The following is a 45,749-nucleotide window of genomic DNA, read 5'->3' as shown; positions in this document are numbered from 1 at the left end:
AAACTAAACAAAGTAAGTACGAATGTGTGGGTTTCCGTTAGTTTCCTTAGAAAGGAGGTGATCCAGCCGCACTTCCGATACGGCTACCTTGTTACGACTTCACCCCAATTATCTGTCCCACTTAGGCGGCTGGCTCCCAAAAGGGTTACCTCACCGACTTCGGGTGTTACAAACTCTCGTGGTGTGACGGGCGGTGTGTACAAGACCCGGGAACGTATTCACCGCGGCGTGCTGATCCGCGATTACTAGCGATTCCGGCTTCATGCAGGCGAGTTGCAGCCTGCAATCCGAACTGAGAATGGCTTTAAGAGATTAGCTTGGCCTCGCGACCTTGCGACTCGTTGTACCATCCATTGTAGCACGTGTGTAGCCCAGGTCATAAGGGGCATGATGATTTGACGTCATCCCCACCTTCCTCCGGTTTATCACCGGCAGTCTCACTAGAGTGCCCAACTGAATGCTGGCAACTAATAATAGGGGTTGCGCTCGTTGCGGGACTTAACCCAACATCTCACGACACGAGCTGACGACAACCATGCACCACCTGTCACTTTGTCCCCGAAGGGAAAGTCCTATCTCTAGGATTGTCAAAGGATGTCAAGACCTGGTAAGGTTCTTCGCGTTGCTTCGAATTAAACCACATGCTCCACCGCTTGTGCGGGTCCCCGTCAATTCCTTTGAGTTTCAACCTTGCGGTCGTACTCCCCAGGCGGAGTGCTTAATGCGTTAGCTGCAGCACTGAAGGGCGGAAACCCTCCAACACTTAGCACTCATCGTTTACGGCGTGGACTACCAGGGTATCTAATCCTGTTTGCTCCCCACGCTTTCGAGCCTCAGCGTCAGTTACAGACCAGAGAGTCGCCTTCGCCACTGGTGTTCCTCCACATATCTACGCATTTCACCGCTACACGTGGAATTCCACTCTCCTCTTCTGCACTCAAGTTCTCCAGTTTCCAATGACCCTCCCCGGTTGAGCCGGGGGCTTTCACATCAGACTTAAAGAACCGCCTGCGCTCGCTTTACGCCCAATAAATCCGGACAACGCTTGCCACCTACGTATTACCGCGGCTGCTGGCACGTAGTTAGCCGTGGCTTTCTGGTTAGATACCGTCAGGGGATGAGCAGTTACTCTCATCCTTGTTCTTCTCTAACAACAGAGTTTTACGATCCGAAAACCTTCTTCACTCACGCGGCATTGCTCCGTCAGACTTTCGTCCATTGCGGAAGATTCCCTACTGCTGCCTCCCGTAGGAGTCTGGGCCGTGTCTCAGTCCCAGTGTGGCCGATCACCCTCTCAGGTCGGCTACGTATCATCGCCTTGGTGAGCCATTACCTCACCAACTAGCTAATACGCCGCGGGTCCATCCATAAGCGGTAGCCGAAGCCACCTTTCTTCCATTCGTCAGGAGACGATTAGAAATATGCGGTATTAGCATCCGTTTCCGAATGTTATCCCCCTCTTATGGGCAGGTTACCCACGTGTTACTCACCCGTCCGCCACTCCTTAACTTCGATGGGTGCAAGCACCCGGTGAAATTAAAGCGTTCGACTTGCATGTATTAGGCATGCCGCCAGCGTTCGTCCTGAGCCAGGATCAAACTCTCATATAAAATGATGCTTGAAGCTCATTATTGAATTGCTAGCGAATAATTATTCACTATTTTGTTACTGTTGACTCAGCACTGCTGAGTCACCCTCACATTTGGTTCGTCTTACTTTGTTTAGTTTTCAAAGGTCTAAAGTTGATTGTTTCGTTTTGACAACTTACTAATAATATCACGTTCGATATCGTCTGTCAACAACTTTTTTAATTTTTGTTTCTCGCTTTAGCGGTTTGTTTCAACCTGTCTCAGCGACGTATATAAATATAACAAGGTTTTAGCGTTTCGTCAACAACTTTTGCATAAAAATTTAAAAGAAAATTTATATACGAACTTTTGTTATTTAGCATTCGTTGGAAACCGTTATTTTTCACTAAACAACGAATGAACCAATTGCATTTCTCATAAACGTTCAACATGAATGAATTTACATTTTTTTACATATTTATCCTTTTTAGTTTATTAATTCATTATTTCTTCTTTGAAGTTTATTAAATAACTAGAAGAACGCTCTAAACCAATTAGTTAATCAATGGTTTAGAGCGTTCTTCTAGTTCTATCTTAGAATCTTCTATTTAATTTATTTACTTTAAAGAATCTAATCTTATTTCTTTTCTTGATAATTTTCTGGAGTAAATACGGTATTTTCGTAATTTCCTGCTTCATCGCCATAGTATTTATTATAACGTTGCTTGAATTTTCGAAATACAAATGTTGCTATTACTCTTGAAATAGCATAAATCGGCACACCTAGCACTAAACCAACAAAGCCAAGCAAATCTCCTAAAACGAGTAAGACAATAATAATCGTTAGAGGATGCACATTTAAATTCTTACCCATAATATTAGGTTCGACTAAATTACCATCAATAAATTGGACAACTGCCCAAACAATTAATAATTTAAGCACCATTACCCATGAAGTAGTTAATGCTATTATTATCGCTGGTATCATCGCAAGAGCTGCTCCTACATATGGAATAATACTTGTAAAAGTCGCTACTATAGCTAATACTCCTGCATACTCTAACCCAATTATAGTAAATCCAATGAACATCATGATTCCTAAAGAAAGCGAGATCATCAATTGTCCTTTAATATAAGAACCTACTTGATCATTAATTGTTGCAAAAATATTTTTAATATCTTTTCTAAATTTTGGCGAAATGATTTTAATCACATAACTAAAAAACTTTTCATCGTCTTTCAATAAGAAAAAGGCAATAATTGGAAATGTTACTATCACTACTACAACATTTGAAACTGTAGAAAAAATATTTGTCAGTCCATTTACAGCTGTATCAAAATAGTCAACGACAACACTTGGGATATTACTTACCCATCCATTCAACCACTCTACAAGATCGCTTGCTGAATTTTCAAGCGGGGTTCCTTCTACCCAACCTAAGACAGTTGTTCCAATGGTATCTACATAAGAAGGAAAGTTATTGACCAGACTTGTCACTTGATCTTGAATAGGCGGAAAAGCTAATGCTACTAATCCTACTAGGATTCCAATAATGGCGACAAATAGGAAAGTAACTCCCCATATTCGTTTAATTTTATACCGTTCCAACCAATCCACAATAGGATTAAGAAGGTAATAAAGTATAAAAGCTAAAATCAGAGGAGCAATCAATGTAGAAAAAATAACTTGTAACGGTTCGAAAATAAAAGCAATCGCATTGTAAATATAAATAAGTATTCCTATCATTATAAGAAGAAGTAATGTAAAAATAATATTATTGCCACCTAAATAATTCATAAATCTTGTTTTCTCTTTCATTATGTACCTCCTTATTTTAAAGTTGCTTTAACCGCAACTATTTAGTAATTCTCTTAATTCCTTTATTTTAAACTACTTTATATTTAAAGTAAAAAAATCAACTCCTCGAAAGGAATTGATTTTGTTTTTTTATTGATTACGCATAGTCGGGAATAACAATACATCACGAATAGATTGTGCATCCGTTAAGAGCATAACTAGTCGGTCAATCCCAATTCCTAAACCACCTGTTGGAGGCATACCATACTCTAATGATTCAATGAAGTCTTCATCAATCATATGAGCTTCATCATTTCCGAGCGCGCGTTCTTGCATCTGCGCTTCGAAACGTTCTCTTTGATCAATTGGATCATTCAATTCACTAAAGGCATTTCCGTACTCATGTCCTACGATGAATGCTTCAAAACGATCCGTAAAGCGAGGATCTTCTACATTTTTCTTAGCTAATGGTGAAATTTCTAGTGGATGACCATAGATAAATGTCGGTTGGATCAATTTATCTTCTACAAATTTTTCAAAGAATTCATTCACAACATGGCCAAATTGGCTGTGCTCTGTTACAGGAACATCATGTTCTTTAGCTAATGCACGTGCTTCTTCATTGGTCATTTGTTGCCAAAAATCTACACCTGAATGTTCTTTTATAGCGTCAACCATATGTTGTCGTTTCCATGGAGATTCTAAATCAATGGCTTGTTCGTTGTAAGTGATCTTACCTGTACCTAAAACACGTTGTGCTACAGTACGGATTAAACCTTCAACTAAATCCATAACATCTTCAAAATCAGTATAAGCAGTATAAGCTTCTAACATAGTAAATTCTGGATTATGAGTCGTGTCTACTCCTTCATTACGGAAAACTCGTCCAATTTCATAGACTCTTTCCATTCCACCAACAATTAGTCGTTTCAAATGCAATTCAAGAGCTATACGTAAATACAGTTCCATGTCCAATGCATTGTGGTGTGTAATAAATGGACGCGCCGCAGCACCACCAGCTAAATTATGGAGAGTAGGTGTTTCTACCTCTAAGTAATCTTGTTCATTCAAATAATTACGAACTTCACGGATAATTTGACTGCGTTTCGTGAAACGGTCAAAACTTTCACGATTGCTGATTAAATCCAAGTAACGTTGACGGTATCTTTGTTCAACGTTTGTTAGTCCATGATATTTATCTGGCAATGGACGTAACGCTTTTGATAATTGTGTAACTGAAGTTGGTTTAATCGTTACTTCACCTGTATCAGTTTTCATAATTGTTCCTGTGACTCCAATAAAGTCTCCTAAATCAGCACTCTTGAAAGTAGCGTAGTCTTCTTCACCTACAGCATCTTTACGTACATAAATTTGAATTTGTCCTTTGCGATCTTGCAAATGAGCAAATCCAACTTTCCCTTTACCGCGCTTCGTCATAATACGACCAGCAACAGTTGCTGTTTCTTCTTTTTCAGCTATTTCTTCTTTAGTAAATTTATCATACGCTTCATGTAATTCATTTGATAGATGGCTTCTTTCAAAACGTCCACCAAATGGATCTACATTACGCTCACGTAAAACATCTAGCTTCTCACGGCGGACAATCAATTGATCATTTAGTTCTTCGTGGTTTAATTCTTCGTGGCTCATTATTTCCGCTCCATTTCTTTTATAAGTTCGTTCATACTCAAATTATCACTCTTAATAATGCCAACATAACGCAAAAAAAGCAAGGAAATTACGAATGTTCTCATACATTTCCTAACTTTTTTTCGAAATTTCTTATTTAACAGCTATCTCATTTGTTTATTCAGACTCTTTAAACGCAAGTCATTCAGTTCTGCAACACTTAAATTCTCTGTGAGAATCTCATTTTTTTGCATCTGTGCATTTTACAATCTAGATAGAGTAGTACGAGAAAGGTCGAAATACGTCTCGACCTTTTTCTAGCACTCTTTAATTAGTCTACATAAGGAAAGACATTCATTGATAAGTAGCGTTCTCCATTATCTGGCGCTACAGTGACAACTTTTTTTCCTTGACCTAATTTTATCGCAACATCAATAGCGCCTTTAATCGCAGCACCAGAGGAAATACCGACTAACAAACCTTCTTCTGCAGCTAAGCGGCGAGTCATTTCAAAAGCTTCATCACTAGATACTTGTAAAATTTCATCATAAAGAACTGTGTCTAATACTTTAGGTACAAATCCAGTTCCAATACCTTGAATTTTATGGGGTCCTTTAGGTTTACCACTTAAAACAGGTGATTCAGTTGGCTCTAACGCATAAATTTTAACTGCGGGATCAACTTTTTTCAACGCTTGTCCAACTCCGGTTAACGTTCCACCCGTACCGACTGCAGAAACAAATGCGTCCGGTGCTATACCACCAAAGGCTTCTAAAATTTCTGGCCCAGTAGTAGCTGCATGTACTGCAGGATTGGCAATGTTTTCAAATTGCATCGGCATGAAATAGCCCTTAGTTTCTACAAGTTCTCGCGCTTTATTAATTGAAGCAGTTATTCCATCTGCTCCAGGCGTTAAAATAAGTTCCGCACCATAAGCTTTCAATAATTTTCTACGCTCTACACTCATTGTATCAGGCATAACAAAAATAGCTTTGTAGCCTTTTGCAGCTGCGATCATCGCTAAACCAACACCAGTATTTCCACTTGTTGGTTCTATAATAGTATCGCCTGGTTTTAACTTGCCTTCTTGTTCTGCCACTTCAATCATATTTAAAGCAATACGGTCTTTTACACTTCCACCAACGTTAAAGGATTCAAGTTTTACATACACTTCTGCTGCATCTGCAGGAACCACTTTTGTTAAACGTATCATAGGTGTTTCTCCAATTAAATCCGTTACTGAATGAACTACTTTTACCATATTATGTTACCTCCTAAAATAAAGTTCTTTATCTTTTTAGTTTAAGGTTTATCGCTTACAATATCAAGCACAACGTTTTAGGTCGATTTTTTAACCATCATCAGATGCGTCAAATATTATTTTTCTTCCTTATCATTTTAAATTTTATTTTTTTCAAATTACATAAACTATAAAATAAAAGCTTTAAACAGCTGACTTTTGGTCAATTGTCTAAAGCTTTCTCTTTTGGTTCTTCGTCAAATAGTGTGGATGCGCCTAAAATTATTGTGGAATATTAAGCATGAACTAAATTCATCTATCCAAACTAAAAAGTATAGAGCACATTTTTAACTATTTGAACTTACTTTTAATGCTTCTAAATCTTCAACCGTATAGTGGTAATGGTTGCCACAAAAATGACAACTAGCCTCTGCACCTTGGTCTTCAGTGATCATATCATCAATCTCTTTTGATCCTAAAGCAATGATTGCTCTAGAGAAACGGTCTTTAGAACAGTCACAATTAAATGTAATCGGTGCTTTTTCTAAAATTTTAGCATTTCCTTCACCTACTAAGCGTTCAAGTATTTCTTCAGGTTTTTCTCCTGTCTCCATTAAGTGAGAAACCATAGGAATAGATGCAATGCTTTGTTCTAATTTAGTAATCGTTTCATCCGTTGCACCTGGCATTACTTGGATCATAAATCCTCCAGCTGTTTTGATAGAATCATCGGTGTCTACTAAAACACTTAGGCCAAACGCTGAAGGTGTTTGTTCAGAATTCGCCATATAATAAGTGAAGTCTTCGCCTAATTCTCCGCTGATTAGAGGAACTTGACCTGAAAAAGTATCTTTCATCCCAAGATCTTTTGTTACAGTCAAACTTCCTTCAGTCCCAACTGCTCCACGAACATCAATTTTCCCAGCAGCATTCGGTGGCAAACTCACTTTAGGGTTAGCAATATATCCTTTTACTTCGCCTTTTGAATTGCTGTCTACAATAATGTGCCCAGCCGGACCATTTCCTTCAACTTTAACAGTAATCTTTTCTTTCCCTTTTAAAGTAGCACCTAGCAATAAAGCGCCAATCATTGTACGTCCTAAAGCTGCTGAAGATGCACTCCAAGTATCATGTCTCTTTTGTGCTTCTCTCACTGTTTCGGTTGCATCAATGGTATACACTCGTACTTGTCCATCAAAACAAATACTTTTTAATAAATAATCTGACATTTTTCCGTCTCCTTTAAGGTCTATTAATTTTAAATTCAGTACAAAAGAGGGACGCAACAGTGTCGCATCCCTCTTTTAATTTTGTGTTTGTAAGATTACGAACGTTTTGAAGAATCATCCGATTTGTCTTCATCATTATGATTAAGATCTTCATCTGTACCTAATTCTTTTTTAACTTCTTCAACAATATCCTTCTCTTCATCTTGAACAGAATCTTTAACTTTTGCTTCTTCTTCTTGCTCTTTTTTTAGACGTGCTGCTTCTTTAGCCTCACGAGCTTTTTTCACTTCTTCAAAAGAAGATCCTTCTGCTTCATGTGGGAATTCTTCAGTCGCTTTATCAGGAGCTACGGGCATTTCGCCTGTTTCAAATAAACTCTTAATAGTACGTTCGTCTAATGTTTCAATTTCAAGAAGTTTTTCAGCAATTAATTTGTGTTCTGCTTTATATTGTTCTAAGATTTTACGCGCTTCAGTGTGAGCTTCCACAATAATACTACGAACTTCTTGATCAATTTCATAAGCAATTTGTTCAGAGTAAGCTTTTGTTTGACCATAATCGCGTCCTACAAATACTTGATGATTTCCTTCGTATTGAACAGGACCTAATTTATCACTCATACCATATTCAGTAACCATACTACGAGCTAATTGAGTCGCTTGTTGGAAGTCATTGCTTGCGCCAGATGATTGAGAGTTAAATACCATCTCTTCAGCTACACGTCCACCTAACAAACCAACAATTTGTTCAAACATTTCTTTTTTAGTCATTAAGAAACGATCTTCTTTAGGAAGCATGATTGCATATCCGCCAGCTTTTCCACGAGGAACAATCGTAACTTTATGAACGATGCGTGCATCGTTTAGAACCATTCCAACAATAGTATGACCAGATTCATGGTAAGCAACCATTGCACGTTCTGTTTTACTAATCACACGATCTTTTTTAGCTGGACCAGCAATAACGCGGTCTTGAGCTTCGTCAAGATCTAATGCATCGATTTCTTTTTTATTGCGACGAGCGGCTACTAAAGCTGCTTCATTTAATACGTTTTCTAAATCTGCTCCGGAGAATCCTGGAGTTTGTCTTGCTACAACTGCTAAATCAACATCAGCAGCTAATGGTTTATTTTTAGCATGCACTTTCAAGATAGCTTCACGGCCCTTAACATCAGGGTGTCCTACTAAAATTTGACGGTCAAAACGACCTGGACGTAATAAAGCTGGATCTAATACATCAGAACGGTTTGTAGCGGCAATGACGATAACTCCTTCATTTCCTGAAAAACCATCCATTTCTACTAACAATTGATTTAATGTTTGCTCACGTTCATCATGTCCGCCGCCCATTCCTGCGCCACGTTGACGACCAACAGCATCTATTTCATCAATAAAGATAATTGCTGGTGCTGCTTTTTTAGCATTTTCAAACAAGTCACGTACACGACTTGCCCCTACCCCAACAAACATTTCAACGAATTCTGAACCAGAAATCGAAAAGAATGGTACTCCTGCTTCACCGGCAACGGCTTTAGCTAGCAATGTTTTACCCGTTCCTGGAGGTCCTTCTAATAAGACACCTGCTGGAATACGTGCTCCTAAAGCTGCAAATCGTCTAGGATCTTTTAAGAACTCAACTACTTCAACAAGTTCTTCTTTCTCTTCATCAGCTCCTGCTACATCAGAGAATCGTACTTTACTAGCTTTACTATCGGCTTCCTTAGCTTTTGATTTACCAAAGTTCATCACGCCTCGTCCACCTTGACCACCACCGCCTTGACCACTTTGTCCCATCATCATGTAGATGAAGAAAACAAAGATAACTAATGGCAATACTGAAATCAATAACGTAACCCAAATACCCGTTGTTTCTTCTTGTTGAGGTGTATATTTAATATTATTTTTGTCTGCTAATGCTGTAATTTCTTGTACAGATGTATCATTTTGCAAAATCGCTGTTGTAAAGGTTGTATTCGTTGTGTCTGTTGTACCAAAAATATCAACACCTTGACTAGAACTTTCCTTTGCAGGTTGTTTTTCACGGTACTCACCCGTTACTTGATATACTCCAGCGTTAGGCTGAATCGTAAATGATTTTATTTTATTCTCTTCTAATTGCGTCACGAATTCACTAGCTGAAAGAGTTGTATTTTTTTGTCCTGAGGCTCCATCTGTTGCCCAAGTTACAATCCCTATGATGACTAAGAAAACGATTGCGTAGAAGAACCCATTTTTAAAGAGTCCTTTTTTCATTGTGCCCTCCTTCTACAAACAAACTTATTAAGTTCTATTCTGTATTTTAATTTAAATGATTCTTAATTTTGTTCATTGTACCACATTTGACCAACATTGACCATTTATTTCTCTTCGTAAATTTCAGGCTTTAAAACACCTATATATGGTAAATTACGATATCTTTCAGCATAGTCTAAACCGTACCCAACAACAAATTCATTTGGCACTAGAAAACCAACATAGTCAGCTTTAATGTCTACAACACGACCTTCTGGCTTATCTAATAAAGTAACAATCTTGACTGAACGAGCTTTACGGTATTTAAACATGTCGATCAAATAATTTAATGTCCGTCCACTATCAATAATATCTTCTACTAATAATAGGTCACGACCTTCAACATTCGTATTTAGGTCTTTAACGATTTTGACTTCACCTGAGGAAACCATTCCATTTCCGTAACTTGAAACGTCCATAAAGTCCATTTCCAAATAAATATCCATTTCTTTCACTAAATCAGATAAAAAAGGCATAGCTCCTTTTAAGATACCTACTACTAAGGGATTTTTATCTTGATAATCTCCTGTTAATTGCTTACCTAATGCTTTTGTTTTTTCAGCTAATTCCTCTTGTGAGAAAAGCACACGTTCAATATCATTTTTCATTATTCAAGTTCTCCTTTTCATCACATTTGCTCTACTTTTTCATAAATGAGTATGTAATGTATTTTATCAGTTTCTGGCACAATAGACAATCTAGATTCCTTATATTCTACTAACCAAATGATTTCTTCCTTACTATCAGTTACTAATAAGGCTTCATCACGTTTATTTAGCGGGATTTTTTGATCAATAAATAGATCTTTAATTTTCTTACTTCCATTTTGTAACCCTTTTAACGTCATACGATCGCCTGGTTTTCGATTTCTAACTTTTAATGGCAACTGGACACTCGTTGGGTCTAACCAAATAAATTGCTTCGTTTGATTTGAAACGGCTCTTTCTTTTGTTGCTTCAAACAAACCAATTCTTCCTCCACCGGGTAATGTTAGCCATTCTCCTAAGTTTAATAAAAGTGTGCTAGCTATTTTTTCATTTTTTTCTGCTAGTTGTTCTTGTTCCTTTAAGAAATAAAAAGTTTGATACACTTTTTTTCCAATCCAGTTTCCTGGTAAATCAAGTTGACTATTCGGCTTATCATTTTCTATTAGTTGTATGATTTGTCGTTGATGTTTTCTGCCAAACTCACTAGCTTCATTTTTAAATAGTTTATTAAATAGAGCTTGCATAACTTGACGTTTCATCGCCGGTTCAAAAGTTAAAAACAGGTGAATATCCAGTTCCCAACAAAACGGGTTCTTTTCAGTACAAAGGATTGCTGTATTTTTTTCAATTTCTTTTTTAGCAACAGTAATCACATCTTGTAAGTCAGATGAAAATTCAGAAAAATGAGTTAAGACTTGGGTATTTTCTTTTTTTAACAATGGGACAATTTGATGTCTATAACGATTTCTTGTATAATCCAAACTTTTATTTGTCTCATCTTCAAAAAAAACTAACGAGCGTTCTTGACTATAATGATAAAGCATTTTTTTACTGTAAGGCAACAACGGTCGAGTCAATTGACTTCCATAAAAAGAGCGCTGCTCTTTTATTCCCGCAATACTCTCTAACTGACCGCCGCGAACCAACCGCATTAAAATGGTTTCTATTTGATCATCTCCATGATGACCAGTAAGCAAATGCGTTGCTTGTTGATCTCTCAACACGTTACGAAAAAAAGCATACCTAAATTCTCTAGCCGCTGCTTCTACTCCATCAGTTGGTTGTTCCTTCACAGGCCACCGCTTAAAAAAAAACGAAATATTTGCACTTTTACAATAATCCACAAGAAATTTTTCTTCTTCAATAGAAGCTTCTCTTAATTGGTGGTTCACATGAACCATTCCAAACCAAGGTCTAACAACCTTAGGCAGTCGCTGAATTAAATCTAACAACACCATAGAATCAACCCCACCAGATACAGCTAGCAGCAAACGATCAGTGGGCTTCCAATAGAGATTTTCTTGACAATTCTCTAGAAATTCAGAATACATATCCATTTCAATTGCTCCTTTATACTGATTCTGGTTACTCAGTCAATCTTGATTTGATTCAATCGAGTGAAACATAAAAAAGGATAAGTCTCCTTATCCTTTAAGATTATTTTTTAATTACGACGTCCGCCGCGTCCGCCACGTTTGCCTTCTGTATTGCGTTTAAGAGAAGTTAAACGATCGTCACTGTCTTTTAAGAACGAACTCATCAATGAATCAAAATCTTCTTTCTTTGGTCCTAAGTTTCTTGATGGTCCTCGGTCTGTTTTTTGGTATCCGCTACTGCTGCGAGCTGGGCTGCTGCTGTCACGACGACCTTGATAACTGCTTGTTTTTTCACGTGGTGAAGGAGTTGTTTCAACTGGTTTATCTACAGCACGTCTAATAGAAAGACCAATTTTACCGTCATCTCCAATGGACATTACTTTAACAGTAACTTGTTCTCCTACTTTTAATACTTCTTTGATATCCTTAATAAAGCTATCTGAAACTTCACTAATATGAACTAAACCTGTTTTTCTATCACCTAAATCGATGAACGCACCAAAATTTGTAATCCCTGAAACTGTACCTGTAACTTTTTCTCCAACTTCGATTGACATATAGAATTGCTTCCTCCTTAAAACTTGTACGGTTATTATACCATGTTATCTTGTGACATAAAACGATTATTTATTTTATTGAATTCGAATCTAAACCAGTTTTTTATTTTTGCCTGTTGGTTACTTATTTCAAAATCATTCGCCTTTTTCAATTTCATTGGCTGCATTATCTTCCGGCAAGCTGAAAATAATTTCATTGTCTTCAGATAAATAATACTGACTGCGCGCCACTTTAGCAACATAATCTTCATTTTCTAATTTCTTTATTTGATTATTCAAGTCATCTTGTTTTTTTTCAACGAGCGCTAATTCGGTTTGGGCCGCTGTCTTTGCTTCTTCCATTTGAGAAATTGTTTGAGTATTCGTCCATATATTGATGGCAAACCCTGAAACAAAGAAACCACTAATAGCAAGAATCCCTACGATTCTTCTACGCATATGGCGTTTGTGTTTACGTTTTCGAAGAGCTTCAAGTGTTTTGTTATGTGTAAACTCATTATTCAATTTAGCAACATTGGTTGGGTTCTCTTTCTTCATAAAAACGATTCACCTTCTATTCTCACTTTATGAAATGATTATAGCAAGAAAGCAGTTACTTTGTCTATCTATCAGTTAAAATACAAAAAACTATTTTCAAAAAAATTGTATTCATACACAAGTGGTCTACTTTACATTCTGCTGTATTCCTTTTAATTTAACTAGTGGGTTCTTCTTTATGAGTCTCGCTCACAATACTAAACATTTCCTTTGATTCTTCTTTTTTAGTCGTTTCAACAATTTTATCTATTTTAACAACTAACGTTTTATTTCCGAATGCTATCGTCAACTCATCTCCAACTTTTACGTCTGAAGAAGATTTGGCTGATAATCCATTAATTTGAATACGGCCTTTGTCTGCTACTTCTTTTGCAATCGTACGGCGTTTAATAATCCGGGATACTTTCAAAAATTTATCTAATCTCATAAATTATTCCTCTTTTCTTCTGCTTTAATTTTTTGCCAAATTGCATCGACTTCTTCGACTGTTTCGGCTTTAACACCATCAAAAACATGAGGATGGCGGCGACGAAGCTTTTTATTTAGCGTTTCAATCACTTCTTCAAATGAAAAATACCCTGACTGTTCTCCGAAATTCGTGTGGTAAAGTACTTGCATCAATAGATCACCTAATTCTTCTACCATATTATCACTATCATCGTTTTCAACAGCAGTTTTAAATTCACGTACTTCTTCATCTAAATAAGCGAGCAGCGTTTGATGCGTTTGCTCTTTTATCCAAACATCTCCATTTTCTCCTGTGATAGCATCCATATAATATTGGACTGTTTGAAATGATTTTGTCCGTTCATCTACTGCCAATGGAGGAACATATAAAGAAGTTAAGTTATGAACACCTTCCATTCGATCCACTTCAAACAATGGCACCCATTCTATCTTTTCGTTTTTGCTTCCAGCCTCATGTACCAAAGCTACAACATGCTCATCCGGATATTTTTCCATTAACGTTAGTTTCACTTCGCTAGCAATGTATTCATTAAATACTTGCATGACAATGATGTGCTGGCTTACAACTAACTCATCTTGATTTAAATCTAAAGCATCAACCAATTGGAAACCTTCCACCGGATCAATTTTAACCGCTTGAAAAAGGTCATCTAAAAAGCTTTTTCCACCCTTGATTTCAATTGAGATACCTGCTTCATTTTCCAATAGTAATTGAACTGATTTTTCAGCTACCATTGGATGTCCTGGAACAGCATAAACAATGTCTTGTTGTTGAGCAGCATCTAACAATTCTTGTACAATTTTCTCATAAACGCCTTCAAACTGATCGGTTTCTTCATAAACCGTATCAAACGATTGAAAAACGAGCCCTTCACGTTCTAACTCTTCTACTGCTGGATGCAGTTTCGTCCGCAAATACAACGGCTTTTCTTTTTTCAATAATTGATATACTCCAAAAGGAAGCTGTTCAATGTCTCCTGGACCAAGTCCGACAACCTTAATTTTTCCCATTCCATTTCGCCTGCTTTCTTAATATCTTTTTACCAAATGGAAGAGATAACCATTCGCGAAGCGTTAATAACTGACATTTTATAATGAGCCATAAGAAAACTCCAATGCCTGTAACTCCACCTATTACGGTAGAGCCGAATGCTGCTAGTCGATTTTCTTCAATTATCGCACTTTGTCCGATTAATTGCATTTCAAGCCATACTAACATAGCCATTACACCACAACTAAATAGTAATTTCCATCCAAAACTTTTTTCTACAAAACTCTCTTTTACTTCTTTCGATGTATCCATATGCATCACCATTAAAATAGTAACTAAACTGATTACAGTAGCTCCACTTGAACCAAGTGTCCCATAATGTTCAACGAACCATTCGTTAAGCACTATTTTCACGCCTAATCCAATCAGCAATCCGATTAAAGCTACTTTATGCTTATTTTGACTTTGAAAAATAGCATTATAGGCTCCAATAAAAGATGCAAAAAGAATCGCTACACTATATAAGCTCAATACAAGATTTCCATCCGTATCACCAAATAATGTCAAATTCAAGTAGGGCATCAAGACAATCATGCCTGTAGTAGCTGCCATAGCGAAAGTTGCCGTTATGCGTACTAAAGATTTTGCTGCACGAGCAAAAGATTTTTTATTGCGCTGCGCAAATGATTGACTCAATAAAGGAATCCAGCTAGCCGAAAATGCAGTAGCAACAACCATACCCAATTGGACGAGCGGTTGACCACGATCATAGATTCCTTTTAAATTTTTCGCATCAAAAGAATTTAAGCCATTTTCTATTAACCCATTATACAGTGTAAAAGAATCAATCAGTTGCATGAGAATGAGCAATGCACTCAACAAACACATCGTGATACCTTCTGTAGCAAATCGTTTTGCAATTGATTTATACTTAAGTCTGTCAGCTACCGGACTGACTTTTAACTGTTCTTCTACTTTTAAAGGCTGTTGTTTGTATAATGCTACGCTCAAAATGATACATGCGACTAAACCAGCTATCCAAGAACTGCTCATCGCAATGGTTCCCATTTGGTATTCATCCCATTGATTGCGTGTGTATACATAGGCGGCAATCAAAATGACTGCTACGCGAACAAATTGTTCTCCTACTTGAGAAATAGCTGTAGGCAGCATTCGGAAAGTTCCTTGAAAATAACCACGACTAACAGCTAAAAACGGAATAAGTAAGAACAGCCATGAAACAGTTTTAATAATGGGCTCTAAATTGGCATCACCCATCAAATTTGCAATCAGCAAAGCTGAAAAATAGATTCCTAAAAAGAAAACTCCTGAAAGAATACTTAATAAAACAAACGATTTTTTCAAAAGACTTTTCCGCTCATCCATCGTTGGAGCTTCCGCAACTAACTTGGATAAGAAGATAGGAAAACCGTTCAATGCTACTGTCATAGCAATTCCGTATATCGGATAAATTTGTTGATACACATAAAACCCTGAATTTCCGACCATATTTTGAAAAGGGACTCGATAAACAGCACTTAGAATTTTAGCAATAAAAGCTGCTGCCGAAAGGATGATTGCTCCATTCATCATTTTTCTCATTTGTTGATTTTCCAATTTTTAGCCCTCGCTTATTTACCTGAATCAACAATTCACGTTTTATTTTTTGCTCTCATAAATTAATCGCTCTCTTTAGAACGATAGTTGACGACATTTTGTGCGAATTTTTGAATATAACCTAGCCATTGATAAGTTGGCTCATTTTTCAACTGCAACGTGACCATTAATCGCTCTTTTTTTATCGCCACATTCGCTCTTAACGGTACTTCGCTTAATGCTCTGAATACTTCTTCTGCTGGGAGCGTCTGAGTACCCGAAACAGAAAAAGTTACTTCAATTTCATCTTTTGATCGTTTGACAGTTTCAATCAATGCACGTTCGCCATACATTTTGATCAATCCAATCGTTAACAAGTCCGCTACTTCATCCGCGTACTCTCCAAAACGATCAATCAAGTCATCTTGCAATTCAACGTATTGTTCATGTGATCTTAATTCTCGAATTCGCTTGTAAATTTCAATTTTTTGACGTTCATCTTCTATATACGTCCCTGGCAAGTAAGCATTAATTCCTAAGTCAATTTCGACTTGTGTTTTTTCTTCTTTAGGATCCATGCCTCGTTTACGAGCTACTGCTTCGCTTAACATTTCAGAATACAAATCAAATCCAACTGAGTCAATAAAGCCATGTTGTTGGGATCCTAATAAGTTCCCTGCACCCCGAATGGATAAATCACGCATCGCAATTTTGAAACCTGAACCTAATTCCGTAAAGTCTTTAATGGCTTGCAATCTTTTTTCACTCACTTCATTCAATACCTTATTTGGTTGGTATAAGAAATAAGCATAAGCAACTCGATTACTTCTCCCAACGCGTCCACGTAATTGATACAATTGCGACAATCCCATATGATCTGCATTTTCTACAAATAATGTATTCACATTTGGCATATCGACTCCCGTTTCAATAATGGTCGTGGTTACTAATACATCATATTCCCCTTCAATAAATTGGAATAACGTATTTTCCAGTTGCCCTTCTGTCATTTGGCCATGTGCATAGCCGATTCTTGCATCTGGTATTAACTGTTGTAGCTCATCTACTTTTTTCTCAATCGTCGCTACCCGGTTATACAAATAAAAGACTTGTCCGCCACGAGCCATTTCGCGTTCAACCGCTTCACGTACAGCTCCTAGATTTTGTTCCATAACGTAAGTTTGAACAGGATACCGATTTGCCGGAGGAGTCTCAATAACAGATAAATCACGCACACCAAGCATCGACATATGCAATGTTCTAGGAATAGGCGTAGCCGTCAAAGTCAATACATCTACTTGAGCTTTTAATTGTTTTAGTTTTTCTTTGTGCTTTACACCAAATCGTTGTTCTTCATCGACTATAAGCAAACCTAAATCTTGGAACTCAATATCTTTTGATAAGATACGGTGTGTTCCAATAACAATATCGACTTGCCCTTTTTTCAGACCTGCAATGGTTTCGTTTTGTTGTTTCTTTGTTCTAAAACGGCTCAACAAACCGATTTCAATAGGAAAATCAGCAAACCGTTGCAACATTGTTTCGTAATGTTGTTGGGCTAAAATAGTCGTTGGCACTAAAAATGCAGCTTGTTTGCCTTCTTGAACGGCTTTAAATACTGCCCGCATAGCGACTTCTGTTTTACCATATCCAACATCACCAACTAACAAGCGGTCCATTGGTTTTTTTTGTTCCATATCGTGTTTAATTTCAGCGGTACTACGCAATTGATCATCTGTTTCCGTGTAAGGAAATGCATTTTCAAATTCTTCTTGATAAGCATCATCTGGCGAAAAGGCATAGCCTACTTCTTGTTCTCTTGAAGCATACAATTCAATCAATTCATCTGCTATATCTTCAATTTTAGTGGCTACTTTTTTCTTTGTTTTAGCCCATTCTGTTCCGCCTAATTTATTCACTTTAGGCGTTTTCGCTTCAGAAGAAACATATTTTTGCAATAAATTGAGTTGCGTTACAGGAATAAATAATTTTGCCTCGTCTTTGTAAATAATCGACATATAATCTTGATAGATACCATTAATTTCAAGAGTTTCCATTCCCGTATATTTTCCGATTCCGTGGTTAACATGAACAACGTAATCTCCAGGATTCAATTCACTATAACTTTTCAATCTTTCTGCATTAGATAATGTTTGACGTCTAGCCGTTTTCTTAGTGACTTTATTAAACAATTCACGTTCAGTAATAACTACTAATTTATCCGTTGGCATTTCAAAACCTGACTGAACGTAACCTTCTACTATTTGAACTTTTTCAAGTTCAAGTCTAGCCGGTTTAACAATTTTACTGGTTATTTCAAAATCCTTGAACGTCTGTTGCACTTTTTTTGCTCGATCCGCATTTGGAACCATGATGATAACCGTATTTTTTTGTTTAATCCAACGATCCATTTCTGTTTTAAGTAACGGCATTTGCCCAAAAAATTGTTGCATATTGCGGTATTGAAAGGCATGTATTTGATTGAAACGAGTATTTCCCATTCCTTTTTGAAAAACAGAAAAATATAAAATAGTGTTGCTTAAGTTCTTCAATTGATCGCGAAAATTATTGGAAAAAACTTGGTTTTGCAATATGCGTCTCTCACTCAATTTGCTCGTTACCCACTCAGCTTCTTCTTCATTCAAACGACGATCGGTATCCATGATTCTTGGATACTCATCCATCACCACGATCCCTTTTTTGCTCATGTAATCCAGCACACTGCTCTTTTCGGGATATATAAAATCGGTAAACATCATTAATTCATCGATAGGTTCACCTTTTTGAAAGGCATCTGAAATAGGTGTCACTTGTCTCGTAAACGTTTGTTTTTCAGAAGTATCTTGGATTAACCCAAGATTTCTTTCAACTGCTTTACTAAACTTAGGTGCTGCTGCGGTTAGTTGCTCTTTTGTATATACCGTATCTGATGCGGGGAGAATTATTATTTTTTCAATTGTCTGAATCGATCGCTGAGAAGCGGCATCAAAATAACGCAATGAATCGACTTCGGTATCAAACAAATCGATTCGCACCGGAAACTCTTCCGTTAACGAGTAAATATCAATAATTCCCCCGCGAATACTAAATTCTCCTGGGGTACTGACCAATTGTTGACGAGTGTACCCCATATCTACTAATCGTTGAGCCAAATTCGTTAAATCTAGTTCGCCACCTTGCTTAATGGTGAATTGGGCTGCTTTCCACAGCGCTTTTGGTGGCAATAATTTCCGTACTCCTGCAAGTGGTACAATAACAACGCCATATTTCTCAGATAACAAGAAATCTAAGGTCGCTACACGTTCAGCTCGAGCTTCAGGTGAAGCTACGGACATCTCTGCGTAGATCATTTCGTCAACTGGGAAAAGATGCAGACGATCCTCAGGTACCCAATCCGCAAAATCTTCCATTAATTGATTCGCATGAAATAAATTATGCGTCACAATAATGAATGGTTTTTTCTTTTCAGCTACTAATGTACTCAAGACTAATGTTCTTGCGGAACCAGACAATCCTGTGACTAGTTGCGATTGATGTTGCTCCAATTGGCTTAACAAAGCCCCAACGTCAGGTGCATTCGCTAAAATTTCCCTTATATCTCCCACCGTAAGAACTCCTTTTTTATCTATCTTTAGTTACAAACAGATTATTATAATGAACAAAAGAAGCTCAGAATTTTCTGGGCTTCAAAGCTTCTTTAATTTTTAGTTTCTATTTTAACGATTATCTTATGCATTCTTCTTTTTATTAAATTGATTCATAACATCTGAAAAGGAATGTCCTTCTATCCAATAGTCTAAAGCCGCTACACTGTCTTTTATTGCTAGTAACAATTCCTCATGTTGATTTTTAGGAAAACCACTCAAAACATGTTGTACAACCGTTTGTTTCCCTAAAGGACGATCAATTCCAATTCGAACACGATTAAAATCTGCTGTCGCTAAGTGTTGAATCAGGCTTTTAATTCCATTATGTCCACCTGCACTGCCTTTTTGACGCAAGCGTAGTTTCCCAACTGGTAAGTCTAAGTCATCATAAACTACTATCAAATCTTCTATTTCTACATTAAAATAATCCATTAGCGGTCGAACTGCCCTACCTGAATCATTCATAAATGTTTGTGGTTTTACTAAAAGAACTTTTTCACTTCCGATAAAGGCTTCTGCATATATTGCTTCAAATTTCGTTTTGTTGAACACCATTTTATGTTGGAACGCAAATTCATCTAATGTAATAAAACCAATATTGTGTTTTGTATCTTTATATTTTGAACCGGGATTTCCTAAACCAACGATCATTTTCATTATTCGGTACACTCCAATTAATTGTTTTGCCTCTATTTTTAATTAACTTCCACATTTTTCACGCAAAAAAGTGCCGCACGAAATTTTTTTTCGTCCAGTTACAATTTCATACAGTATAACACAATCCAGTTGTTTTTTCTCTAAACTTGCATCATTTCAAGTCTTATTACCTCTTGTCTAATAGGATTCATATAACCTAGTTTAAGTATTTGATTTCTTACTATCTTAGCGGAAATTTTCTTATATTTTTTAATTTTCAAACCGCTCTTCACATAGGTATTCTTTCTTGTTGCTCTAAACTACTTATAAATTTAATCTTTTTATTTCTAAATTATCATAATTTTATTACTTTTTGTTTTGAAATGATTCCGTTTAGCTGTATGATATAAGTGTTAGAGTACGTATAATATTCCTTCTTTTTATTGTTGAGTTCGGCCGAACGCGTCCTCTTATTTACAAATAAAAAGTTCTAAAAGATTTAAAAGAAGTTAGAAATTTAATTCACATATCTAAATCACCTTGAAAAACCTGTTTTAATAGTTTTTAAAACCTTTTAACTTTTTCAATATTTTGATTTACAAAAAGTTTGTTAAGTGTTACACTATCTTTGTTAAGAATCTTATCCATAAAGGAGTTTGTTGTATTATGACTGAACATGAAGTAAAAGATCACCAAAAAGTAATTTTAATTGGAGATGGAGCTGTCGGGTCTAGTTACGCTTTTGCACTAGTGACACAAAATATTGCTCAAGAATTAGGGATCATTGACATCAATACAGATAAAACTGAAGGGGATGCTATTGATCTATCTGATGCTTTAGCCTTTACTTCACCTAAAAAAATCTATTCAGCAACTTATGCCGACTGCCATGATGCAGACATCGTTGTTATTACAGCTGGAGCTGCTCAAAAACCTGGCGAAACTCGATTAGACTTAGTTCAAAAAAATCTAAGAATTTTTAAAAGCCTTGTAGGCCAAGTTATGGACAGTGGATTTGATGGTATTTTCTTAGTAGCAACAAATCCTGTAGATATCCTAACTTATGCAACTTGGAAATTCTCTGGACTTCCTAAAAACCGAGTTATCGGGTCTGGTACTTCTTTAGATACTGCTCGATTCCGCCAAGCAATCGCTGAGCTAACTGGTGTTGATACACGTAATGTCCACAGTTATATTTTGGGCGAACACGGTGATACAGAATTCCCAGTGTGGTCTCATGCAAACATTGCGGGACTAACCATTAACGAATGGATTAAAGATAATCCTGACACAGATGAAAAAGCACTTGTAGATGTCTTCTTTAGTGTTCGTGACTCTGCTTACAACATTATCCAAAAAAAGGGAGCAACTTTCTACGGTATCGCCGTATCGTTAGCTCGTATTACAAAAGCCATTTTTAATGATGAAAATGCTGTATTGCCTCTATCTGTTTACTTGAATGGCGAATATGGACAAAATGATGTATTTATTGGAGCTCCGGCAATCATCAATCGCCAAGGAATTCAAAAAGTCATCGAAATCCCTTTAAATGATTCTGAAATGGATAAAATGAACTTATCTGCATCAACCTTGAAAAAAGTTATTGCTGATGCTTTTGAAGCTCTAAGTAAAGAAATTTAATTACCTGAAACACAAAAAAGAGGACTGGATATAAAGAATCCAGTCCTCTTTTTTGTGTTTTCGAATAGTGCTGACACTCTTTATTGCTCTTCACAACACAATTGAGCAATTGTTTCTGCATAAATGTCCATTGCTAAATACAGTTCCTCTAACTTCAACCCTTCGTTCTCTTGATGAGCAAAGCTTTTTGAATATGGAAAATGAGCGCCAAATGCCACCATATTAGTCATTTTACGAGCATATGTTGCGCCTCCGCTAGTAGACGGTTCCGTTAAGTCGCCTGTTTTATTTCGGTAAATAGCGAGTAATGTTTGAACGAGTTGGCTATCTTTTGGAACATATAATGATGGAACTGCATCATATTCTTGATAAATCAATCCATATTCACTTGCTGCTCGTTCCAACGTCAAAGCAATCTCTTCTATCGTATACTCAACAGGAATTCTCATATCAAGTACAATTTCAGAAACGGCTGCATTTATTAAAATGCTGCCTACATTAAACGTTAGTTCTCCCGTTAATTCATCTTTAATTTCTCCAAATATGCTAAATCCATTTGTTTCTTTAGCAACTTTTTCGGCTAAAAACTTTAACAGTGGGTGTTCATAATGAACTGCCAGTCCTTCAGCTAATTGATTGATTGCGTTAATTCCTAGTTCCGCTGTACTTGCATGAACCGCTTTTCCATTTACTGTAACCTTATGACCGGATAGTCTAACCTCTGCTTCCATTTCTTTAAGTGTCTTAGCAATTTCTTTTGCATCTTGACCACTATAACTCGCTTTTCCGGGAACAACATTAGACGCTTCACCACAATCCAAAGCAATTTCGCTGCTTCCAGGACCTATTAACTTAGCTTGCAGCAACCTTTCTCGGCATACGTTAATGGAAATACGCCATCTGGCACAAAACCCATTGTTGGCGCCTCTTCGTTTAAATTATAATGATCCATACACCGCCAAAGTGTTTCTTCGTCTGTACCAAATATAAACCTAATCCGTTTATTAAATGTAAATCCTGCATCAACAACAGCTTTTAAAGCATACAGAGCAGCAATCGTCGGTCCTTTATCATCTTGACTTCCACGACCATAAATCACACCATCTTTTACTACACCTTCAAAAGGATTCGTTTCCCATAAAGAAATATCTCCTTCAGGAACGACATCTAAGTGACAAAGAATACCAACTAGCTCCTCACCTTGCCCATAATCAGCATAACCATAGAAGCCTTCCGGATCACTATATGTAACCATTCCTAAACTTTTACTAATAGCTAATACTTCTGCTAAGCTATTTGCAATTTCTTGTCCAAAAGGCGGATTTGTCGTACCATCCGATGTATTCACAGAAGATATCGCAATTAATTTTTGCAAGTCTAAAAGACTTTCTTTTTTATGTAGCTCTGTAATCATAGAATTCATATATATGCCTCTTCTCACTTTAATTGTTAGTATCATGGTTAAATCTTTTACTATGCTTGCTAGTATACTTCTACAAGCATAAAAACGCAACATTATGCATTAAAACAACATAAAAAGATTTTTTATACATTATTAATGCATAAAGTTAGCAAAAAAAAATCTGCACTTTTTAGTGTGGATAGAGGAAGCTAGTTCATGCTTAACATTCTGAAGGAATAGGATTGCTTGTAGCCCTGTAGAAAAATGAAAGGGTAGCACTGTGGGCACTCATGCCCAAGTCTATCATGTTTGTAAGCAACTGAAGCAGCCACACTATTTGACGAAGAGCCATAATATTAATAAAAAACAGTTCGACTGAATGAATAAATTCAGTCGAACTGTTTCTAATTTTATAACGGAAGAATAACTTCATCCTCATTTTCATTTGTAGAATCTATCGCTTTGACTTCAACAATTAATTTATGCGGTAAACAGATAGCTGTTTCACCTGGTTGGCTAATCCAACCCGTTTTTACAGCTATTTGATCTGGACTGTTATCTTCTTTATTACGAATTTTTGTCCCATCTACTTCAATAATATTGTATTGACCTTCTGAAGGATAGAAAGTAAACGTTTCATGAGGTGTATTTTCTGATAACTCTATTTCTTTAACCGGTTCTCCATCAATTGAAACTACAGCATAGATTGAACTATTTTCATCTATATTTTTAGTTGAATAGCCGAAAATAATAAGCGGTATGAATGACCCCACTAATAATAATATAACAATAATACCATCAAAAGGGCGTACTAACTCTAGTTGATTTTTAAATTTTCTCATTATCTTTTGACTCCATTTCTCCCATATATACTAGGAAGCTAATGCATTAAGTATAACAAGCTTCTCTTTAGACAGCAAGATGAATACGTGTTATAACCTTTTTCAAACAAAAACAATGAGATAAGAAAATTTTACTTTCCTATCTCATTGTTTCATTCAAATTGATTATTCGATTACGTCAGTATATTGTCTTTCAAATAAAGGACTAACGGATCTATTTTCATGAATGCGCGTAATTGCATTTGCTAGCAAAGTACTAACACTCACTTCAATAATTTTATCGATTTTTTTCTCTTCAGGAAGGAAAATTGAATCAGTAACAATCAATTGTTTGATTACTGAATTTTGAATTCTTTCAATAGCTGGGCCTGATAAAACAGGGTGTGTGCAACAAGCATAAACTTCAGTAGCACCTGCTTCTGATAGAGCTTGAGCAGCTAACGTAATTGTTCCTGCAGTATCAATCATATCATCGATTAAGATACATTTTTTGCCTTCTACATTGCCAATGATATTCATCACTTCAGCTACATTTGCTTTAGGACGACGTTTGTCAATGATAGCAATTGGAGATTTTAAAAATTCAGCTAATTTACGTGCACGTGTGACGCCACCATGATCAGGAGAAACAACTACTACGTCTTCTTCATCAGTAACGATTCCTCGTGTTAAGAAGTAATTTGCTAAAAGAGGGGCACCTACCAAGTGGTCAACAGGCATATTGAAAAAACCTTGAATTTGAGCAGCATGTAAGTCTAATGTCAGCATACGATCTGCTCCAGCAGCCGTAATCATATTAGCAACAAGTTTTGCAGTAATGGGTTCTCTAGAACGAGCTTTACGATCTTGTCTTGCATAACCATAGTAAGGCATCACGATATTAACTGTTGATGCACTTGCACGTTTTAAAGCATCTATCATAATCAATAGTTCCATTAAGTTATCATTTACAGGGCTAGATGTTGATTGGATGATATAAACATGTGCTCCACGAATGCTTTCTTCAATATTGATTCTAATCTCACCGTCACTGAATTGATCCACAGATAGTTTTCCTAATTCTACTCCAACCGATTTAGCAATTTTTTCTGCTAATGGTTTGTTTGAGTTTAACGCAAAAATCTTTAACTTTGGATCAAAATACTGTTCTGACATAGTAACCTCCACTTTCTTTATTTAGGACTGATTTGCTTCATATCATACTAATGATAATTACTTTTCTTCTGAAAATCAAGTAATTCAGCATTTTATAGTTTATTTTTAATGTGGCAAACGATTAAAGTAGTTGGCTTTATTCTCTTGACGTGCTCTCGCAATGGCCATCGAATCCGTTGGTACATCATTAGTAATAGTTGAACCAGCAGCAATGTAAACATTTTCTTCAATCGTAATTGGAGCAATCAAGTTAGCATTACAACCAACAAATACATTGTCCCCAACAGTTGTACGGTGTTTATTCTTGCCATCATAATTAACAAAAATTGTTCCGCATCCGACATTAATGTTTTTTCCTAAATCTGCATCTCCGATATACGTTAAATGTCCTACTTTAGTATCTTGATCAATTGTGGCATTTTTAATTTCAACAAAATTACCAATATGAACAGAATTTCCAATTGTGCTATTCGGGCGTAGATGACTATATGGTCCAATATTACTATTATCTGACATCTTAGAGTCTACAATAGTGGAACTTTTCACTTGAACTTGATTGCCTATTTCACTATTTGAAATTTCAGAATTTGAACCAATGAAGCAATCCTCTCCAATAACGGTTTTTCCTTTGATGACAACACCAGATTCAATAACTGTATCCGAACCAATCTCAACGTCACTATCAATGTATGTTGTTGTTGGGTCAATAAAAGTAACCCCATTTTGCATATGTTTTTTATTGATACGACTTCTCATTAATTTTGCTGCTTCGGCTAATGCGATACGATCATTAACACCTAAAGCTTCTTCTTCATGATCCATTTTATAAGCTGAAACGACATATTCTTGTTTTTTTAGTATTTCAATCACGTCTGGCAAATAATACTCACCTTGAACGTTATCATTTCCAACTTGTTTTAGTGCTTCAAATAATAGTTGATTGTCAAAACAATACGTTCCCGTATTAATTTCTTGAACTTGCAATTCTTCTGGACTTGCATCTTTTTGTCAACTATTTTTCAACGTTTCCTAATTCATTCCGAATCACTCGGCCATAACCAGTAGGGTTTTCAGCATGTGCTGTTAAAATAGTTGCTTTTGCTCCTTGTTCTTGATGATTATCGAACAAATGAGTCAATGTTTCAGCTGTTAAAAGTGGTGTATCTCCACAAATAACTAAAGTTGTTCCTTCTTTATCTTTTAACAGTTCTTCCGCTTGAATAACAGCATGTCCTGTTCCTAACTGTTCAGACTGAACAGCGTATTCAGAGCGTTCTCCAAGATAATCTTTTACCTTTTCAGCGCCAACTCCAACAATTGTTACGATTTTATCTGCGCCTACAGCTTCAACTTGACTAACTACATGACCTACCATTGGTTTTCCTGCAACTGGATGTAGCACTTTATATAATTTAGATTTCATTCTTGAACCTTGTCCTGCTGCTAATATGATTGCATAACGTTGAGGCATTATATAGACTCCTATCTGCTTTAATTTTTTTTAATTTTGATTAGTTATTTTTACTAAGTAAAGGCTTTTTACTGCTAAGTCTTCTGTTTTATGATAGCTTATACACCATTAGTTTTCAAGAAGCAATATGACTTGACCACTTTGTGTTTTTTTATAGTTAAAGACAAATAAAACAAGGACAAAAGTAATCTTCTTACTCTTGTCCTTGTTTTTTATTTAGTAAAATAATTACCCGGTTCTACATGTATCGTTTTCTCACGAACATTGACTTCATCTACACATAAAAGTGACGTATACTCATCAACCATTCTGTTGCCACTAAAAGTAGATTCTGCAAAAACAGTAATTCCAACTAATTCTGCCTCAAATTCTTCAATCAGGCTCTTCATACCGTTAACGGTACCGCCACCTTTCATGAAATCATCTACAATCAATACACGGGAGCCTCTTTTTAAGCTGCGTTTTGATAATTCCATTTTTTCAACACGATCTGAGGATCCAGAAACATAATTAACACTCACAGTAGATCCTTCAGTTATTTTAGAATCTCTGCGGACAATAACAAACGGCACATTTAAATACGTTGATACTGCTTGAGCGATTGGAACACCTTTTGTTGCTACTGTCATAACGGCATCGATTGGTTGTTCTAAATATTTAGTTGCAATAATTTTACCTACTTGACGCAACACACTTGGTTGTCCTAATAAATCAGACAAATAGACATATCCGCCTGGTAACAAACGATCTGATTCGGATAAACGTTCACACATTTCTTTTGCAAACTCTTCAGCTTCATCTTTTGCAATTTCAAGTATATACCGCACTCCTCCTGCTGCTCCAGGAACGGTTTCCAATGTTCCAGTACCTCGTTCTCTAAACGTTTTTTCACTATGCTTAGATCTTCACTGATAGAAGATTTTGCAGAGTCGTAACGATTAGCAAAATAGGTAAGCGGCACTAATGTATGCGGTCGTTCTAACATGTAACGCGTGATATCAATCAAGCGTTCACTTCTTTTTATCTTCATTATTTCACCTTTTCTATTGTTTTATTTTTTTAGTTTTGCCAGGTCATTATTTCTGTCAAACATCATTATACGCGTTTCGCATACAAAAAGGTAGCTTTTTAAAAAATATTATAAAATCGTTCGCTTTTATTAGCACTTTCTCATCAAAAAAAATACGAACCTTCGTATTCATTCCCTTCATAATTTTGCTAAATAAAAAAAGGATTGAGAAAACACTCAATCCTTTTGATTTATTTGGTCGCTAGCTCTTTATTAAGAACGACTTTTTTTATATTTCAACTGCTGGATTACTTTTATTGTCATTGTTGTAATCATGAAAATAGAGATAAAAATCAAAGTGATTGTTGCGCCTGGTGGTGTACCCCATTCATATGAAACAGTTAAGCCTGTAAACATACCTACAATACCCACAAGAATACCTACAAGAATAACCCATTTAAAACTTTTGCTTATCCGCATAGCAATTGCTGCTGGGAGAATCATAATAGCTGAAACCAGCAACGCTCCTGCAATCGGCATAATTACCGCAATAGTTACCCCTGTAATAACATTGAAAAGTATTGATATTAATCGCGTTGGTAACCCAGCTGCAAAAGCCGTATCTTCATCGAAAATCAAAACATACATCGGTCTGCGAAAGACCAAAAATAAAACAATCACAATCAAAAATAATGCCGCTAATAAATAGAGTTGTTGCTGGCTGATCGTCACGATAGATCCGAACAAATACTGTTGAATAGTAGTGGTAGAACCGCCACTGCTTAAACTCATTAAAACAAGAGCCACAGACATTCCAGCAGACATCAAAATCGCAATCGATATTTCAGAATAAGATTTATACAATGTACTTAAATATTCTATTAGCACAGCTGCAATAATTACTACAATCAATGTCATAAAGGTTGGATTTACATTTAAAAACAACCCCAACGCAATTCCTGCTAATGAAATGTGTGATAACGTATCTGCCATCAATGATTGTCTTCTAAGAACTAAGAACAGACCTAGAATTGGAGAAATAACTGCAATTAAGAATGCAGCTTGGAATGCTCGCTGCATGAATCCATAGAAAAACATCTCCATGGGGAATCCTCCTTTCGGATAAGCTGAATGTGTCTATCCGCATAGTTTTTAATGTCTTCATGATTATGTGTGACCATTAAGATGCCTTTGCCATGAAACTCACTATTGTGCTTTAACAATTCATAAAATTCTGTTCTGGAGTCTAAATCCATACCCGTAGTGGGTTCATCTAAAATAAATAAATCTGGATCTGTCGCAAAGATACGGGCTAGTGATATACGTTGCTTCTGTCCACCAGAAAGATCGCCAATTTTTTTGTGGCGTAGATCCCACATACCAACTGATTTTAATGACCGTTCAACATGCTCATGGTCTTCTGCATCTAAACGTTTAAACCATTTCCCTCTTTGATAGCGCCCAGATTGAACCAATTCCAATACTGTACTAGGAAAACCAGCATTAAACGAAGCGACTTGTTGCGGAATATAACCGATTGATAAAGGTTCATTCCGATTATTTACAGCAGAAATTTTAGCTGAACCCTTAGTTGGTTTGAGCAATCCTAAAACATTGCGTAATAAGGTTGATTTTGCTGCGCCATTTTCTCCCGTCAGCATAACAAACTCGCCTGGGTCAACTGTGAAAGAAATATTTTCCAGTACGGGCTCTTCGTCATAATAAAAAGATAAATCCTTCACTTCAACGTAATGCATCGTTATCCCTTCTTTCTTTTACATATAGGCAGAAGTTATTGCTCCTACTCCTATTTCATTAATTATTGAATACTTTTTTCTAGAGCGGCTAGATTATTTTTCATTAATTGAATATAATCGATTCCCTTTTCTTGATCTTCTGTCGTAATTCCTTCAATTGGATTTAAAACTTCTAATTCTGCATCTGTCTCATTAGCTAGTGTTTCTGCAATTTTACTAGAAGATGTTCTGCATAATAAATATACTTTATATCGTTCTCTTTACATAATCTGTAACTCAGCTAATTTAGCTGGGCTAGGTTCTCTTCAGTTGAAATGCCCGCAATTGAAACTTGTTCCAAGTCATATCTGTTTGCTAAATAGGCAAAAGCAGCATGTTGTGTCACAAAAGTACGCTTAGTTGCTCCTTTAAATGCTGTTTCAAATTCTTGATTCAGTGTTTCTAATTTTTCAGTGTACGCCGTTGCATTTGTTTCATATGTTTCTTCGTTTTCTTGATCAGCAGCAATCAACCCTGCTTTAATATTATTAACTTCTTCTTTAGCAAGTATAGGATCTAACCAAATATGAGGATCAACCTCATGATCATCTCCTGCTGCTTCATGCTCACTATGTTCTTCTGTTGACTCCAATAATGAAATTCCTTCGCTAGCATTTACTACAACCGTATTTTCTGTATCAATACTTTCTAAAACGCTTGAAACCCAAACTTCCATTTCCTCACTATTGTAAATAAAAACATCTGCTTCTGAAATTGCCGCAACTTCTTTCGCACTGGGTTCATAACCATGCGTATCTGTACCTGCTTCTAACAATAAAGTTACATCTGCATTGTCTCCTGCAACATTTTTCGTAAAATCATACATCGGATAGAATGTTGTTACAACAGTTAGTTTATCTGATTTCGGTTGAGCATCTTCTTGACTCCCACATCCTACTACTATAAGCAAGATAGAGAACAATAACGCTAATCCAATTCTTTTTTTTCTGTTCATTGAGCTTATACCTCCTTTTGTTTATTTGTTTTTTTTATTTAATTATTATTTTACCTAAATCGTAACCATTACTATTTAAAATTCCTTATGTAGCTTATCATTATCTACTTTATGCGTCAAGAAAAATAACGTTCTAGAATAAACAATAGGATATACAGATAGGGTTGAGACTAATGCCTCAACCCTATCTATATGACTAATTTCCAGTTTACTTAAGCGTTCGTACCAAGTAAACTTCATTACAAAATCCTTTCAAACCATTATACACACGCTGAGCTTTTGAATATTTCTTACATAAAGCATACACTGTTGGGCCACTTCCACTCATTAAAGCAGCGTCTGCTCCAAATTGAAGCATCTTTTTTTTGATATGATTAATATCCGGTTGTTTTATAGCAGAAACGGTTTCTAAAGCATTACCCGTACTGTCAGCCATTTGAACGTAATCCTTTTCTTGAATAGCTGTTAACATTTTGTCTGTTTCCGGATGAACTAACTGATCAAATGAAAGATTTTCAAAAACAGTCCATGTTGAAATACCTTTTTTAGGCTTAACCAAAACTACCCAACATTGTGGCGGAGCCTCAATTTGCTGTATTTTTTCTCCGCGACCTGTTGCATATGCTGTTCCACCATAAACACAATAAGGAACATCCGAACCGATTTTCTCACCTAGAAGAGCTAATTCATCATTGCTCAAGTTTAAATGCCATAAACGATTAAGTCCTCTTAAAGTAGCAGCCGCATCACTGCTACCACCAGCTAAACCGGCAGCGATTGGAATATTCTTTTCAATACTAATATCGACGCCTTTTTCAATTTGATAGGTATCTTTCAAAAGTTTTGCAGCCTTGTACGCATGATTGCGTTGATCCAGTGGTAGAAAACCATTAGTTGAATGAATAACGATCTGATCTTCTTCAATTGTTTTTAGCACTATGCGATCTGCTAAATCAACTGAAGTCATTACCATCTGCATTTCATGGTAACCATCATCTCTCTTATGCAAAACATCCAAACATAAATTAATTTTAGCTGGTGCCTTTTCTATTATCTCCATTTATCCTTCACTCCTTTCTGTTATATTTTTTTATTGTCTGTAAAACATACTAGCCTAAAAAAAAAGATTTGAAAAGCAAGAACGGCATAATTTAACTTAAATGTTATAAAAAGTAGGATTTAATGGCTTTAAGTTCGCACTATTCAAAATAAAAGACTTCTTTTCAGTAGTTTCAATAAGAAAAGGCCTAGACAAAAAATGTCCTAGACCTGTTCTCTTTATGTACGTGGAGCTATCAATTCAACTTTAATTCTATCAGGATCTTCGAAAAAAACGGCATAATGCTGCTCTCCACCAGCAAATGGATGTCGATTTTGATAAAGAATTTCAATACCTCTGTCTTGCAGTTGTTTTGTCAGACTGTCTACTTGTTGTTTAGAACCGGCCTGAAAGGCTAAATGATTCAATCCTATATGCCCTCTATGGTAACCTTCTAAAAGAAATCTATCTTTTGTTTGAACAAAAACAAGATAAGTTTCATCTTTTCTCCAACTTTTCCCTTCATCCCAATTCTGGAACGGTTGATAACCCAACTCCTCTAGAAACCATCCCCAAAATTCTATTGATTTTTCTAAATTAGAAACATTTAGTTCAATATGATGAATATGCCCCATTTCCAATAGCTAGCCTCCAAAGAATGCAGTTTAATCTATACAAAAAAAACGAGCTTATAATGGCTCGTTAAAATTAGTTCTATTCTATTTAAATTTTACGATTTTAAGCTAATTGGCGTTTTTCTTCTCCAATAAATTCAATTTCTACAGATTGAGTTAAAACATCTGTATAACTATATGAAACACGTTCAAATGCGTTTTCATCTTGGTCTAGCTCAACCACAAATACTGAATGATATGTGTCGGCTAATATACCTTTACGTTCGGTTTTTTTCTTACGACCAGCTTGCGCGGTCAACATAATCTTCTTACCTAAATGATCATCTAAGCTTTCTTTAATGTCTGCTAATGTACTTGGCATCAGATTCACCTCACTCGTCTGATACCATTATATCATACTGACCAAAATTTTACAAGTATACCATATGAAAACCTTATGCACAAATAATAATTCTCTCATATTACATTTTTTTAATGTCTTGCTATTGCTGATATACAAGCTTGTATTAGAAAAAGAACTAATCTTTTTCTAATACAATTTCGTCAATTGCATCTGATAAAAGAGCAAATTCTGCTAAACTCAAGGTTTCTCCGCGACGTTTAGGATCAATATTTGCCGCTTCTAAGGCTTGTATTAATTTTTCTCTCGTTTCATCTTCTTTACCATATCTGATTAACAAATTGTTCCAAAGCGTTTTACGTCTTTGTACAAAAGCCGAACGTACAAGCGCAAAAAAGGATTTCTCATTATTGACGGTTACACTTGGTGTAGCTCTTCTCGTTAATTTAATAATGGCTGAATCAACATTTGGTTGCGGGATAAAGACTGTCTTAGGAACAATAAAAGCCACTTCTGCTTCCATGTAATATTGAATAGCAATAGATAAAGATCCATATGCTTTACTTCCTGGAGCAGCTGTTATTCGTTCTGCTACTTCTTTTTGCATCATGATTGTTAATCCATCGATTCGAACAGGTGTTTCTAAGAAATGCATAATAATAGGTGTGGTAATGTAGTATGGCAAGTTAGCCACAACAACTAATGGTTCATCTAAATCAATCATTTCAGGTAAGCTTTCTTGTAAATTAACTTTCAATACATCGCTATGAACAACAGAAATATTATCATACGGGCTTAAAGTATCTGCTAAAACTGGCAATAAACGGTTATCTATTTCAAAAGCAATTACTTCTTTACTTGCTCTTGCAAGATGTTCCGTTAAAGCTCCTATTCCAGGACCTACTTCAATGACATTTGTATTTTTATCAATATCAGAAGCGGCTACAATGTTACTTAAAATGTTAGGATCTACAATAAAATTCTGTCCTAAACTTTTCTTTACTGAAAAACCATACTTTTCCATTATTTCTTTTGTTCTCGATGGGGTTGCTATATCTTTACGATTCGTCATTTTCTTCCTCCAAAATTTGATGCATCACTGTCACAACTTCTTCAGGAGAGATTTGAAACATTTGCAATCTCTTTTGAAGTTGTTTTCCGTTAGTGTAACCAATATTGAGCTTTTCACCCAATTTTATTCGTCTCTTTCGAGCAGAATGCCCCATGATTAAGCCAGCATCCATTAGCAATTCTTTTGATATTAAAGACTCTTTAGCAATCGTTTCTGTATAGCATTTTGCTAACGCTGCACGTATCGCATCTGGAGAAGCATGCTCAATCCCCAAACTGCCTTTCCCTTTTGATTTTGCTTCAGCTCTTGTTAGAAAAGCATGTTTAACTCCAGGGATGGCTTGCGAAATAATTTTACGGATTTTTTCACCTGGAAAATCAGGATCCGTGAACACAATAACGCCTCTTGTTTCATGAGCTTTTTGAATCAATTTTAACGTCTCTTCATCAATCGCTGATCCATTTGTTTCAATAGTATCTGCTTCAACTGATTCCAAAATACGTCTTGTATCATCGCGGCCTTCAACTACAATAATTTCTTTTATTTTTTCCATTAAACTAACCTAAATAAGCGATTGGCATTCTGCATCGTTTGTTTAGCTACTTCTTCGTAACTTACGCCTCTTTGCTTAGCTACTTCTTCTGCTACATATTTAACATATGCGGGTTCATTGCGTTTTCCTCTGAAAGGCATTGGAGCCAAGTAAGGCGCATCTGTTTCAATCAACAGTTTATCAAAAGGAACAGCTTTAGCTACCTCTCTTACCTCAGGAGCATTTTTAAAAGTGATGACTCCACTTACAGAAATATGCATTCCCAAGTCTAAGAATCGTTCCATCCACAATGTATCCCCGCTAAAGCTGTGCATAATGCCACCAATATCTTCAACGTGTTCTTTTTTCATCAACTGATAAGTATCTTCAATCGAATCTCTCATGTGTATACTGATGGGCATCTTCAACTCTTTAGCAATTTGAATTTGTCTATGAAAAACATCTTTTTGAACATCTTTAGGAGAAGTATCCCAATGATAATCCAAGCCCATTTCTCCCATCGTCACAACTTTTGGCAATTGCAATTGATGGTAGAGCTTTTCTTCAATTTCTTCCGTGTACAAATAACTTTCAGTAGGGTGCCAACCAATAATGCTATAGATTTCTTTATATTCTTTGCTCAAAGCTAAAGATTTTTCAATTGTTTCAGTGTCAAAGCCGACAACGGCCATCCTAGTGACATCATTTTCTAGTGCACGCTGCACAGTTTCTGGAACTTCATTGTCAAATTCCTCCGCATTCACATGCGTATGTGTATCAAATAACATCGTAACATCCTTTCTTTTTTTGCATTTACAGAAACACCCTGCTAAATGAGTTTCCAGCAGGGTATTCGTTTTATAAGATTTTAAGCAACTTCAGATCCATTTGGAGCTTCTGTTGGCGCTTCAATGATTTGCAATTTACCATCTTTTTCAGCTGATAAGATCATTCCTTGACTAATTTCTCCACGCATTTTACGTGGTTTCAAGTTCGCAACAATCACAACTTTTTTTCCGATTAAAGCTTCTGGATTTGGATACCATTCTGCAATACCGGAAAGAATTTGGCGATGACCTTCATCTCCTGCATCTAAACGGAATTTCAAAAGTTTATCTGCTCCTTCGACTTTTTGACAGTCTATTACTTCAGCAACTTTCAATTCAACTTTATCAAAATCTTCATATTTGATTTGTTTTTCTTTTGTTGAAACTAAAGTTGTCTCTGAAGGATCCCACTCGGCTTCCACTTCAGTAAACTCTTCTGTTGAATTGCCAGAAACATTTGCCATTTGCTCTTTGATATAAGCAACTTCTGCATCTATATCTAAACGTGGAAATATAGGTGTCCCTTTTTTGATTACCGTAGTATTTGTAGGGAAGGAACCAAACTGGATAGTTGACCAGTCACCAGCAAATTCTCCTTCAACTCCTAATTGAGCAAAAACCTCTTTAGGGGCGTGAGTTAAGAACGGTTGCAATAAAATAGCCGAAATACGAAGCGTTTCTGCTAAATGAACCATCACACTAGCCAACTCGTTTTTTTGATCTTCTTCTTTTGCTAATTTCCATGGAGCTGTTTCATCAATGTATTTATTGGCACGCGAAATCAATACCCAAACATGGCTTAGCGCACTACTAAATTGCATATTTTCCATTTCTTCTTGGTAATTTGTACAAACTTTTTCTGCTGTTTCTTTTAGAACCGCATCAAATTCCGTAACATTACCAGTATAGTCTGGAACTTTTCCATCAAAGTATTTATTGATCATCGCAATGGTACGATTCAACAAGTTTCCTAAATCATTTGCTAAGTCGTAATTCACACGAGACACAAAGTCTTCCGGAGTAAACACTCCATCGCTACCAAAAGTCACTTCACGCATCAAGTAATAACGTAAAGCATCTAACCCATATTGCTCTACTAGCATTTCTGGATAGACAACATTTCCTTTGGATTTAGACATTTTACCTTCTTTCATCAATAACCAGCCGTGGCCAAATATTTTTTTAGGCAATGGCAAATCTAATGCCATTAACATAATCGGCCAATAAATTGTATGGAAACGAACGATTTCTTTTCCTACCATATGCACATCTGCTGGCCAGAATTTATCAAATAATGATGTATCATCTGTTCCATAACCCAATGCCGTAATGTAATTTGCCAACGCATCAATCCACACATAAATAACGTGTTTAGGATTGCTAGGTACTTTAACTCCCCAAGTAAATGTTGTACGTGAGACAGCTAGATCTTCCAAACCTGGTTTGATAAAATTATTGATCATTTCGTTTTTACGTGATTCCGGCTGAATAAAATCTGGATGTTCATTATAATAAGCCAATAAACGATCCGCATATTTACTCATTCTAAAGAAATAAGACTCTTCTTTAATCAGCTCGACTGGATGTCCACTATCTGGTGACTTTCCACCAATAATTGTGCCTTCAGCATCTCGTTCAACATCAACTAACTGCGTTTCGGTATAGAACGTTTCATCTGGAACAGAATACCAACCTTCATATTCATCAAGGTAAATATCGCCTTGAGCTAAAAAGCGTTCAAAAATATCTGCTACAACTTTCTCATGGATAGGGTCAGTCGTACGAATAAACTTATCATTACTGATTTCCAGTAACTCCCATAAATTTTGCATACCTTTAGCCATTTCATCCACATATTCTTGCGGCGTAATATTTAATTCTTGTGCTTTGTTTTCAATTTTTTGACCATGTTCATCACTACCTGTCAAATAGAAAACGTCAAAGTCTTGCATTCTTTTATACCGTGCCATAACATCACACGCAATCGTTGAATAGGCATTTCCAATATGCAATTTTCCACTTGGGTAATAAATAGGTGTTGTAATATAAAATGTTTTTTTCTCAGTCACTTTAGGTGCCTCCTTAGTAGGTTTAGCTACTCTATTCTAACCCTCTATCAAACAATCTTTTAGAAAAGAAGGTGCGTTTAGGCAACAAATGAGTAGGGTGCTTTTTTATTTAAGTTGATTTTCCTCAAAAGCTTTCTGAAATAGTATACCACAGAAAACGACCAGAAATAGGAAAATCCGAACGATTTATCACTTCTTAAACAAACTTTCACCTACTATCTTTAAGACTTCTTAAGGCAATAAATTCATTTTTTGCAAACCTTTTAAAATACCGTTGTTCTCTGGAGAAGCTGTAATTGCATCTGCAATTTGTTTCAATTCACTACGACCATTTTCCATAGCAACGCCCATACCAACTGCTTGCAGCATTTCGATGTCATTCAATCCATCTCCAAATGCAGCCGTTTCGCTAACATCGATTCCCATATGATCAATCAACTTTTCGATTCCTACTGCTTTAGACATTCCTTTCGAGATTACATCTACTGAATAAGGATTCCATCTTGTGAAATGACAATCTGGGAAAGCTTCTTGATAAAAGTCATCATATTCTTCTGTTGTATGAATAATACACTGATAAATAACACGATTTTCATAGTAATGCGGCAAAACTGGCTTTACTTTTTTAGAAGAACCAATATAACGTGTAACCAATTTCATCACTTTTTTGGGAGGAGCTATAGGAACTCGCTGAATCATTTTCTTTAATAACCCTTTTTGTCCAAATGTAACAAGCGACGTGCCTAATATCTCATCACTCCCACAAAATGCAATTCGTTGCTTATTTGTTTCTGCTGCGAGCGCCAATCGTTTAACAGAATCTACTGATAATTGATTGTGATGGATAACTTCTCCTTCATATACTACATATTGTCCATTTAATGTAATGTGTGTTTGAATATCTAACTCTTTCAAAATTTCATCAATTCTAAAAGGTGCCCTTCCCGTTGCAATGACCGGTGTAATACCCTTCTTTTTTAAATCTTGAATAGCTTTTCTAGCAGAATTTGGAATTTTTTTTCTCTCTGTCAATAGCGTTCCATCAATATCAAAAAATACAAGTTTATACATCTCAATGGCTCCTTTAATTTTTTTACTTAAAATAATATTTTATTTTATTGCTGAAGAGATTAGTGAAACAAATTGTTTCGCGTGAAACAATTCAACTGTTATTTTTTCATTTTGCTGTCTTAAAGGCCAAGATTTAGTTGCAACCTTTCACTTTCTTTAATAATAACGGTTGCGGTACAATAAGGCTAGTTATTCACTATTCAAGAAAGAAGGAATCCTAATGATTTCTATCGGTTTAACAGGTTGGTCTGATCACGACTTATTGACCATCCAAACTACTAAACGATTGGAAAACTATAGTTCGCACTTTCCATTTGTAGAATTAGATACTAGCTTTTATGCTATTCCTCCTGTTAAAAATATTCTGACCTGGATGGAAAAAACACCTGCTACTTTTCAATTTGTCCCAAAGGCTTTTCAAGCAATGACTTTGCACAAAGATTGGTTGAATTTTTTCCCAGCTGAAGAGCAAATGTTTGAACATTATATTGCTGTTTTCGAACCAATGATCACAGCCAATCGAATCAAGGCTTTTTTATTTCAATTTCCGCCTTATTTTGATTGTACGAAAGAACACGTTCAGTATTTAAGAAAAATTCGCCTATTTATGGGAGAATTGCCCGTTGCTATTGAATTCCGTCATTCTAGTTGGTTTAGTGAGACGAATAAAGAAAATACACTTCTCTTTTTAACGGAAGAAAAGTTCATTCATACTGTTGTTGATCAACCTCAAACTCCTGGAAACAGTGTTCCTTTAATTACCAAAGGAACACATGCAGCATTAACGCTCGTTCGCTTGCATGGTCGGAATTATGAAGGTTGGTTAGATGCTAGCGGACCTGATTGGCGTAAAAAAAGGACTCTATACAATTACACTTCAGACGAGTTAGATGAATTCGCAGCACTTGTTCGCCAATTAGAAAAAGATTCAAAAGAAGTCGCAGTTATTTTTAACAATAATTCTGGTGGACACGCCGCTAAAAATGCAAAACAATTGCAAAAAAAATTGCATCTTACTTTCGAAAATCTTGCTCCGCAACAGACCGATTTAGATTTATTTGGAGAGGATTTTTAAAATTATTCCAACTAAATAGCGAAAAAATAGAGTCTACTCTTAATGAGTAAACTCTATTTTTTTATGAAATAGCATGGACACTTCTATAAATTCTTGCAGAATAGACGAATTTGCTTTTAAAAGTACTGGGATGGTCTTAAGCCAAAACACAGCATGATCGCTAACCTTACTACAAGCAATCAAATCGATTTATTTTCGCTTATATTAACAATTTATACATTACCAGAATTTTTTTCATGCCAATTTCTGACTAAAACAGATAAAGTAAAACAAATTATAAAATAAACCACTGCTAAGAAACCATAAATTAAAAAGACTTCTGAAGTTTTTGTGACTTTTCCTAAAATAACTTGGCCGCTTCGCGTAAACTCCATTATTCCTAAACCAGCAAGAAAAGATGTGTCTTTAATAGTTGTAATGACTTGTGACAATAAAGAAGGAATGATTTTTTTGAACGTTTGCGGCAAGATAATGTAAAGTAAGGTTTGAAAAAAAGAAAAACCTTGAGAATGAGCTGCTTCGAATTGTCCTTTAGGTATAGCGTTTAATCCTCCACGTACAATTTCTGCTACTACGGCTGCTGTATATAAAAATAAAGCTAGTGAGCCTTTTACTAAAATCGTACTTCCTGGAATCAGAAATGCACAACCTAGCATCCATAAAAGTAAGGGCGTATTGCGAAACAATTCAATGTAAAAACTAGCAAATTTGCCAAGAATTTTTTTTTCGTAATTTCTAACCAATCCTAAAAGGGTTCCTAATAGTATTGAAAGAATAATCACGCATAAAGAAATTACTAAACTAGTCCTTAATCCATCTAATAAAAACAACAGGTTTGGCTGCGTAAAAACGGTTTGTATGGATTCTATCATTCCATCACCTCCGGAATATCCACTACCATAGCATCATTTTTCTTTAGTTTTTCTTCATATTTTCTTGAGAATGTAGCCAATGGGAAACACAACATGAAGTAAAGCAATCCCGCAACCACATAAGATGTTCCATAATTCAAACTAGATGAAGCATAAGAATCAGCTGCATACATTAAGTCTGCTCCAGCAATGATTGCTAGCACGGATGTGTTCTTGATTAAGTTTACCGCTTGATTCGTCAATGGTGGCAGAATACTCTTTACCATTTGTGGCAATATGACGTAGCGCATGGTCTGAGTGTAATTAAAACCTTGCGAGTATGCGGCTTCTTGCTGGCCTTTTGGAATAGATAGTATGCCTGCACGCACCACTTCTCCAATATAAGCTCCATGATACAATCCAACACCTATTACCCCAATCATAAACTCGCTCAACACCAAACCAGCCATTGCCAATCCGTTATACATAAAGAAAATCTGGATAACTAGTGGGATATTTTGGAAAATCTCCACATATACTCTTGCTATTGAACGTAAAATCACATTTTGTGCAGTGGACAAGATGCCTATAATGACGCCAATCACCAATGACAGTGCTAATGCTAAAATAGCTACTTGGAGTGTTCTTAAAAATCCAGAACCAAAGTGATCAAAATTTTGAAAAAGATCCTCCCATCTCCAAAGAGCAAATGGATTCGTACTTTTCATTATTCACTCAATCCCCACTCTGAAACCAATCCATCAAGAGTGCCATCTTCTCCCCATGTTGTGATTAAATCATTTGTGTAGTCTGCTAATTCCGTGTTCGTTTTCTTCGTTGCAATTCCATAATCTTGCGTCGCAAAACGATCTGATAAAATCTCAGTTGAGTCATCTAAGTATCCAGCTAAAATAGATCTGTCTACACTAAATGCATCTACACGCCCTGAATCCAAAGCTGCTTTGATTTCAGGATAAGTTGCGTATTCTGAAAAATCGATTGCGATATCGTATTTTTCAGCTTCTGCTTCAATAGCTTCTGCTGTGGTAGAACTTTGTGATACACCAATAGTTGCTCCATCCATATCTTTTAATCCTTCATAATTTTTATCTTTCTTCACTAATAGACCAACTGCATCTTCATAATACGCATCCGTGAAGTTATAGGTCTCTTTACGCTCTTCTGTTACCGTAAAAGTAGCAATAATCATATCTACTTCGCCGTTGTCTAGTAACGGACCGCGCGTTTTAGCTGTAACGGGTGTCAATTCAATAGCATCTGGATCACCTAATATCTCTTCCGCTAACTTTTTAGCAATATCGATTTCAAATCCTTCTATTTCACCTGTATCCGTATTTTTCAAGCCAAAATTTGGAACATCTTCTTTGACACCAACTTTTAATACTCCTGCTTCTTTGATTGATTCAACCGTTACTTGATCTGAATTATTTGTAGTTCCTGCTTTTGTTGCATCATCATCTGAGGAACAAGCTCCTAAAAATAACACACTAGACAAAACCACTGTCGCTAATAAATTTCTCTTTTTCATTTCTTTTCCTCCTAAGTAAATTCCATTTTTTTATCTTAAAATTTTGCTTAAAAATTCTTTAGTTCGTTCATGAGTGGGATTTTCAAAGAAATGTTCTGGTGGCCCCACTTCAAGAATGGCCCCGTCGTCCATGAAAATCACACGATCCGCTACTTGTTTAGCAAAACCCATTTCATGTGTCACAACAACCATTGTGATATTCATACTAGATAACTTAATCATGACGTCCAACACTTCTTGAACTGTCTCAGGGTCTAAAGCAGAAGTGGGCTCGTCAAATAAAATTATTTTTTTTTCAGAACAAAGAGATCTCGCAATAGCGACTCTTTGTTGTTGTCCTCCAGAGAGCGTTGAAGGATACGCTGTTGCTTTTTCTCGTAACCCTACGATATCTAAATACCGATAAGCAATTTCTTCTGCTTCTTTTTTTGATTTGTTTTGTAATTTCATCGGTCCAATTGTTAGGTTTCCTAACACTGTCATATGCGGATAGAGGTTAAACTGTTGAAAAACCATTGCAGAAGAATTTCGCACCATTTCTAATTTATTTTTTGCTGTTAGTTGGTTTCCTTCTATATAAACTTCTCCCGATGTTGGTTCTTCAAGAAAATTCATACATCTGACTGTTGTACTTTTCCCAGAACCAGAAGGTCCTATGATAACAAGCTTTTCCCCCTCTGCCACCTCTAAATTAATATCTTTTAATACATGGTGGTCGCCGAAATATTTATTTACATTCTGTAACTTAATCAACTTTTCCTCATCTCCTTTGCAAAAACATTTTAGTCATTAGGTTAGATTTTTTAGACAGGTGAGGTTTTCTTCCTGCTTAAAATAATAGTATAGATACTCGTTTATGAGAAATCAATTAACATATATCTTTTTCATGTGATATATCCTCACACGATTTTAGTAGAAATAAACACAAAACACAACAAAAACCCTTCATTTGATTGATTTTCAAAAGATTAAAAAACTATCATCTTTCTCATTTATTTATTAAAATAAACAAAAACCTCAAACCAATGAATGATTAAACTCATCGGTTTGAGGTTTTAACTATTTTTATACTTATCTAAAAATACTAGTTTTTCTAATGGTTAGTTTAGTAGTTCCTTTGCTAATAAACGATAAACAGCTAAACGTTTTTCTTGTGAATGAGGAATACTGCAAATCATAGCTTCGTCAAACCCAAATTGTGCTTGATCTTCCAATAACTTTTCAGCAATTTCTTTTGGAGGACCAACTAGATGCAATTTGCGTCCTTGTTGAATCGTCAATTTATCAATTTCAGTCAGTGGGTAATTTTGCGCTTCTTCAGGCGTCATTAATTGTCCCATACGGCCTTTCCCCATTAATAAACGGGCGATATCTTGCGGCTTAGCTTCATATTCAGCTTCATCTCTTGTCTCAGCCGTTGTGACCAAGTAAGCAACATTGATAGTCGATTTTTCCATAAAGGCAGATGGTTGAAAATTGACTCTATATTCATCAAAAATATCTTTTGTCATTCCACCCATAAAGAATTGAGCAAATGAATACCCTACTCCCATTTGAGCTGCTTTTCGTGCACTACTTCCACTTGATCCTAACAACCAAGATTCAGGCAATTGGATATGCGAAGGAGTAGCAATTGTTCGATTATACAATCGATCTTCAGGTACTTCATCATTGATTAATTTTAATGCTGTATCAAATTTTTCATACATATTATCCAACATCGGCTGACGACCTTCTGATAAAGCGTAAATCGAATTATTGTCGCCACCTGGAGCACGGCCTACCCCAAAATCAATTCTTCCTGGTGCAAAAGCACTTAACGTTTTAAACACCTCAGCTAATTTCAATGGCGAATAATGCATCATCATAATGCCACCCGTACCGATTCGAATATTTTTTGTTTTTGCTGCTAAATGTGCTGCGGTGATCTCAGGAGCCGAACTTGCATAACCATTTGTTCCATGGTGTTCTGCCATCCACATACGTGTATACCCTAATTCATCTGCTAAAATAGCCAATTCTTCTGCTTTCAATAATGCTTCTGCAGCCGTATTTCCACTTGTTATCGGTGCTTGATCTAAGACACTTAATCTCACTATTTTTCCATCTCCTCATTATGCAATACGTGCTATCCTGTATTGTCGTTTCTTATATCCCGTTTCTGTCTCTAGTATAAAGAAATACATAGATGATTTCTATTTTGTGGTTCTTAGTTGATGTTATTTATTTTTTTAATACGCGCATAGCATTTAGGACGGCGATAACCGTTACACCAACATCTGCAAAAACGGCTTCCCACATTGTTGCAATACCCACTGCACCTAGAATTAAGAAAAAGCCCTTTACTGCAAGTGCTAGAATGATATTTTGCCATACAATTCTTCTAGTATCTTTTGCGACTTGCATAACTGTTCCAATTTTAGATGGTTTATCGTCCATTATAACGATATCTGCCGCTTCAATTGCTGCGTCTGAACCTAATCCTCCCATTGCAATTCCTATATCTGAACGTGCTAATACTGGAGTATCATTGATTCCATCACCGACAAAAGCGACTTTTTCTTTTGGTCCTTTACGCGCCATAATTTCTTCCATTTTCTCTACTTTGTCTTGAGGCAGAAGCTCTGCGTAGAACTCGTCAATACCTAACTTCTTAGCCACGGCTTCTCCCACGGCTTTCGAGTCTCCGGTTAGCATAATAACGTGCTCTACACCTTTCTCTTTCATTAACGCTATTCCTGCTGCAGCGTCTTCCTTAATTGCGTCTGCAATCAAAATATGACCAACATACTTTTTAGCAACAGCTAGGTAAATAATGGTTCCAATTTCTTTTGAATCCCTAAATGAAATATTGAACTCTTGCATCAATTTAGCATTTCCTGCTAATACTTCTTTTCCGTCAACTTTCACTTGAATACCATGACCAGATATCTCATTGTATTCTGTAATGCGGTTCTCATCAATTTTTTCTTTATATTTTTCTTTAATCGATTCAGCAATCGGATGTGAAGAATGTGTCTCAGCGTATGCGGCCAACTCTAATAACTGTTGTTTATCCCAACCGTTTTCGGGTTCAATATCTGTAATTTCAAATCTACCCTTTGTTAACGTTCCAGTTTTATCCATAATAACGTATTTAATATCATTCAATCCTTCTAAGAAGTTACTTCCTTTAACCAAGATCCCTTTTTGTGAAGCTGATCCAATCCCACCAAAAAAACCAACTGGAATCGACACAACCAATGCACATGGACAAGAAATAACAAGGAAGATGCTTGCTCGATAAATCCATTCATTAAATGTAGCTCCTGGAAAAACTAATGGCGGAACAATCGCTAGCACTAAAGCCATAATAACAACAGCTGGCGTATAGTAGCGCGCAAACTTAGTAATAAAGTTTTCTGTAGGTGCCTTTCGACTGCTTGCATTTTCTACTAAATCAAGGATTTTTGTAACCGTTGATTCAGAAAAGAGTTTCTCAACTTCCACTTCAATTAGACCATTTTTATTAATAAATCCACTCAACACACTGTCTTTTACTGTCACACTTCTAGGAACTGATTCACCAGTTAACGCTGAAGTGTCCATTGAAGAGATTCCAGTAATAATCTTCCCATCTAGAGGAACTTTTTCACCTGGTCGTATGACAATTGTGTCGCCAACTCTAATCGTGTCTGGTGCCACACTTTTTGTATTGCCATCGGCTAGCTTTAGATTCGCATAATCAGGTCTTATATCCATTAAATCAGCGATTGACCTCCTGGATCTATTGACCGCAACACCTTGAAAAATTTCTCCTACTTGATAAAATAGCATAACAGCTACCGCTTCTGGATATTCCTGAATATAAAAAGCACTTATCGTAGCGATAGTCATCAAAAAGTTTTCATCAAATAGTTGGCCATTAAACATATTTTTGATGGCTCTCCAGACTACATCGTATCCTGCTACAAGATAGGCAACTACAAACAATCCTAAGGATAACAGTTCATTCATAGGAACAAAATTTGCCACTAATAACAACACCAAAGAAATGACTAACCGACTAATGGTCTTCTTCACATTGCTTTCTACATGGCTATGTTCGTGTGGATGATGCGGTTCTTCTAGCTGGCTTGTTTCTTTATTTTCAGCCGTTGGCAGGCCAT

General features: G+C 36.2%; 34 protein-coding genes, 1 rRNA gene and 4 pseudogenes. 2 read left to right on the top strand and 37 right to left on the bottom strand.

The annotated features are described in order from the left end of the window. Positions 1-50: 50 nt before the first annotated feature. The 15 genes from CAT7_RS08260 to pth all read right to left on the bottom strand — a co-directional run bounded on the left by CAT7_RS08260 (position 51) and on the right by pth (position 20,291). Positions 51-1,610: ribosomal RNA gene (locus CAT7_RS08260) — 16S ribosomal RNA — on the bottom strand. Between the two features lie 595 nt (positions 1,611-2,205). Continuing rightward, positions 2,206-3,387: an AI-2E family transporter gene (locus tag CAT7_RS08255; RefSeq protein ID WP_007724345.1), complete on the bottom strand. Its 1,182-nt coding sequence runs from the start codon at positions 3,385-3,387 to the stop codon at positions 2,206-2,208. Positions 3,388-3,516: 129 nt separating this feature from the next. Next, positions 3,517-5,016, bottom strand: a complete 1,500-nt coding sequence (lysS, locus tag CAT7_RS08250) for a lysine--tRNA ligase (RefSeq protein ID WP_007724344.1) — start codon at positions 5,014-5,016, stop codon at positions 3,517-3,519. Between the two features lie 310 nt (positions 5,017-5,326). After that, on the bottom strand, positions 5,327-6,256 hold the full coding sequence (cysK, locus tag CAT7_RS08245) for a cysteine synthase A (RefSeq protein ID WP_007724342.1): 930 nt from the start codon (positions 6,254-6,256) through the stop codon (positions 5,327-5,329). Positions 6,257-6,582: 326 nt separating this feature from the next. Further along, positions 6,583-7,464, bottom strand: a complete 882-nt coding sequence (gene hslO / locus CAT7_RS08240; protein WP_007724340.1) for an Hsp33 family molecular chaperone HslO — start codon at positions 7,462-7,464, stop codon at positions 6,583-6,585. A 95-nt stretch (positions 7,465-7,559) separates the two neighbouring features. Next, positions 7,560-9,716, bottom strand: a complete 2,157-nt coding sequence (gene ftsH, locus CAT7_RS08235; RefSeq protein WP_007724339.1) for an ATP-dependent zinc metalloprotease FtsH — start codon at positions 9,714-9,716, stop codon at positions 7,560-7,562. 104 nt (positions 9,717-9,820) lie between these two features. Further along, positions 9,821-10,366: a hypoxanthine phosphoribosyltransferase gene (gene hpt, locus CAT7_RS08230; RefSeq protein WP_029276374.1), complete on the bottom strand. Its 546-nt coding sequence runs from the start codon at positions 10,364-10,366 to the stop codon at positions 9,821-9,823. A gap of 17 nt (positions 10,367-10,383) precedes the next feature. After that, complete coding sequence (gene tilS / locus CAT7_RS08225; RefSeq protein ID WP_007724336.1) at positions 10,384-11,799, bottom strand: tRNA lysidine(34) synthetase TilS; 1,416 nt, start codon at positions 11,797-11,799, stop codon at positions 10,384-10,386. A gap of 107 nt (positions 11,800-11,906) precedes the next feature. Further along, entirely contained in the window at positions 11,907-12,395 is a 489-nt protein-coding gene (locus tag CAT7_RS08220; protein ID WP_007724335.1) for a S1 domain-containing RNA-binding protein, read from the bottom strand. 135 nt (positions 12,396-12,530) lie between these two features. Continuing rightward, positions 12,531-12,932 carry an FtsB family cell division protein gene (locus CAT7_RS08215; protein WP_007724331.1) on the bottom strand — a complete coding sequence of 134 codons (402 nt, stop codon included), beginning with the start codon at positions 12,930-12,932 and terminating at the stop codon, positions 12,531-12,533. A 157-nt stretch (positions 12,933-13,089) separates the two neighbouring features. Continuing rightward, complete coding sequence (locus CAT7_RS08210; RefSeq protein WP_007724329.1) at positions 13,090-13,359, bottom strand: RNA-binding S4 domain-containing protein; 270 nt, start codon at positions 13,357-13,359, stop codon at positions 13,090-13,092. Further along, positions 13,356-14,411: a MazG nucleotide pyrophosphohydrolase domain-containing protein gene (locus tag CAT7_RS08205; RefSeq protein WP_007724319.1), complete on the bottom strand. Its 1,056-nt coding sequence runs from the start codon at positions 14,409-14,411 to the stop codon at positions 13,356-13,358. Before CAT7_RS08205 ends, CAT7_RS08210 begins: the two co-directional genes overlap by 4 nt. After that, entirely contained in the window at positions 14,398-16,008 is a 1,611-nt protein-coding gene (locus CAT7_RS08200; RefSeq protein WP_007724316.1) for a putative polysaccharide biosynthesis protein, read from the bottom strand. Before CAT7_RS08200 ends, CAT7_RS08205 begins: the two co-directional genes overlap by 14 nt. A 62-nt stretch (positions 16,009-16,070) precedes the next feature. Further along, complete coding sequence (mfd, locus tag CAT7_RS08195) at positions 16,071-19,592, bottom strand: transcription-repair coupling factor (RefSeq protein ID WP_007724312.1); 3,522 nt, start codon at positions 19,590-19,592, stop codon at positions 16,071-16,073. A 123-nt stretch (positions 19,593-19,715) separates the two neighbouring features. Next, positions 19,716-20,291 carry an aminoacyl-tRNA hydrolase gene (gene pth, locus CAT7_RS08190; protein ID WP_007724310.1) on the bottom strand — a complete coding sequence of 192 codons (576 nt, stop codon included), beginning with the start codon at positions 20,289-20,291 and terminating at the stop codon, positions 19,716-19,718. 645 nt (positions 20,292-20,936) lie between these two features. On the opposite strand from pth, the gene CAT7_RS08185 reads away from it, so the two are divergent. Then, positions 20,937-21,911: an L-lactate dehydrogenase gene (locus CAT7_RS08185; RefSeq protein WP_007724307.1), complete on the top strand. Its 975-nt coding sequence runs from the start codon at positions 20,937-20,939 to the stop codon at positions 21,909-21,911. An 80-nt stretch (positions 21,912-21,991) separates the two neighbouring features. Here CAT7_RS08185 and CAT7_RS08180 read toward each other — a convergent pair. From CAT7_RS08180 to CAT7_RS08105, 16 genes and pseudogenes are all read right to left on the bottom strand, one after another. Further along, positions 21,992-23,334, bottom strand: a pseudogene (locus tag CAT7_RS08180) (M20 family metallopeptidase). Between the two features lie 389 nt (positions 23,335-23,723). Beyond that, complete coding sequence (locus CAT7_RS08175; protein WP_007724303.1) at positions 23,724-24,155, bottom strand: NusG domain II-containing protein; 432 nt, start codon at positions 24,153-24,155, stop codon at positions 23,724-23,726. Between the two features lie 165 nt (positions 24,156-24,320). Continuing rightward, a complete protein-coding gene (locus tag CAT7_RS08170; RefSeq protein WP_007724301.1) occupies positions 24,321-25,310 on the bottom strand; it encodes a ribose-phosphate diphosphokinase in 990 nt (329 codons plus the stop codon). A gap of 105 nt (positions 25,311-25,415) precedes the next feature. Next, a pseudogene (glmU, locus tag CAT7_RS08165) lies at positions 25,416-26,781 on the bottom strand (bifunctional UDP-N-acetylglucosamine diphosphorylase/glucosamine-1-phosphate N-acetyltransferase GlmU). Between the two features lie 212 nt (positions 26,782-26,993). Next, positions 26,994-27,811 (bottom strand): annotated as a pseudogene (gene purR / locus CAT7_RS08160) (pur operon repressor). A 252-nt stretch (positions 27,812-28,063) separates the two neighbouring features. Beyond that, on the bottom strand, positions 28,064-28,894 hold the full coding sequence (locus CAT7_RS08155; protein ID WP_007724291.1) for a metal ABC transporter permease: 831 nt from the start codon (positions 28,892-28,894) through the stop codon (positions 28,064-28,066). Beyond that, complete coding sequence (locus CAT7_RS08150; protein WP_007724288.1) at positions 28,840-29,547, bottom strand: metal ABC transporter ATP-binding protein; 708 nt, start codon at positions 29,545-29,547, stop codon at positions 28,840-28,842. Before CAT7_RS08150 ends, CAT7_RS08155 begins: the two co-directional genes overlap by 55 nt. Before the next feature lie 62 nt (positions 29,548-29,609). After that, a pseudogene (locus tag CAT7_RS08145) lies at positions 29,610-30,550 on the bottom strand (metal ABC transporter substrate-binding protein). A 199-nt stretch (positions 30,551-30,749) separates the two neighbouring features. Next, positions 30,750-31,601: a 4-(cytidine 5'-diphospho)-2-C-methyl-D-erythritol kinase gene (ispE, locus tag CAT7_RS08140; protein WP_007724283.1), complete on the bottom strand. Its 852-nt coding sequence runs from the start codon at positions 31,599-31,601 to the stop codon at positions 30,750-30,752. 218 nt (positions 31,602-31,819) lie between these two features. Beyond that, positions 31,820-32,215, bottom strand: a complete 396-nt coding sequence (locus tag CAT7_RS08135) for a VOC family protein (RefSeq protein ID WP_035019558.1) — start codon at positions 32,213-32,215, stop codon at positions 31,820-31,822. 103 nt (positions 32,216-32,318) lie between these two features. Then, positions 32,319-32,576 (bottom strand): Veg family protein, encoded by a 258-nt coding sequence (locus tag CAT7_RS08130; RefSeq protein WP_007724277.1) that lies wholly within the window; start codon positions 32,574-32,576, stop codon positions 32,319-32,321. A 157-nt stretch (positions 32,577-32,733) separates the two neighbouring features. Continuing rightward, positions 32,734-33,627: a 16S rRNA (adenine(1518)-N(6)/adenine(1519)-N(6))-dimethyltransferase RsmA gene (gene rsmA, locus CAT7_RS08125; RefSeq protein ID WP_007724274.1), complete on the bottom strand. Its 894-nt coding sequence runs from the start codon at positions 33,625-33,627 to the stop codon at positions 32,734-32,736. Further along, on the bottom strand, positions 33,614-34,180 hold the full coding sequence (rnmV, locus tag CAT7_RS08120) for a ribonuclease M5 (RefSeq protein WP_007724271.1): 567 nt from the start codon (positions 34,178-34,180) through the stop codon (positions 33,614-33,616). Before rnmV ends, rsmA begins: the two co-directional genes overlap by 14 nt. Then, the gene (locus tag CAT7_RS08115) at positions 34,180-34,947 is read right to left on the bottom strand and encodes a TatD family hydrolase (protein ID WP_007724268.1); all 768 of its coding nucleotides are present in this window, start codon (positions 34,945-34,947) and stop codon (positions 34,180-34,182) included. Before CAT7_RS08115 ends, rnmV begins: the two co-directional genes overlap by 1 nt. Positions 34,948-35,027: 80 nt before the next feature. After that, positions 35,028-37,055 carry a methionine--tRNA ligase gene (metG, locus tag CAT7_RS08110; RefSeq protein WP_007724266.1) on the bottom strand — a complete coding sequence of 676 codons (2,028 nt, stop codon included), beginning with the start codon at positions 37,053-37,055 and terminating at the stop codon, positions 35,028-35,030. A gap of 231 nt (positions 37,056-37,286) precedes the next feature. Continuing rightward, a complete protein-coding gene (locus CAT7_RS08105) occupies positions 37,287-38,126 on the bottom strand; it encodes a Cof-type HAD-IIB family hydrolase (protein ID WP_007724264.1) in 840 nt (279 codons plus the stop codon). A gap of 220 nt (positions 38,127-38,346) precedes the next feature. Here CAT7_RS08105 and CAT7_RS08100 point away from each other — a divergent pair, with 220 nt between their 5' ends. Further along, a complete protein-coding gene (locus CAT7_RS08100) occupies positions 38,347-39,201 on the top strand; it encodes a DUF72 domain-containing protein (RefSeq protein ID WP_007724263.1) in 855 nt (284 codons plus the stop codon). Between the two features lie 212 nt (positions 39,202-39,413). Here CAT7_RS08100 and CAT7_RS08095 read toward each other — a convergent pair whose 3' ends face one another. The 6 genes from CAT7_RS08095 to CAT7_RS08070 all read right to left on the bottom strand — a co-directional run. After that, positions 39,414-40,073, bottom strand: a complete 660-nt coding sequence (locus CAT7_RS08095; RefSeq protein ID WP_007724262.1) for an amino acid ABC transporter permease — start codon at positions 40,071-40,073, stop codon at positions 39,414-39,416. Continuing rightward, complete coding sequence (locus CAT7_RS08090) at positions 40,070-40,780, bottom strand: amino acid ABC transporter permease (protein WP_007724261.1); 711 nt, start codon at positions 40,778-40,780, stop codon at positions 40,070-40,072. The genes CAT7_RS08095 and CAT7_RS08090 overlap by 4 nt, the downstream gene beginning before the upstream one ends. Further along, positions 40,780-41,601 (bottom strand): transporter substrate-binding domain-containing protein, encoded by an 822-nt coding sequence (locus CAT7_RS08085; protein ID WP_007724260.1) that lies wholly within the window; start codon positions 41,599-41,601, stop codon positions 40,780-40,782. Before CAT7_RS08085 ends, CAT7_RS08090 begins: the two co-directional genes overlap by 1 nt. 30 nt (positions 41,602-41,631) lie before the next feature. Continuing rightward, on the bottom strand, positions 41,632-42,354 hold the full coding sequence (locus CAT7_RS08080) for an amino acid ABC transporter ATP-binding protein (protein ID WP_007724257.1): 723 nt from the start codon (positions 42,352-42,354) through the stop codon (positions 41,632-41,634). Positions 42,355-42,701: 347 nt separating this feature from the next. Further along, positions 42,702-43,697 carry an MsnO8 family LLM class oxidoreductase gene (locus tag CAT7_RS08075; protein WP_007724255.1) on the bottom strand — a complete coding sequence of 332 codons (996 nt, stop codon included), beginning with the start codon at positions 43,695-43,697 and terminating at the stop codon, positions 42,702-42,704. A 127-nt stretch (positions 43,698-43,824) separates the two neighbouring features. Next, positions 43,825-45,749: heavy metal translocating P-type ATPase (locus tag CAT7_RS08070; protein WP_007724249.1), on the bottom strand; the 1,925-nt coding region annotated here is incomplete at its 5' end.

It is taken from the genome of Carnobacterium sp. AT7, assembly GCF_000171855.1.
GTDB classification, from domain to species: Bacteria; Bacillota; Bacilli; order Lactobacillales; family Carnobacteriaceae; genus Carnobacterium_B; species Carnobacterium_B jeotgali.
Note: the sequence above shows the minus strand (reverse complement) of the source record. Positions and strands in the feature narration are given on the sequence as shown.

Bases quoted from the DNA above. Each gene is read 5' to 3' on its own strand.
- CAT7_RS08255 (WP_007724345.1), bottom strand. From the start codon at position 3,387: ATGAAAGAGAAAACAAGATTTATGAATTATTTAGGTGGCAATAATATT.
- lysS (WP_007724344.1), bottom strand. From the start codon at position 5,016: ATGAGCCACGAAGAATTAAACCACGAAGAACTAAATGATCAATTGATT.
- cysK (WP_007724342.1), bottom strand. From the start codon at position 6,256: ATGGTAAAAGTAGTTCATTCAGTAACGGATTTAATTGGAGAAACACCT.
- hslO (WP_007724340.1), bottom strand. From the start codon at position 7,464: ATGTCAGATTATTTATTAAAAAGTATTTGTTTTGATGGACAAGTACGA.
- ftsH (WP_007724339.1), bottom strand. From the start codon at position 9,716: ATGAAAAAAGGACTCTTTAAAAATGGGTTCTTCTACGCAATCGTTTTC.
- tilS (WP_007724336.1), bottom strand. From the start codon at position 11,799: ATGGATATGTATTCTGAATTTCTAGAGAATTGTCAAGAAAATCTCTAT.
- CAT7_RS08220 (WP_007724335.1), bottom strand. From the start codon at position 12,395: ATGTCAATCGAAGTTGGAGAAAAAGTTACAGGTACAGTTTCAGGGATT.
- CAT7_RS08215 (WP_007724331.1), bottom strand. From the start codon at position 12,932: ATGAAGAAAGAGAACCCAACCAATGTTGCTAAATTGAATAATGAGTTT.
- CAT7_RS08210 (WP_007724329.1), bottom strand. From the start codon at position 13,359: ATGAGATTAGATAAATTTTTGAAAGTATCCCGGATTATTAAACGCCGT.
- CAT7_RS08205 (WP_007724319.1), bottom strand. From the start codon at position 14,411: ATGGGAAAAATTAAGGTTGTCGGACTTGGTCCAGGAGACATTGAACAG.
- pth (WP_007724310.1), bottom strand. From the start codon at position 20,291: ATGAAAATGATCGTTGGTTTAGGAAATCCCGGTTCAAAATATAAAGAT.
- CAT7_RS08185 (WP_007724307.1), top strand. From the start codon at position 20,937: ATGACTGAACATGAAGTAAAAGATCACCAAAAAGTAATTTTAATTGGA.
- CAT7_RS08175 (WP_007724303.1), bottom strand. From the start codon at position 24,155: ATGAGAAAATTTAAAAATCAACTAGAGTTAGTACGCCCTTTTGATGGT.
- CAT7_RS08170 (WP_007724301.1), bottom strand. From the start codon at position 25,310: ATGTCAGAACAGTATTTTGATCCAAAGTTAAAGATTTTTGCGTTAAAC.
- CAT7_RS08155 (WP_007724291.1), bottom strand. From the start codon at position 28,894: ATGGAGATGTTTTTCTATGGATTCATGCAGCGAGCATTCCAAGCTGCA.
- CAT7_RS08150 (WP_007724288.1), bottom strand. From the start codon at position 29,547: ATGCATTACGTTGAAGTGAAGGATTTATCTTTTTATTATGACGAAGAG.
- ispE (WP_007724283.1), bottom strand. From the start codon at position 31,601: ATGGAGATAATAGAAAAGGCACCAGCTAAAATTAATTTATGTTTGGAT.
- CAT7_RS08135 (WP_035019558.1), bottom strand. From the start codon at position 32,215: ATGGGGCATATTCATCATATTGAACTAAATGTTTCTAATTTAGAAAAA.
- CAT7_RS08130 (WP_007724277.1), bottom strand. From the start codon at position 32,576: ATGCCAAGTACATTAGCAGACATTAAAGAAAGCTTAGATGATCATTTA.
- rsmA (WP_007724274.1), bottom strand. From the start codon at position 33,627: ATGACGAATCGTAAAGATATAGCAACCCCATCGAGAACAAAAGAAATA.
- rnmV (WP_007724271.1), bottom strand. From the start codon at position 34,180: ATGGAAAAAATAAAAGAAATTATTGTAGTTGAAGGCCGCGATGATACA.
- CAT7_RS08115 (WP_007724268.1), bottom strand. From the start codon at position 34,947: ATGTTATTTGATACACATACGCATGTGAATGCGGAGGAATTTGACAAT.
- CAT7_RS08105 (WP_007724264.1), bottom strand. From the start codon at position 38,126: ATGTATAAACTTGTATTTTTTGATATTGATGGAACGCTATTGACAGAG.
- CAT7_RS08100 (WP_007724263.1), top strand. From the start codon at position 38,347: ATGATTTCTATCGGTTTAACAGGTTGGTCTGATCACGACTTATTGACC.
- CAT7_RS08095 (WP_007724262.1), bottom strand. From the start codon at position 40,073: ATGATAGAATCCATACAAACCGTTTTTACGCAGCCAAACCTGTTGTTT.
- CAT7_RS08090 (WP_007724261.1), bottom strand. From the start codon at position 40,780: ATGAAAAGTACGAATCCATTTGCTCTTTGGAGATGGGAGGATCTTTTT.
- CAT7_RS08085 (WP_007724260.1), bottom strand. From the start codon at position 41,601: ATGAAAAAGAGAAATTTATTAGCGACAGTGGTTTTGTCTAGTGTGTTA.